Origin of the sequence: Paenibacillus sp. FSL P2-0136, assembly GCF_037975325.1 — a bacterium.
GTDB lineage: Bacteria > Bacillota > Bacilli > Paenibacillales > Paenibacillaceae > Paenibacillus_AQ > Paenibacillus_AQ silagei.
Map to the genome: position 1 here is coordinate 4,496,899 of NZ_CP150244.1, position 57,671 is coordinate 4,554,569.

Here is a 57,671-nt window from a genome sequence, read left to right on the forward strand (position 1 = left end):
CAGTGAGGATTTACCCACATTCGGACGTCCGATCAAGGCTACACGGATGACATCTTCATCATATTCCTCATCCACTTTATCCGGAAGACGTTCAACAACCGCGTCCAGCAGATCGCCGATTCCGGTTCCGTGACTTCCTGAAATGCCGATCGGATCACCGATTCCAAGGGTATAAAATTCATAAATATCTTCGGTGCGCTTCATGTTATCCACTTTGTTGATAGCCAGAACGATCGGCTTGCCGGAACGGAACAGAATCTGCGCCACTTCCTCATCCGAACTCGTGAGTCCGCTCTTCGCCTCGCACATGAAGACGATCACATCCGCTTCCTCAATCGCCAGCTCCGCCTGAACGCGGATGGATTTCAGAATCGCGTCTTCTCCGTCAATCTCAATCCCGCCAGTATCAATGACACTGAAGGATTTGCCGTTCCAGTCGGAGACTCCATATATCCGGTCACGTGTAATCCCCGGTTTATCTTCTACGATGGCCAGTCTATCGCCAATCAGCCGGTTAAAGATCGTCGACTTTCCGACGTTAGGCCTGCCGACAATGGCCACTACGGGTCTTGCCATATTCATTCCTCCTGTCTTCCTTACGTTACTCATCATAGCAAAAAACATTCCAATTGGCTAACCGTCTTACCCATGTATTGCCGCTATCCTGTATGCCCTGGAACAGACAATCGGCGAACCCTCTGATCGAGGGCTCGCCGATTACTTTACCCGTTATGATGAGATAACAAAGGGATTAGTTGTTACCCTTGAATTTGTCCAGCTTGTCGCCGAAACGTTCAGCCAGTGTGAAGCTGAGGCCTTCGTTGCTGAGCGATACGTTAGGATTGTTCAGCACTTCCTTAGGCGCTCTGTCTCTGCTGTTGCTGCGTTCTGGTCTGGCCGAAGGAGCCGGAGCTTCTTCAGTTTCCTTGATGCTCAGGCTGACGCGCTTCTCGGATGGGTTGAAGTCAAGCACTTTCACTTGTACTTCCTGTCCTTCCTTGAGCACTTCATGCGGAGTGCCAATGTGCTTGTGGGAGATCTGGGAGATATGCACAAGGCCTTCAACGCCTGGCAGCAGTTCAACGAATGCGCCGAAGTTCACAAGGCGCTTAACTTCGCCTGTAACTACATCGCCGATGTTGATCTTGCCTGCTGCGGAATCCCAAGGACCCGGAGCAGCTGCTTTGATGCTGAGGCTGATTTTGCCTTTTTCAGGATCAACCTTAAGTACTTTCACGCGAACCTTGTCGCCTTCGGATACAACATCGGATGGCTTCTCTACGTGGTTCCAAGCAATCTCAGATACGTGAACCAGTCCGTCTACGCCGCCAACATCAACGAATGCGCCGAATTGAGTCAGGCGTTGAACCGTACCTTCGATGATTTGGCCTTCAGACAGCTCAGCCATAATCTTCTGCTTGTTAGCTTCGAATTCTTCCTCCAGAACTTCTTTGGCGGAGAGAATTACCTTGCTGTTCTCACGGTCAAGCTCTTTCACTTTGACACGCAGTGTGCGGCCCTTGTAGTCGCTGAAATCTTCAACGAAGTGACGCTCAACCATGGAAGCCGGGATGAAGCCGCGTGCGCCAACGTCAGCCACAAGGCCGCCTTTGACAACATCAGCTACAGTAACTTCGAAGGATTCCTGGGAAGCGAAATACTTCTCCAGATCTTCCCATGATTTCTCGCTGTCGATGGCACGCTTGGAAAGCACCAGGCTCTCCTTGTTGTCGTTGATGCTGACAACCTTGCATTCCACTTCCTGGCCGACTTCTACCGCTGCTGCGGCATTGTCCAGCTGAACGGAAGACAATTCGCGAATAGGAATAACGCCGTCGTATTTATATCCAATGCTTACATAAGCTTGGTTATCTTCAATTTTGACGATTGTTCCTTTCACGGTATCGCCTTTTTTCAGAGAAATGATTTCCAGACCTTCCTGGCTTGTCACTTCTTCTTCATTGCTGGCAACAACTTCTGCAGATTCGGTAACAGCGGATTCTACAGTTTCTGCCTTATCTACGGTCTCGTTATTCTCAACGTTATCCGCAGCTTCTTGATTCTTGATTTCTTCAGACATGTGATTACCCTCCTCGATTCAAAACCCCATTTATTTAAACCCGCGTAGAGCAGAGTTCAAAACAATCATTGCTTCGTTAAACCATTTCATTTTGTTGATTAGTATGTTCCAAAAAATAGCGGTTATGCTGTAATTTATAAGCTATTCACAGAAACAGAAGATTGACTCCCGGACTTACCGCGAACTGGGCTTGCCGGTACTGATCATTTCATGGATGCGTCCCATAATAACATCGGTTACAGCGTCCAGAGAATCACTTCCCGCACCTTCAAATGCGCTGAGGTCTATGGGTGCCCCATATACAACAGTCATCCGGCGGAACGGCTTGTAGGACCCGATAATGGCTGCCGGCACAACGGCTGCGCCGCTGCGGAGCGCGAAGCTTGCCGCACCCTTCTTGGCTGAACCTGAATCGGAGTTCCGCGTTCCTTCCGGGAAGATGCCCATCACATGTCCGCTGCGAAGCGTATTGAGGGACGTCTTAATGGATTCTTTGCTTACGCCGCCACGCTTGACAGGAAATGCGCCCAATTGCTTAATGAGCCAGCCCAGCACCGGAACATTGAATAATTCCGCCTTGGCCATATATCTTACCTGTCGCTTCAGCTTAATGCCGATCGTCATGGGATCAAGCAGGCTGATGTGATTCGCGCAGAGCAGGACTCCACCCTCCTTCGGCACATTCTCTCTTCCCACAATCTTGAGCGGGAACAGTATGGCATAAATCATACGAAGCAAGGCCACGCAAAATGCATAAATCATAGATGATTTCTCTCCCCGTTAACATAGGTTCTGCAGTGGGAGACGATGGCTTCCACGGCCTGAAGGATATCCATATGCGTCGTATCCAGAAGAATAGCATCCTCGGCACGGCACAGCGGTGAAATCTCCCGGCCTTCATCAAGCCGGTCCCGCGCTGCAATATCATGTTCAAGCTGCTGGAGAGTCACTGTTTCCGTATCCTTCAGTTCCTTGTAACGACGGAGAGCACGCTCCTCCACACTTGCCGTCATGAAAATCTTCACTTCGGCATCCGGCAGTACGGTTGTACCGATATCCCGGCCATCCATCACGACTCCCTTGCGGAACGCCATCTGACGCTGCAAGTGACTCAGTCTGGATCTAACACCCTCAATCTTCGAATACTGCGACACCTGGCCACTGACCTGAAGACTGCGGATATGCGGGGTCATGTCTTCCCCATTAATCAGCACTTTCTGCACATCTTTCTCAGGCAGAAGCTCAATCGCCATATTCTGGACCTTCCGGTCCACCAGCTCATGATTCTCTGCAGCTATGCCTTCACGAAGCATATACCAGGTGATTGCCCGGTACATGGCACCCGTGTCTACATAAATGTAAGACAGCTCCCGTGCTACCAATCGGGCTACAGTGCTCTTGCCTGCCCCGGCAGGTCCGTCGATGGCGACGTTAATTCGGTCGTTAGTATGTGTATCCTGCCTGTCCAACGGGGCATTCCTCCTCAAACACTCTTCCGCAGAAATACGCATATCGACATATCTCTCTTGGAACTTGCTGATATTCTCAAGAAAAAAGCAGGCATTGCCTGCGACTTATAAAATTATACCACAGTTTGAACCCCAGTGCAAAATGACATTGAGGTTTTTTAGGGAGAAAAAAGCTGATTCAGGGCCCTCTTGAAGATTCCTGCGCAGGGAATCAGCGGTTGCGGAAATCGAATTGGCGTTCAAAGCAGTACCGGATAATTTTTTGCCGCTCCGAATCGGAAATGGCCGAGAATTTAACCATAACCAGATTCCGTCCGGTCTCCAGCGGTTTGATCCGTACAATCTCGCCTTCGAAATTAACATGCTCCGTGCTTCCGTTGCGGTAGGAGACGAGCAGCCAGCAGGCCAGCTTGTCGGCCACCTCTAATGTAATTTTGGCATCGCTTAAGAATGATGTCCCGCCGCCGCCGATATCCTCGGTGCGCACCAGAAACCGGCTGCCCAGGGCATCCTTCACGGCCAGCTCCAGCTCGGCATTGACGCGGAAGAAGCTGCGGCGCTGAATTTTGAAGATGGACTCCGCCGCAGGCTTGCGCAGCCGGACCATCCGGATGACATCTTCCTTGAAGCCGAGCACATGAGTATTGAAATAATTCTTAATGCCGCCCTCTGTGAGAAAATAGACCGACAGCTCGTCACCGATAAACAGCTTCTTAAGCCGGCCGTTACTCTCCTGCATGGGAATTTCTATCAGGATGCTCTCGTCCTCCATATCAGCAATCCTTGCCCGGTACTGGATCTCAGACTCAGCCGCATCGCTGGATGCGACCTGGAGGTATAGATATTCATTAATTTTGGGATACAAACCTGTCACCGCCGCTTGAGTTAGTAATAAATGCTAAACCGATTATAGCATGCCCTCTTGAGGCAGGTCAGAAATATTATTAGGCGTTGAACACCAACAGCCGCAACCGGCTTGCAGCCTATAGTTTCAGCACGAACAAAATGCCTACGGCATCCCCATTGTGATCGGTTTTTCGACCACATTCGGCCCACACGCCCCTGCCGCACCGAATGTAGTCGGTTTTTCGACCACATTCGGCCCACTCGCCTCTGCCGCACCGAATGTAGTCGGTTTTTCGACCATATCCGGCTCACACGCCTCTGCCGCACCAAATGTAGTCGGTTTTTCAACCATATCCAGCCCACACGCCTCTGCCGCACCGAATGTAGTCGGTTTTTCGACCATATCCGGCTGTTCGGTGAAATCAGCGAAGTCATTCCTATTACTGATCCAGAATATAGTCATCCTGCCGATGTTCCAAGACACTTACACCCAACTTTAATGCACAACTTATCCACATCGGACGTAAATCATAATTTCCTAATCACCAAAAAAAGACGCCCTCCGTTTCCGGAAATGCGTCTTCTTTATATAACCGGTTTTAGCTGTCCCCATGGAAAGTCCGGCTATTTATCCTGTGCTCCCGAGGAGGTGCGGATCTGCTCCACCGCTTCCTCATTACCGTCAGCAGCGTTCAGATAAATTCTGAACTGTGAGCCGTTGATTTTGCCCCCGAATTCATAGGTCAGCAGCTCCATCGCATCTTCATTCTCGATCCAGGCCAGCCGGTTATAGAGCTCCTTGAACTCCGGGTTAAGCATCGCTCTGGCTTCAGCCAGGGACAGCTTCGGCTTCGGCAGCACACGCTTCTCCTTATGCTCATTCACATAGTCGCTTGCCTGGAACCCTATGGCTTCCCCCGTATCCAGCCCGACACGAACCGTCATTTTCTCGGGATAGATGAGCACGCCGTCCTGGCTGCTGACAAAGGTCAGATTGCCCAGATTATCGTACCGGTCCGCACTGACTGCGGTCATGCCGGGATAGCCCTTCTTCTCCAGGAACTTACCCGCCTTCTCCACAGCCTGCTTCATGGATACTTTGGCAGGCCTTACCTCGCGGTTGTCGTTGTAAGAGATCAGCAGTCCGCCTTCCGCCGTGAAGTCCATCGAGACCGGCTCCTTATGGTCACTGGAAGTCACAGTGGCTGTATAAGAAGCCCACTCCGTTCCCTTCCCATTCTCCTGAATCTTCACCTGTGCCTTCCCGCCCAGCTCGGCGAACTTCATCGCCTTGCCCTTGATCTGGTCAGCGGTAACCGGCTTGCCGCCCAGCTTTTTCACCGACCGCTTATCATAGATACTTGCAACCGAAGGGCCGTAGTCCAGCTCCGGGTATGCCGCCACGCGTTTATCCACGGTTTTGAATCCGTCGATGATCGTGTTGTCTTCGGCCTTCTGCTCTGTAGCCAGTGCAGTCTCTACATCCATCCAGCGCAGCTTTTTGCCGATGACCTTGTCCTGAACCTTCTGCAGGTCCTTGGAGATTTCAGCCGAATTCTGGTAGAGCGTCTTCAGATTCGCCATCTCCCCCTCTGTCAGCGGCTTCTTCGTGAAGTCACGCACCGCAGCCTTGTAGGAGAAATTAGAGATCTTAGAGAGGAACTCCTCCGTCTCACTGAACGGCAGCAGCGTCAGCGGCAGCTGATTGATCTCGTTCTGCGCCTCGCTGGTAATCCGCCATACATTGACCAGTCCTTTGCGGTGCATTCCGTTAGAGGTAGTGTTCACCGCAAGCGTATTGCCAAGCTCACCGTGAAGCCGCTCCACATGGAAGGAGAGATCATGGAATGCGCGCTGATACTGATTCTCCGCTTTGATCAGAATCGAATTCTTCTCCTGATTCTCCTGATACCCCCAGACGAGCGCTCCAAGCAGCAAGAGTGCGGTAAGCGGGAACATTATGGCACTTAATCTTTTGTACATAGGTCCGCATAGCTCCTTTCAGTAGCTTATTGCCGTTAGTTTGACAATAACTGAGAAGACTTATGCACTTTTTCAAGAATCCGGTCTTCAGGCCCGTTCCTCAATCTCGAAGCCGCTTACACAGCTGCACAGACATTGCTTGAAGCCGGTCTGGACAACCCCCTGCTCCTTGTTCCCTCTTAATATGTAGGTTTCGCCGCACTGCTTGCAGACAATCCGAACTTTTACTCGCAAAAAAAGACACCTCTCTCTCCTTTCTGGAATTCCTTGCCTTAAGGAACTGCCCTGTAGGATTAAGTGTGTCCATCTCGATTATAGGTTAACCTCTTCCTCACGCTTCAAAAAGCGAAACGGGGAACGGCTGTTGGCCCGCGCTACCTTCCCCATGCCTCTATACCATAGGACCGCCATCAGGGGCACGATAAACCAGATCCAATAATTAGCCGTCGTCGCGAGCAGAAAATCATAGATTCCATGCCACAGCCAGGGCAGAAGCAATGAAATCAGCAGAATCTTACGGGTCTTGACCCCGCCGGAGAACTTGGCTCTACCCATATGGTAGCCCATAATTACCCCGAACATGGCATGTCCGGAGACTGGAAGCAGCGCCCTTAGAATCATGGTGCCGATTGAAGCATTGCTGTACCATGCATACATTACATTCTCTATTGTTGCGAAGCCGAGCGAAATCGCTACGGCATATAGTATTCCATCATAGGGCTCGTCAAATTCGGTATGATTGTAAATCATATGGTACAGCACAAACCACTTCAGGGCCTCTTCCACCCCGGCTGAGATCAGAAAGGAATCCACATAAGGACCGCCGTCCAGCCCCAGCACCAGTCCCCTCTGGATAATCATCACAGGCAGCACGATCATCAGGCCGAGCAGGAACACCTTAAGCACCATATGGAGCGGTTCCTGATCATACTTGTCTTTCAGATAGAAAAAAGTCAGCAGCGCAAGTCCCGGTGCAACTGCTGACGAAATGACCGATAACAAAAGCACCGAATAGCCTCCCTTGCGCTAATACCTAATCTCTGCTGAAGCCGTTATGGCCGGACTGGTACCTTCCCGCTATCTCTTATTCCTGGCGTTTGAAATGATTGCACAGCGTCTGAATCGCATTCTCCGCCATAACCGTCTTGCCGTATTCGGCCAGAACAGCCTGAGTTACCGGAGAGGAATCTCCGAATTCAGCGAGCACGCCTACCAGCCCTGACAGTGCAGCCTCTTCAAATTCCTTCGGATCGAAGTAGAGGTACCATTTATCATTATAAGAATACAGTTGTCCTTGAGAAGTAATATTGCCGATGAGCACATGAGCCGCTTCCACCAGAACCTCGAAATCGCGGAATGCATATACAATGGAGTCGCTTTGTTCAAGAGTAACTTCCATTTCGTAAATCTCTTCAGGCAATTCATCTTCCCCGGCCCCACCGTACTGATGGTGATCATATTTCCCCCGGGTCACAATAACGACCATGCCTTGCGCGGGCAATGCGAACACTTCCACGGCAAGCGGACCCGTAGCGTCAAAACCAAGCTCGCTGTACGCCTGATCCATCATTTCCGTAAAGAGGTCGTGCACCTTGGGAACCTCCTGCCACATGTCTTCCTTCTGGATGCCCCGCTCGCTCAGGTCGTCAAAAGTGAGGAAAATCCGTATCTTATCTTGACTTAATCGCTCTATTCTCATGACAGGATCCTCCTTTTGCAAGCTCATTTAATATTAATGTATGATGAGTCCCGAGTAATGAGCCAAAAATGGTTACTATGTATGTATGTTATCATTTTGAAGCTACAAATGCACGTAAATAAATATAGATTCAGCCCAATTTGCTGCCCATTATATGTAAAGCCGTATTAAAAAAGAATCACTTCAGCGATGCCTGCATCGCCAAAATGATTCTGCAGCGGTTAAATCCGGTTACAAACCCGGTATGGCGGTATGAGTATCTTTGAGAATCTGCTCGACTTCATGCTTCACATCAGGGTTGCTGCGGATGAAATCCTTCAGCATGTTCAGATTTGATTCTTTGGACTTTAACGGGGAATCCTCTTTATGATCGCCACCGCTATGATCGCCACCGCCGGATACATGAGAGCCTGAGTGTTCATGACTGCTGCCCGCTGCCGTGCTGCCGAAGCCAGTCATGGCCATCCCCATAATTTTGTCCTTGGCCTTGTCACCCGCATTATAGGAAGAACCGTTCGAGTGCAGTAAGGCAGACATCATGGCGCTGCGTTTTTTGGACATAATCATACTGGCGGCTGCACCAATCAGCACCCCGCACAGAAATGACGAAGTATTCATATCTCCAACCTCCTTGTATGGTAAAATCATGCTTAGTGTTCGCGGAAAGGTAGCCGCTCATACAGCCAAACAACAAGAAAGCGAGATGAAAAAAGTGGGTAAAGCAACAATAACGCTGCTTTTGGCGGCTTGTCTGCTGTCAGCTTGCAGCAACAGTGGAAATACAGGCAGCCAGGCGGCGGAGAAGACGCCACAGCCTGCGGCAGCAACAGAGGCGGCGGAGACAGCCGCATCTCCTGCACCTGAGGTAACAGCCTCAGCTGCACCTGAGGCAACTGCATCACCGGAGGCCACGCCTGCGGCAGCCAGCGATGCGCAGGTTCCGCTGCTGTATCATATGAACAAGAATTATGACATTGTCCCGAATGATCCGGCCACGAATAAGAAGGTAGTCCTGCTGACCTTCGACGACGGGCCGAAGGAAGCGGAATTAATCAATCCGCTGATGGATACACTGGACAAGCACAAGGCCAAAGCGATCTTCTTCGTCAACGGGTACCGGGTGAAGGAGCATCCCGAGCTGCTGGAGCTGATCCACAAGCGGGGCGGCGTACTCGGCAACCATAGCTGGGATCATATCGTGCTGAAAGATAAGCCGGAAGCCGAAGTGAAGAAGCAGATTGAGGATGTTCAAAGAATCGTCAAGGAAATCACCGGTGAGACCCCTCACTTCTTCCGTCCGCCGCACGGTGCCGGCGGTGATGTAGGCAAAAAAATCGCCGCTGCAAACGGCATGCTCTATATGACCTGGTCCAATGGCTCCCTTGACTGGGAGATGAAGGCCAAGGATGCAGGCAAAACGGAGAAGCTGATCAAGAATGTAACCGATCAGCTGCATTCCGGCAGCAATATCCTGATGCATGAGCTGCCTTGGACGGTAGAGGCACTTGACACTCTGCTGACTACGCTTGAGGGCAAGGGCTACAGCTTTGTAGATCCGCGCAGCATTGAGCTGAAGATGCGCTAAGATCTGAATGAACAAGCAAAACCGGCTGCCCCGTTAGGAGGGCAGCCGGTTTTTTGTCATGCTTATGGGTTCATCACATTGAATCTCTGCGATCCGGAATGCTGCTGTCCGCAGCGCAGGGTCAGCACATGCATCTCGGCCGGACTGCGCCAGCGCAGCGGCAGATGCGCCGTACCGAACCCCCGGCTGATCAGCATCTTCAGCGGCGGGAGACCCGCATTATAGCTCCGGGGGATCTCATACATCCCCGCATTATATTGGCGGTAGAACTCATCGGTATGCCGGTTCCCGATCAGGGGCAGTACAACCTGCCCTCCGTGGGTATGCCCGGCCAGAATCAGGTCAGCCGGAATCTCCTGCTGCCGGGACAGCCAGAGCGGATCATGCACGAGGATGATCCGGAAGGCTTCCGCATCCGCCACAGCTGGCAGAGGCCCGTAGGCCTTCTTGCCGCCTTGCCGCGGGAAATCCACCCCGGTCAGAATAAACTGCGCACCGTCCCGCTCAATGACGCAGTTCTCATCCACCAGCAGCCTGGCTCCGCTTCCCCGGATGATGTTATCCACCAGATTGATGTTCGCCCTGTAATCATGATTCCCATGTACGGCATATACAGGCGCAACCGAAGCGGCCAGAGTCATATTGTTCAACAGGCGTTCTATGGAAGCGCCCTTCTCCGTCATATCACCGCCCAGGAAGACAGCATCCACCTTCCCCCGCAGCGGGGTCAGCATCTCCTCCGGCAGACGGCGGCGGTGAATATCCGTAATGAGCAGTATCCGGTAGCCGTCGAACGCGGCAGGAAGCCGCTCCAGTACAATATCCAGATGATTCAACCGTTTTTTGAAGGCAGCAGCAACCATAAGGAGACCCATGCCCCCTGCTCCCCCAAGACTCACACCTAATAGAATCAGGAGCACCGCAGTCAACTCCATAGGCTGCCCAGATCCGGCGCCCCGTTAATTCCCCACCACAGGAGGAAGCCCAGCAGCATCAGAAATACAACAATCAGCGAATTGATGAACATTTTGCTGAACCGGATTCTCTCTGACGGATAGCTCTCCGCACGCGAAGGAGTCTGCTCCCCTTCCTGCTGTGCCGCCTCACGCTCCGGCCTCCCGGAGGCCCTGCGCCCGGATAAGCGCTCCTTTCTGGACAGGGTCCCTGCCACCGGTACCGGATTTCCCGCACGCTCTTCTGCTGCCCCGGAAGCCGGCTGACGCTTGCCCGCTCTGGCCGGAGGCTGTTGTTCTCTCTTCTGCTGTTTCTGGCGGGACCTTACCCGGCTTAATTGTTCTGTCATGATACCCTCCTGTAACGAATAACCATACCGGAGAACAAATCTATTAGGAAATGGCACAATATAGGTGCCCACAGACTGCCCGAATGGATGTAGATAAGTCCAAGACCATAGCTGCTGAGGAAGACCCAGCCCGTTGGAATCCAGTGCCGCAGATAACGGACATGAATAACAGCAAACAGTATACTCGTCCAGTACGGCCCGAGAGAATGCTGGATCGCTCCGCGGAAGAGCAGCTCCTCACACACCGCAACCACCGCCGAAATGACCACAATATGCCACAGCGGCCTTTTGCCGAACAGCAGTTCATTAATCCCCCCGTCATCCATGCTGTCTTCAGGAACAATATGGGTCAGCAGGAAGTCAACAGCAAGCATAATAACTGCAAGGCCAAGGCCCCAGTACACGAAATGTACACTATCCGGAAAATTTAATATGTGAATAGGATTTCTTTTCTGTAATAATATCCATATCAAACCGATAAATAAGGTAAGGCCCTGAGTAATGTACAGATTAATGAGTAACAGCTTGTCTGTTAACTGCTGTGGATCGGCCTTTTTAATTTTGATGTCACCCAATTTGAATTTTTTCATTATAACCTGCCTGTTCTATAAATGTTTTTACATAAGTTAATTTACCTATACGAAGGAGCACTTAATCATGAACAGCCGTACCTCCCGCACTCAAATGATGTACACACTAGGTTTTTTGTTTTTTCTAATATCCGCATTCGCTTCATTTTTCACGGGAGTCAAGGTTGGAGCTGACAAGACAGAGGCCAAGTATTCACAGCTGAAGGACCACCCGAGCGCCCAGGAATTCTCCGGCTCCTACCAGCAGCAGGATCTTGTCACCTTTTATCATAACGTATTTTTGCCTTACCGGGAATTCAAGCGCAATTGGAATGAACAGGTGGGCGTTCTTGCCCGCAGCACGGATGCACGCCAGAATGCGGCAACACTGAAGAATCTGAGTATTCTCGCGGACAAGCAGTATGATAAGGTAACCCAGGATTCGCTCTTCACCAATTCGCCGATGCTCTATGAATCTCAGCTCAATATTCTTAAGAGTCTCACACTCTTCTCCCAAGCCTCCAGTAAGGTGACTGCGGGAGCTTCCGGCGCCGAAGCCGCCAAAGTGCTGAGAAGCGACAACTTCACAACCAGTGCCGTGAGATTCGGGCTGCTCGCCCAGAAGAACTTCTATGATTCCATGCTGAAATGGGGGTCGAAGACCCACCCGTCCATTCCGCAGCAGTCCGGTGAGCTGAAGACACTCTCTTTCATTCAGTGGAAAAAAATGCCGCTCTTGCTCAAGAATGCTTCCATCGCCAATATCATGCTCAACCGCGGCATCTACGCCGGATATGATCCGCAGGATATCACTGCCAAGATTGATGACATGATCTATTCCGGGACCGCCAGCTCGCTGAAGCTGAATGATATCCAGTCCTCCGTCACCCTGCTCATCTCCACCGGTGCGGTGCAGGAGCAGGACTTCATCAAGTGGCGGGAACAATATTACGGCAAAGAGATCATGCCGCAGCTCCCTTTCTTCTACGAGTAGGACCAGTTATTGCATCATAACGAAATTTACGGTCCACTTCAAGGCGGACCCGCGCAGAAGAATCCTATTGACACACTTGGCATCACCATGTTACATTATGACAAATTAATCAAGCAAAACCGATGATGGAACAAAGATTACTTGCAGTCTTCAGAGAGCCGGTGGGTGGTGAGAACCGGTGGCGGACATTAATCTTTAGCGCTCCTGAGATATTGTATTGAACACAAGAGTAGATACAATCGGATCACTCCGTTACCAGTGTGGCCTTTGCAGGCCAATGAGGCTGCTTCTTAACCGTCGCAGTGAATTAGGGTGGTACCACGAGAACTCTCGTCCCTTACTACGGCAGTAGTATGGGGGTTGGGAGTTTTTTTATTGCCATCTCCCCGTGAATCCGGTACTTCTGCATGCTGTTTCTTTTGTGCGACAGCGCGTTACCCCGTTGTCAAGCTGCTTATTACGCTCTTGTAAGTTCTGGTACTGCGGATTGCCTTACCCGGTGATCCTTGGCATATACAATAGCTTTCCCATTTGAAGGAGGACAAGAGACCATGTTTAAAGTATTAGTATCGGATCCGATCAGCGATTTGGGCATTCAGCAATTGATGGACGCAAGCGATGTGACTGTAGACAAGAAAACAGGACTAAGTGAAGATGAGCTAGTTGCAATCATTGGCGAATATGACGGCTTACTCGTTCGCAGCCAGACTACCGTGACGGACAAAATTATCGCCGCCGGTACTAATCTCAAGGTTATCGGCCGGGCCGGAGTCGGCGTGGACAACATCAAGCTGGAGTCCGCCACGCAGCGCGGTGTAGTCGTTATCAATGCTCCGGACGGCAATACCATTACGACCTGTGAACATGCTTTTGCCATGATGATGGCCTTGGCCCGTCATATTCCTCAAGCCTACGCGAAGACGATTTCCGGCGTATGGGACAGAAAAACCTTCCTCGGCGTAGAGCTGCGCGGCAAGACACTGGGCGTACTCGGCATGGGCCGGATCGGCAGCGAGGTGGCCAAGCGCGCCAAAGCCTTCGGCATGAGCATCCTGGCCTATGACCCGTTCCTGACAGCTGACCGTGCAGAGAAAATGGAAGTGAAGCTGGCTTCGGTAGACGACATTGTGCGCGGTGCAGACTTCATCACCGTTCACACACCGCTCACCCCGGAGACCCGCCACATGATCTCCCGTCCGCAATTCGAAGTGATGAAAAAAGGCATGCGCATCATCAACTGTGCCCGCGGCGGTGTCATCGATGAAATGGCGCTGGTAGAAGCGATTGACAGCGGTATTGTAGCCGGTGCTGCGTTCGACGTCTTCGAGAAGGAGCCGCCTGAAGCAGACCACCCGTTCCTTACACATCCGAAGATTATCGTGACTCCACATCTGGGTGCTTCGACGATTGAAGCCCAGGAGAACGTGGCCATCGATGTATCCGAGCAGGTCCTTCATATCCTGCGCAACGAACCGTTCATCAACGCGGTGAACATTCCGCCGGTTGCACCTAGCGTGATGAACAAGCTGCAGCCGTACTTCACCCTCGGCGAGAAGCTGGGCAGCTTCGCTACGCAGATTACGGACGGAGCGATCCGCGAGATCCTTGTGGAATATGCCGGTGATCTCTCGGATGTGGATACCCAGCCGCTTACCCGCTATGTCGTCAAAGGTGTGCTCACCCGCCACTTTGCCGGAGATGTGAACATCGTCAACTCGATGCATCTGGCGAAGACCCGGGATGTGAATGTAGTGGTGACCAAGGCTTCCAAAACCAAAGGCTTCACCAACCTCATCACGGTAACACTCAAGGCTGAGCATGATGAAGAGCGTCTGGTCGCCGGTACCCTGCTGCAGGGCTATGGCGAACGGATTGTTAAGGTCAACAAGTTCCCGGTCGATATTGCTCCGGAAGGCCATCAGGTTGTGATCTCGCATAATGACAAACCGGGTATCATCGGACTCGTCGGCACCCTGCTTGGCGAGAACGGCGTCAATATCGCATCCATGCAGGTTGGCCGTACGATCATCGGCGGAGCTGCCATTATGCTCCTGACCGTTGATAAGGGTGTGCCGAAGGAGGTCTTGGTGAAGCTGGCCGGACTGCCGGAGATCAACACCGCTGAGGAGATCATTCTGCTCTAGAAAATTATTCCTGCCTATAACGGCATAGTAAGCAAAAACACTCTGAGGAGTAACGGCATCAGCCGCCCACTCTCCAGAGTGTTTTATATTTTTAGCCGGAAATCACGAATGGCGGCACCTGCCGGCCATCGGTGTCAGTAAAGCCATATTTCCGTGCCAGGTCCCCTACCTTCTGGGGAGTACCAGTCATGGATATCACTTCAGGATCAGCAGCAAGCGCTGCAACCGCGCGGCCGACATATGCTGTCGATTCGGTAGTCTGCAGCTCCGTCACCTCCTGCCAGTGCTCTTCGTCGGTATGGAAATCATCCAGAACCACTTCGGTCCGCATCCAGCCCGGAGAGAGTGGTATGACCGCGATGCCATCTACAGCCAGTTCAAGGGATAGCCCGTAGGCCATACGCACCAGCGCATTTTTGGACAGATCGTAATAGAAGTTACCGGTGTACTTATACTCGTCCCAGAAGGTCGTATGGACGATTAATTTCCCTTTCCCCGCACCTTCGCTGCGCATCAGCGGAATTGCATAATAATTGGTCATCAGCTGTGCCCTTAAACCTGAAGTGAACATATTGTCCCAATGCTCCGTAGGCAGCTCCCAAAAAGGATTATTCCAAATCGGCAAATTGTTGCCTCCCCAGACATTGTTAATAAGAATATCCAATCTGCCCTGCTCTGCGCTAATCTGCCGGATTACAGCCTCTGTCTCGCTGTCATTGGTATGATCACAGCGGATCACAGCTCCGTCCCCGCCTGAGCGGCGGATCTCAGCCAGCACCCCTTCAAGCGTTCTTGCCTGTCCCTCCTGCGGCATACCGGCATTCCTGCCCGTAATGTATACATAGGCACCAGCCTTCGCCAGCTCCAGTGCAATGCCTCTGCCCGCTCCCCTGCTCCCGCCTGTTACCAATGCCACTTTCCCTTGCAGATTTGTCATTTGATCCGCTCCCTTTCATCTATCATGCCCGGATTAGATGATCATTTGCGCTAATCCGTATTCTTGTCTAATATATACCTTATACATGACAACCATTGACATATATAAATAATACATTCAAGGGAGGTTGCAGAATGAGAGCGGATCGCCTGATCACTATCGTTCAACTCTTACAGAGCCGCGGGAAAATCAGCTCCAAAGAGCTGGCGCAAACGCTGGAGGTATCCGAACGTACAATCTTCCGGGATATGGAGGCACTAAGCTTCTCCGGCATCCCCGTGCTGGCGGAGCGCGGCCGGGAAGGCGGCTGGAAGCTGGCTGAAGGCTACCGGAATTCCCTGACCGGAATGAACACCAAGGAGATTGCCGCGCTGCTGGTGCCCGCTGATCCGGCGATTCTGCACGCTCTGGGCATTCAGGAGGAGTTCTCCTCGGCCGCCCGCAAGCTGCAGGCCGTCGCTAACCGGCAGCCAGTCACCCCCTTCAGCTTCCTCAGCCAGCGGATTCACATCGACGGAGCCGGGTGGCATCCCTCCGGGGAGACCTATCCCTGCCTATCCGCTTTGCAGGGAGCCTTATGGGAGAACCGCAAGGTGAGCATCACCTATCTGCGCGGCGAGGACGCCGCCGAGCGGCTGGTTGCACCGCTGGGGCTGGTAGTCAAGCGCGGCGTCTGGTACTTGGTCGCAGGGCATGACAGCGAGCTGCGGACCTACAGGGTCTCCAGAATTACTGAGGCCAAAGTCACAGATGAGTCTTTTGAGCAGCCGGAGGATTTCCACCTGTCTGAGTACTGGGAGACCTCCACCGCCGCATTCAAGTCTGCCTTGCCCAGGTACCCCTCCAGCCTTCTTGTAAGAGAGCAAACGATGAAGGAGCTGCAGAAGGAGCGATACGTCGCCCTGTTGCACCAGCAGCCTGCTGAGGCCCCGGGCTGGATCAGGGCCGAGGCCGAGTTCAACACGCCTGAGTCTGCGTGCCGGATCATCCTGTCCCTGGGTCAGGGTATCAAGGTGACGGCACCGCCTGAGCTTGCGGATACGGTTGCTGCGGCTCTGCGTGAAGCGGCAGCATTATACGATTTTTAATAATAGACCAAATGCACTAGTATCCCCTATAATATTACAATACACATTATTATTTATAGGGGGACTTTACATTATGGACTGGATGAACAAGCTGCCGTTGAAACAAAAAATCGTCACCGGATGTTACCTGGTTGCCGCTTTATTCGCTGTCCCTGTCTTAATCACGCTAATCCTCATGGACAGGCTGCTCATCGGTATTATTCTTGTCGCCGTCCTGGCAGCGCTGACTTACCCGCTTGCGCGCTTCATTGAGAGAACGCTTACATCTTCATTTGAGGATATCTCCAATGTGACGCACACGATTGCCAAAGGCGACTTCACCAGCCGTGCCGATGAGAATGGCTCCATGGGCGACATCAGCCGCTCCTTCAATACCATGATTGACAAGCTCAAAAAAATCCTCACCGATGCCTCACAGATTACCCGTCAGGTTATGGACGCCAGCCGCGGGATTGAAGACAAGAATCAGAACCTGAAGTTTGTCATGGCGCAGGTGGCTTCCTCCTCCAATGAACTGGCCCTCGGTGCTAACGAAATCTCGGTGGATATCGCTGATATGACCGAATCGATCAAGGATATCGAAATCAAAGTCTCCAATTATACGAATTCCACCAAGGAAATGAATAAAAGGTCTGTACATACGCTGGAATTGGTAGAACAGGGACGGCAATCGGTGGATACCCAAGCCGAAGGCATGCGCAAGAACATCCAGGCTACCCAGAAGGTGGCGGATACTATCGAAGCCCTATCGCATAACGCACGAGGCATTACGATGATTACCAAGACGATTACCGAAATTGCTGAACAGACCAACCTGCTGTCGCTCAATGCTTCTATTGAAGCTGCCCGTGCAGGCGAGCATGGCCGCGGGTTCGCCGTTGTTGCCCAGGAGGTGCGCAAGCTGGCTGAGGAATCCACCGCTTCAACCAAAGAGGTGTTCGGTCTGGTACGCAGCATCGAAGCGGATATCAAGCAGGCTATCGATAACATCGCCATCAATGAAGAGGTAGTCCAGGTGCAGAATGAGATGATTACGGAGACAGCCAACATTTTTGCTCAAATTGTGCATAGTGTCCAATACATAACCGAGCAGATTGCCTCCTTTTCCGCAGAGAGTGACCTTATGCTGGAGAGCGCGCTCAAGATCTCCGGGGCGATCGAGAATATCTCAGCCATCACCCAGGAGACCGCCGCAGGGACGGAAGAGGTATCCGCAGCGATGAACGAACAGATTCATGCTCTTCAATCCGTAGCTGAGGAGACAGAGAAGATGACCTCCGCGGTCTTCAACCTGCAAAAAACGATTCATATTTTCAAATTTTAACCTCAGCACAAAGAGACACGCCTGCGGAATTTTCTGCGGGAGGTGTCTCTTTTTTTGGGCAAAACAAAGATTGTTATGTAATATTCACAAATTGTTGAAATTGTGCATAAGGGTAAAAACCGTGCTTTGCACTTCTTTACTATAGTCGTTCTATTGTCATAGCTTGTCTATAAGCTAACATCTTACATCACTATTACTTAAGTCCTATCACCGAAATTTGTAATGCTGTATATCTAGTGAATTCTTAATGTTTTGCAGTAAATCAGGAATGTAATGAGGCTTTGTGCTCACTTCCCACATTAATCAACCTAAACGGCCATTTGCATTTTAAGACTTTAGTCTTCCAGGGACAACCATTTTCAAAAGTTTGAAAATCCAAATATTTAGCCATTTCCACTCCTGAATATTCGTCAAATTCCGAGTTTCTTCTCACAGGGGTTATTGACAAAAGCGGAGCAAGGAATATATTGTAAAGGAAAATTCTCCACAAATTCATTTATAACCGCATACCGGCAAAATTCACCGAAAGGGAATGACGCAAAGCCATGGATCTACAGTCTCATTTCTGAAGTGGGATCATGACAGCCAGGTTGCTGAAAAACTGTGAACGCCTTAGGTTTCGCGTTTGATTATGGTGATTCGTGCAACAGACCTGTGCTCCAATGGTGAGTACAGGTTTTCTATTGCTGACGTATACAAATAACAACTTGCGGGGTGGATGTTCTGAAGACAGTTGCAGATTATATGGCGGAAGCATTACACAATCTGGGAGTCACTCATTCTTTTGGAATCATAGGCAAGTCTATTTGCCCCATCGCTTTGAAAATGGTTGACTACGGTATAGAGTTCATCCCCGGCCGGCACGAATCCAGCTCCGGCTTCGCCGCCGGCGGTTATGCTCTGAAGACCGGCAGTCTCGGGGTAGCCTTCGGCACCTCCGGTCCTGGGGGAACGAATCTGCTCACCGCAGCAGCGCATGCCAAGGCCAATAATCTTCCCGTCCTCTTCATCACCGGACATCAGTCCATCAAGGAGCTGGGCATTCCCCAATGTCAGGATTCCACTTCCTACCTGGCTGATTTGGCGGATATGTTCCGGCCGGCCACCCTCTTCAGCAAGCTCGTTGAACGCGGCGATCACTTCAGCACGATTTTCAACCATGCCCTATCCATCGCCCTGGGTGACCAAAAAGGTCCGGTCCATCTCTGCATTCCGTTTGATGTGCAGACAGAGCGGCTCGCGGAATGCCGGATTGTTCTGCCGGAACGCGAGGGACTAGTCAGTTATCAGAACTATGACCGGGTCATCTCGGCGATTAATCAATCCGCTAGGCCCCTGATCATTGCCGGTAAAGGCGTCAACCGCTCAGGTGCCCATCAGGAACTGGTTCAGCTGGCCGAAACCTTCAACATTCCTGTAGTCACCTCTCCAGGCGGCAAAGGTGCAATAGCTTATGATCACCCGCTCTACCACGGTCCTGTCGGCGTTGGCGGCTCCTCGCACGGCGATGAATTGCTGAACAACAGCGACCTGTTCATTGTTCTGGGCTCCCGCCTGAGCGACATGACCATCTGCAACCTGAAGCCGGAGAATCATCCGCCGCAGCTGATCCAGTTCGATGTAGATCCAACCTTTGTCGGCAAAATACTGTCCTCATCCACCATCGCTGTCGGCGGGGACTTAAGGGACAACCTGGCACTGTATCTTCAGAAGCTGGACCCCTCTACGGTCACCAAGCATGAAATCACAATCTCCAATGCTTACAATGACGAGTTGCCCGTGCTGGCGGGGCTCTCTCTGGCTTCGGTAATGAGCACGATGAGCGACCTGATTCCTTACAACAGCAGCGTGTTTGTAGATGACGGCAGCCACGGGTTCAATGCTGTGAAATGGTTCAATGTCCGCAGGCCCGGCAGCTTCATATTCGATGCCTACTTTGCTTGCATGGGCAATTCAATTGGCATGGCGATCGGTGCCAAGACGGCTTCTCCCGGAGAGACTGTCTTCTGCATTACCGGTGACGGCTGTTTTATGATGCTCGGAACTGAAATAAACACAGCCGTTTGCAAGGACATTCCGGTGATTTTCATTGTGGTGAACAATAAGCAGCTGGATATGGCGCTTAAGGGTATGGAGAAAACGACCGGCCGGATTGACGGTACGATCTTCGAGGTTCCGATGGATGCCGTGAAATTCGCCGAATCGCTGGGTGCAGCCGGCTTCCGCTGTGAGACGCAGGAGGAGTTCGCTGCCGCAATCCGCGAAGCTGTGGCACTTAACAAGGCTGTTGTCATTGAGCTGCTGACTGACCGTGATGAAATGCCTCCTACGGCCCACCGCACTCTGGATCTTACGTAAGGAAGCCGTATCCGCACACCTTTTCTAACCTACTATCAGGAGGACATATCGTGAACAAGAACATGAACAGCGGACTCGATCATTTCACTGATCTCTCAGGAGATTATGGGGCCAAGGCCCTGGCTCCGATCAAAGAGCATTTTCCGGAATTAGCCGAATATATCATGGGCAATGCCTATGGCGATATTTTTCAGCGGACCACGATTGGCTCTGACTGGAAGGAGATCGCGGTGATCTCGTCGCTGATTACGATGGGACAATATGAACAGCTGGGGGTTCATTATGTAATGGCGCTCCGCGTTGGCATGACCGTCGAGCAGATCAAGGGCGTGCTGCTGCATCTGACCCCTTGCGTCGGTGCCCCCCGGGTGATTTCGGCCTTTAATGTGCTGCTGGATACCCTGGAGGAGATCAAAGAAAAATCTTCATAAATCTACAAATTTCGACTTTTGATTGCACGTTTCAGTATGATCTGGTTATAATGAAGGCAAAATATCCCAAATCGAATTGCGGTTTTGTCGAATAGAGTCGCAGGAATAACGTTTTGGAGGTATTGGAAATTACACTTAGGGAGAGATCAACATGGGACAATTTATTTTGAAGACAGATACTGCGAAGAAAGTAATCAATATTGAGCTGGAGGGAACCTTCTCTAACGAGGACGGGCTCAAATCTATACAGGCTTACCAGCAGACTATTAACCCGATCAGCCCTGCTGAATATGCACTAGAGATCGACTGCCGCAAGCTGAATGTAACCGCTCCTGATGTTGTACCGCTGCTTGAAGGCTGCTTCATCATGTTCAAGGCTGACGGCTTCCAGAAAGTGAGTCTTACCCTGGAAAATAACCCGATCCTCAAAATGCAGCTGGCACGCCTGGGCCGCAAAGCAGGACTTGAGAATCTGGAGATCACTTCAACCGTACAAGCTTAATAAATACAATTTAAACCTAAATCAGCCGCTTGAAACGCACATGTTCATTCATTAAACCGGCTGCTAATGCTGGAAGAGAGTTTTGTAAGAAGCAGATTTGTGAGAAGTATAGCTAACAAAACTTTAGGAGGTCTGTACTATGGCGGGGATTCGCATTAAGGACATTGATATCTACCATCCAGACAAAAGAATCGGCAATGACTTCTTCATTCAGCATTTTGATGACAAAGGTATTGATATCCGTGGACTGCTGGCTACTCTGGGCCGTGAAAACCGCTACAGCATCGACAGCCCGGATGAGAATTCCCTGACAATGGCTTTTGAAGCCGCAAGTAATGTTCTGGAGAAAACCGGTCTTACCGGCCCTGACATTGACCTGATCGCTTATGCAAGCCAGACCCCTGAATATATATTTCCTACGAACTCATTGATGATTCACCGACTGATTAACGGGGCTTCGCATACCATCTGTATTGACAGCAATGCCAACTGTGCCGGAATGACCGCCTCGGTTGAGCAGGTCAGCCGCCAGATGATGGCGAACCCGAGAATCCGCCGCGCCCTGGTCATCGGCTCCGATTACGTGGCACCTCATGCGGACAAAAATGATCCGGTATATTACGCGAACTTCGGTGATGCCGCTGCCGCTGTCATTCTGGAGCGCGATGAGCATTCGGTCGGTTTCATTGACTCTATCTATCAGACAGACACCTGTGTGTACGGCAACTCTCTGTTCCCGGCAGAAGGCCTGGCTAAGCTCGGACGCACCGGTGTTGCTGCAGGAGAGTTCAATGTGAAGTTCATTCCATTCGATGATTCCATCTGTGTGGATGCCGCTTCCGAATCAATCAACACTCTGCTGAGCAACAACGGGATTGCCCCTGAATCGGTCAAGGCTGCCTGCTTCTCACAGCTGTCTCTTCCGAACATCCAGGCCGTCTCCGGCAAAACCGGTATTAACCCTGAGGCCGCAGTCTACATAGGCGATGAGTTCGGCTATACCTCGACCAGCAGCCCGTTCATTGCCCTTCACAGAGCCGTCACTACCGGGCAGCTGGAACGCGGAGACAAAGTTCTGTTCTGGACCGTGGGCGCCGGATGGCAGAATGTCGCATTTGTAATGGAGTACTAATCTTACTGTTCATTCTGTTCCAGAGTAAAAAACGGCCCGCAGCAGAGTTTCTGCCTGCGGGCCGTTTCTGTTCTTAATGCCTCTACTCCGCTCTAAAGTCTGCCTTCGTGCTTGCCCTCATGCTTCTCCCAGCCCATCGTGCGCGATACAGCATCCTGCCAGGCACCGTATCTGCGTTCCCGCTCCTCCGGCTCCATCTGCGGCGAGAAAACCTTCTCGGCCGTATTGAAGCTCTCCAGCTGCTCACGGGTCCATACCCCGGAGGTTAGTCCGGCTAGCAGCGCAGCGCCAAGTGCTGTAGTCTCCGCGTAGGTTGTACGTGTCACTTCGCTGCCCAGAATATCGGCCTGGAACTGCATCAGCAGATTGTTGCGCACCGCACCGCCGTCTACCCTCAGGCCGGTGAGCGGCATGCCGGCATCCTTCTGCATCGCGTCGATGACATCGCGGGACTGGAAGGCCAGTGATTCCAGCGTCGCCCGTACCAGATGTGCGGAGGTGGTGCCACGCGTCAAGCCGAATATGGCGCCCCGCGCATACATATCCCAGTAAGGCGCACCCAGGCCGGTAAAGGCTGGCACTACCACAACCCCCTCACTCTCGTCCACCTCGCTGGCCTTCTCTTCCGAGTCGGCGGGCGCGACAATTAGCCCCAGCCCCTCCTGCAGCCACTGCACAGCCGCTCCAGCCACGAAGACACTGCCTTCCAGTGCATAATAGAGCTCATCGCCCATGCCCCAGGCTACCGTGGTCAATAGGCCATGACTGGATGCCACAGCTTCAGTGCCTGTATTCATAAGGATGAAGCAGCCTGTCCCATAGGTGTTCTTGGCACTGCCTGCCTCCAGACAGGTATGACCAAAGAGCGCTGCCTGCTGGTCCCCCAGCACCGACCGGATAGGAATCTCCAGACCGAACCACTGCTGATCACAGACACCGAAATCACCGCCCGACATCCTCACCTCCGGCAAAATCGACGACGGAATACGCAGCGTGTCCATCAGCTCTTCATCCCACTGGCGCTCATGCAGGTTATACATCATCGTTCTTGAAGCATTAGTAACGTCTGTAGCGTGTACCGCACCCCCGGTCAGCTTCCAGATCAGCCAGGTGTCTATCGTTCCCGCCAGGAGCTCTCCCTTGCCTGCACGCTCTCTTGCTCCCGGTACATGATCCAGAATCCATGCCAGCTTGGTCGCCGAGAAATACGCATCGATGACAAGCCCCGTCTTGTCCGCAATGACTCCGGCCATCCCGCGTGACTTCAGCTCCTCACATTGGTCTGCTGTCCGCCGGTCCTGCCAGACAATTGCCGGATAGATCGGTTCACCTGTAATTTTATCCCAGATAAGTGCAGTCTCCCGCTGGTTGGTAATGCCGATAGCCGTGATGTGATCAGCCGGTACAGAGCTTGCTGCAATGGCATCTCTGGCTGCGGCAAGCTGGCTCTCCCAGATCTGCTCCGGGTCATGCTCCACCCAGCCCGGGCGGGGAAAGGATTGCCGGATCTCATATTGCCCCTGCGAGATCACTTCCGCCTCTGTATCAAAGAGAATTGCCCGTGAGCTGGTAGTACCTTGGTCCAAGGATAAGATCATAATGCCCAGCCTCCTGCAAGCCTTAGCTTGAAATATATGTTTCACGATGAACAATATTAATGTGGTGATTTCAACAAAAAGCACCTCTGCTCTCAGAGGCGCTGTCATGCATGGTCTTGGTTTACTGTTTTTCGACAGGAAGCCGCAGGGTAAATGTGGTGCCTTCTCCCAGCTTGCTGGAGGCATAAATGCTGCCGTGATGCGATTCGACGATATTCTTCACAATAGCAAGACCAAGCCCGGTACCGCCCGTCTCCCCGCGCAGGCGGGCTTTATCCGCTTTGTAGAAGCGTTCGAAGATAAACGGCAGATCCTCGGGGTTAATGCCTGCCCCCTGGTCTCTGATCGCGATCTCCACCAGACTCCTGCCCTCCAGCACTACTGTGCCTGCCAGAATAGAGATTCTCCGGTCCGCCGGAGTGTGCCGGAAGGCATTATCCAGCAGATTGGTCAGCACCTGCTCCAGCTTGTCTTCATCGGCTGCCGCCAGCAGCAGTTCCTGTTCAGGCTTCTTAAGCTCCAGCATGATATCCCGCTCCTTGGCTCTGACGGAGAACTTGCGGTATACCCGCTCCAGCAATTCTCCTACATCCACCCTGGCCTTCAGCATATCCGTATGTCCTGCTTCCATGCGCGCCAGGTCCAGCAGATCCTTCACCAGACGGCCCATACGCAAGGATTCATCATGAATGACCTGAACCAGCTCACTGCTCTCCTCCGGAGAGGAAGCCATTCCGTCTAGTAGTGCTTCACTGTACCCCTGCATCATGGATAGCGGGGTGCGGATCTCATGGGATACATTGGCCACGAAATCACGCCGCATCTTCTCCAGACGTACCTCTTCGGTCACATCCCGCAGCACGGCAACAGCTCCGCGCAGATGATCTTCGGAATAGAGCGGTGCCATGTGCACCGACCATACCCCCTGCCGGACATGGACATTGGAGCGTTGATCGCCCCCGCCCTCAAGGGTGCTGAAGAACAGCGGACGCAGCGGCGGCGGCACCTCACTGGAAGCGGAGGCCTTCGGAAGTAAGCCGTTATCCTCTTCTTCCTCCCAGGCAAGATCACTCCAGGTTTCGAGGAGGGTCTGGCCATGCGGATTGGTGAGGATGATCCGGCCTTCGATATCGAAGGTGATTACCGCATCGCTCATGCTTCGCAGAACACTGGATAAATGCCCTTTTTCATTATTCAGACTGCGTATATTCTCTTCCAGCTCTTCCGCCATGTGGTTAAACGATGTGGCGAGCTGGCCGATCTCATCGCTTGTGACCAGGGTCAGTCTTGTTCCATACTCGCCGCGGCGGATGTCATTCGCTGCCTCAATAACCTGCTGCATCGGCTGGGTGATCTTCGTGAACAGGAACAGGGCAAAGAAGGTGGTCAAAGAGAACCCGATCATGCATGTATACATGAACAAGCGCTTGATTGCCCCGGAATTGGTGAAATTACTGTCGATGTAAGGCAGCAGGAACAGCCCGAGTGTAATGAGCACGACAGCAACCAGAAAGATGATCGTGATCCACAGCTTACCGACAAGGCTTCTCCAGAAGTTCACTTATTTAGGCACCTCTAGCTTATAGCCTACTCCCCATACCGTTGTAATCATCGCTGCCGATTCCGGGGATACCTTATTCAGTTTTTCACGCAGTCGCTTGACATGGGTATCCACGGTGCGCAGATCTCCGAAGAACTCATAATTCCATACATCCTTCAGCAGCTCCTCACGTGAGAACACCTTGTCCGGTGAGATGGCCAGATAATGCAGCAGCTCGTATTCCTTGGGCGTCAGACTTACCTCTTGGCCCCCTGCGCTTACGCGGTGTGCATCATGCTCAATAATCAGGAACGGGAACACGATATTGTTGCTTGAATTACTCTCTTTGGACAAAAATGCCGTTGCTGAAGAACGGCGCATGATCGCCTTGACCCGGTAGATCACCTCGCGCGGACTGAACGGCTTGACGACATAATCGTCTGCCCCCATCTCAAAGCCCTGCACCCGGTTAATCTCCTCACCCTTAGCGGTAAGCATCAGGACCGGTGTGGACTTCACCCCTCTTAGCCGGGTCAGCACTTCAATCCCGTCAATACCCGGCAGCATCACATCCAGCAGAATCAGACCGTAGTCATTGGCGGTTGCTTTGCGCAGGGCGATTTCCCCGTCCTCCGCCTCATCAATCTCGTAGCCTTCTTTTTCAAGATACATTTTGAGCAGGCGGCGGATACGTTCTTCGTCATCCACCACCAGAATTCTATTCAAGTGCTCAGCCATTTACACAACAACCCCTTCATCAATTACAGTAGAACGTCACCCTGGATCATACGCATGCCCGAAAGAAGCCTGAGCTTATCAGTCCGTTCCCGCATATGAATGAAGTCCGGCGATAACCAGGTTAACGCCGACCAGGGTAAACATTACGATTAGAAAGCCGAGTACAGCGAGCCAAGCGGATTTGCGTCCCTGCCAGCCGCGGGCCAGCCGCAAATGGAGATACGCACTGTAGAACAGCCAGGTGACGAGAGCCCAGACTTCCTTGGGGTCCCACCCCCAAAATCTGCCCCAAGCCACCTCGGCCCATATCATTGCAAAAATCAAAGCCCCCAGTGTGAAAATCGGAAACCCGATGGCGATTGCCCTGTAGGTAATCTCATCCAGGTCATTCTCGTCAATTCCATCAAGTACCGGATGAAGAGCCTTCCCTAGCGGCTTACGCACGGCCAGCCGAAGAAGCCCATACAGGAGCAGTCCGGACAGCAGTGACCAGATCACAGTGTTGAACTTGCGCCCTGCATTGACGCCATTCATCCAGGATGGTGCTTGAAACAAAGGCTTCTGAAGCCCAAGAAACGGCTGGAAGCTCTCAATTTCGCTATGGTACGGTGCCACAATCGGCGGCATTTTATAACTCACTTTCTCTATTGTACTATCTTCCTGCCCGGGGCTGTCAATCGTAACGTTCGAACGGACAAAAACAGATTCATAGCCCGCACCGCGGAAGGCAAATACAGATCCAAGAAACCCAATTATAACAATGATCGAGAACAGAGTAAATTCGACCAGCCGCTGCTGCTTGCGGTCACTGCGTTCCTTGCTGTCAAACTTCACTGTCCGCAGCAGATACATCAGCCCGGCGGCAAAGCCAACCGCGAAGAAGGATTCTCCGAGGGCAGCGAGCGTGACATGAATATTCAGATAGATCGATTTGAGCGAAGGAATGAGCGGCTGCACTTCCTGCGGAAATACCGCAGCATAGGCCATCACCACAATGGAGATTGGAACCGCGAATACCCCAAGAATCATCTTGCGGTAAATGGCGAAGATCACCGTAAAAGCCACCATCACCATCATGGATAGGAAAGTCATGAACTCATACATGTTACTTACCGGAATATGACCGGCCCCCATCCAGCGGGTAATGAAGTAAGCCAGATGGCAGAGCAGCCCGAGTGAGGAGGTGATAAAAGCGATCCGGCCCCACCGTGCCGTATGCTCCTCCGGCTTCCTGCCTGACCACTTGCGGCCCATAATGGCAATGGTGAACAACATGAAGGCACCGCTGTACAAGAAAAATGCGGCTATAAAGACGTCACTGCTGAAATCGAGCAAGCTCATGCCATGCCTCCTCCGTTGTCCAATGATTTGTCATCGACTGTCATGTCTACCTGCTCCAGAATAGAAACGAGCTCACGGCGGAAGCCGAACCAGTTCTTGTTCGTATGGCCTCCAAGCACCAGCTGTCCGCCCTCAACGATCAGCCAGATGCGTCTGTGCTGCCAATAGAAGCCGAGAATCAGCCCCAGCATGACAATAGCCGCCCCAATCCAGACGAACGGCATCGCCCGGTCCACACGTATATTGAGATAGGTGGTGGATTCCGAGAAATCCACATCCGTCATACTGCCGACCTCAAGCTCCAGAAACCGGGTGCCGCCTCCAAGCTTGTCGTTGATGGCCTCCTGTTGGAAGCGCTCCTTGTCCACCTGCTTCGGGAAATAGAAATATTGCTGCCCCTCTGCCGGCAGATCCGGACCACGGATCAGGAAGAGAAACGCCGGAGCGTTCGGATAAGGGGAGGTGGAGACCGGACGGCCTTCCTCATTCAATCCGAAATCCATATATTTCTCCTTCAGTTCAAGCGTGTACGGTCCCGCCTTGAAGCTGCGCTGCGGATTCTTCATATCCAGTCTGAACTTGCCGTAGCTCTCGCCGGTTGAAGCATTCACAAGATCAGGCTGCACGGAACGCAGCACAGGCGTAAGATCATAGTCAAACTGATACGCTTTCATTCCTTGGTAGCTTAGCGGAGAATTCACCTGAATGTCGTGCCTGGCCACTTCCGCAAGCTGAGGCTCCTTGGAGGGATCGCTGCAGTCTGCCGTACATTCATATAGAACCGCCTTCGTCTCATAGAGCTTAGGGAGAACCTTCTTGCCCCGGAATTCCTCGGGCATCTCTTCTTCACTATAGAATTCTACCGTGAATTTCTCGTTCTTCAGGTACATGCTGGTGTCCGGTATCTTTACGGTCTCTCCCTGCGGGAAGGCAAGATGCTGATCCATATTCAGACCCGGCAATCCCCTGGCAAGCACAGCAAGCAAAAATATAATCAGGCCGATATGTATTACATAAGGTCCCCAGCGGCTGAAACGGTGTTTCTCGGCCAGTAAAGCGCCGCCCTCCGTCCGCACGCGGTATCCTTTCTTCTTAAGCGGCTGAACGATCCGTGCCACCCATTCCTCCGGCTCCCCCTCCACCTCTGTATTCAGCGTAAGCTTTTGACGGGTAAGGAACTGGCGGTGCTTGCGGATCTTCTGCCGGGTTAGTGCCTTGTAGAGCGGAAGCACGCGGTCCAGGCTGCAGATGACCAGAGAAGCTCCGATCATAACCAGCAGTGTCACGAACCACCAGGATTCATAGGTATGCGAAAGGCCGAGTCTATAATATATATTCCCGGCTGTTCCATACGTTTGTTCATAATAGGTTGAAGCGTCAATATTCAGAAAGGTGCTTTCTTGCGGAAATATCGTACCGAGCATCGCACCCAGCAGCGTCAGCACAATCAGGTAGATAGCAATTTTGACGGAGGAAAAAAAGTTCCAGACCTTGTCGATCACTCCCGGGCTTACCCGCTGTGAACGGCGGGCCACCCCATCGTAACGCATCTCCAGATTCCCCGAAGCGTTCTCTTCCTTCTCATCCAGCGGCTTGCCGCAGGCTTCGCAGAGAACCGTTCCTACCGGATTCTGGTGACCGCATTCGCATTTGGTGTTGCTGATCAGCGGCTCATGCTTACTCATGGTCCCACCAGCTTCCCGATTTGCTCGTCAAGCGAGTTCAGATCCAACTGGCCGATATGAATGCTGTCCACCCTGCCCTTCGTATTAATGAAGAAGGTGGTGGGCAGCGGGGAGACCCCGTAGCTGCGGACCGCGTCGCGTCCCTTATCCATCACAACCGGAAAATCAATATCCACGAGCTTCACGAAATTGTCCACCGTCATCTGATCCTCGCCCACATTCACGCCCAACACCACGACACCCTGGTCCTTCCATTTCTCCCACTGTGCCTGGAGGGCAGGCATTTCCTTCACGCATGGTGCGCACCAGGAGCCCCAGAAGTTCAGTACAACCGACTTCCCTCTGAATTCCTCCAGCGTATGGGTCGCACCGTCCAGCCCAAGCAATTCAAAATTTGGCGCTTTCCCGCCTTCTTGAGGCTTGCCGTCTCCCCCGAACACAGAGGAGCTGATGGCATAACCCCCAAGCAGAACGATTAGAAATAGTATCACGATTTGGATTGGCTTCCTGGCTTTGCCCATACAGGGGTACCCCCTTCTGTGACGCAACTCATTACTTTAGTTGTAAGGTGTGAACATCCTATGAACATTATAACGAATATTGTCACAGTTTTAGGAGGGGAAATTGTGAACTTTATGTGTCTTTGCGTGTCTGATTATCCCGAAGCATTCCCGCTTTGGCAATTTGCTGCAGATGATTGATCTCATCCTTGGTCAAATGGCGGTAAGAGCCGCGCTTGAGATTCTGGAGCAGGATATCCCCGAAGGAAATCCGCTTCAGACGGATAACCGGATGCGACACCGCCTCGAACATCCGCCGGACCTGGCGGTTGCGGCCTTCATGGATCGTGATGCTGATTACCGCTTCCTTATTGGCTTCATCGATATCCTTATATTCGACTTCTGCCGGAGCGGTCATGCCGTCTTCCAGCTTAATGCCGGCCTTCAGCTTGTCCAGCGCTGTGCCGTGCGGCACACCCTTGACCGTGGCCAGATACGTCTTCGGCACATGATGCTTCGGATGCGTGAGCAGGTTGGCAAACTCACCGTCATTCGTCAGCAGCAGCAGCCCTTCCGTATCATAGTCCAAGCGGCCTACAGGGTATACGCGCTCTGTGATTCCTTTCAGGTAATCCGTTACTACCTTGCGGCCCTTGTCATCCGAGGCGCTTGTAATTACACCTTTGGGCTTGTTGAACATAATATAGATTTTATTCTCGCCCCGGATCAGTCTGCCCGAGACTTTAATAATATCGGTTGCGGGGTCCGCCTTCGTGCCAAGCGTAGTTACGAGTTCCCCGTTGACTTCCACTTTACCGGCCAAAATCATTTCTTCACATTTGCGTCTGGACGCAACACCTGCTTGCGCCAATATTTTCTGTAATCTTTCCATTTTCGACTACTCACCTCAGGTTAATGATAACCATCAGAGGCATAAATCACAAGATCATTCCACGGAAAAAATGCTCCGGGGCAAGTTTCACTATGCGGCTCCACCGTAAGCGGCGACATTTCATAGCGCCCGGACAGCTCCAGTATCAGCTTCCCCGCCGCAAACAGCTGCTGCTGACGCTCCGGAAGCTGGGGCAGCTGCTCCGCCTCCCCGTAGTTGCCTTCGAGGCAAATATGAATATGCTCCGGGTCTGTCAGCAGCGGCGCCGCATAGACCGAGCCGTTCAGCCCGACCCAGAAGTCGAAGCCTTTGCCGTTAATAGACGGACAGCGGGAATGATGCAGAATAAAGCCTTTGTAGTCCACCCTTTGTCGTCCTCCCTCCGTATTGCTGAAATAGCATATGAAGTGGGGGGGCGGGCGGTGAGGACTGTTTGTTAAAATGTTTGGGGAGCGGGGCCGAAGAGAATAAAAGCGTTGACTAATCGTAACTCCGGGGAATGTTTGGACTTCCGGCCGCTGTTAAAGTTGGATTTCCTTGATCTGACTGCCCTGCGGCAGTAGAAATCCAACTTTAAAGGCGGACGCTAGCGCTCCTACAGTTCCAAAATTCCTCTCCGTTACTCCATCAACGCAGGGGCAAACCTAATAACAAACAGTCCTCACCTCCCGCGAGGGGGTGAGGACTGTAGGGAAGCGGCAAGCGGCTGCGGGGCAGCGCTTGGGGACCACCACACCACCACCACCGGCTGCGGGGCAGCGCTTGGGATCTTCAACCTTCTAGGACCCGCCTTGGGTTCTGGGGGTCTGCCTGGAATAATCAGGTGCATTAATACCCTTCATTCGCTCATCTGGCCGACTTTTGTTGGAATCTCCTGAAGGCAAACAATTGGAAAAACGTATCGTAATTTATGAGTTTCGGGGAAATTGTCTGAAGCAAATGGAAAAAGGGCATTTAATTTGTTTAATTTCACTACTTTGGCGAGAATACGTTTAATTAAGCAGCATTTTTCCAACTGCTGTCTCCATGATGCTTATTCGCCTAGCAGCAAGTGGAGAAAATCCATCTATCTATCAATCTATCTCCTCCACTCGCGCCCCGCTACCCAAACACCAGCAGACAAACAGCAATCGCAGCAATGAAGCCGACGACGTCCGAGAACAGGCCCACCTTCAAGGCATAGCGGCCGTTGCGGATGCCTACAGCGCCGAAATAGACAGTCAGCACATACAGAGTGGTGTCTGTGCTGCCCTGTATAGTAGAAGCAATCATACCGATGAGAGAGTCCGGGCCGTGGACGCGGATCAGGTCTGTAGTATAGGCGAGTGATCCAGTGCCCGTCAGCGGGCGCAGGAGACCGAGTGGAAGCACCTCTGACGGAATACCCAGTCCCTCCATCAGAGGGCTTACAAAGCCCATCAGGAAGTCCAGCGCACCAGACGCGCGGAACACACTGATCGCCACCAGCATGCCGACCAGATGGGGGATAATGGCAATGGCGGTACCGAAGCCGTCCTTCGCCCCCTCCACGAAAGATTCATAGACCGCAACCTTGCGCGTGAAGGCATACAGCGGAATAAAGGTAACCATTACCGGAATCGCCCAGGCAGAGATCAGACTGATCAGTTGTAACACGGACGGTCACCCTTTCAACGAAGAATGTGGGAGCGGGCCGGTCCCGGCCTTCAGGACCGGCGGCGGGCCGGGCGGCCTGCGGAGCAGGGTCAGGCGGCGGAACAGCCTGTCCGCAGTAATCGCCGCCAGGGTAGCCACTGCCGTCGCCGCCAGGGTGGTCCCGACGATGGCCGCCGGGTCCGCCGATCCGTAATTCAGCCGGATCGCAATCAAAGTCGCCGGAATTAGAGTGATGCTGGCAGTGTTCAGCGCAAGCAAGGTACACATGGCCGGCGTTGCGGTCTCCTTATCCGGGTTCAGCGTCTGCAGCTCCTGCATCGCCTTAATGCCCATTGGAGTGGCAGCATTCCCCAGCCCCAGCAGGTTGGCGCTCATATTGGAGAGAATGTAGCCGATCGCGGGATGCCCTTTGGGCACATCCGGGAACAGAAAGGAGACTACGGGACCCAGCACTTTGGAGATTTTTTTCAGCAGGTCGGCATCCTCCGCAATCCGCATAATGCCCAGCCAGAACACCAGCACACTGATCAGTCCGAAGCTGACGGTCACCCCGCTCTTCGCGCCATCGAATACGGCGGCGGTGAACTCGTTCATCCGTCCGTTAACTGCCGCAAAGCCAAATCCGATCAGGATCATTCCGAGCCAGATTCCATTTAACATCGGTATCCCCTCCCCCGGTTCATTCTTTATACTCTGTCTTACAGAATGCTTTCGCTATTCCCCCGTGCGGAACAACGCCCGCAGTGCACTGCCGAAGGCCTGCAGCCAGTTGCCCGCCGGATAGGCGGAGGCGCTCGCAGCGTTATATATTTTCTCATACGGTGAGGTCTCCGGCGGGAGCTGGCCAGGCGTGTACACCGGTACCCGCCCGATCTCCTTATCTCCCAGCTGCAAAATAATCACACCCCTGAGACCGAAGTTAACATCGCCCTCACTCCCGTTGGCATTCGCGCTTGCCCTGCCCGCACCTGCACTTACACTGGAGCCTGCACCTGTACTCCCCGTACCCGCAGCATTGCCACCCGCAGATGCCTGGGGAGCTGCACTAAGCACCAGCTTGTTGACGAGCCTTGCTTCCTCCCCCTGACCAAGCGGATATGCGAAGGCCTTGCCGGTCACCAGACTGTAGCCTTTGACGGCCTCGCCCCGCTCGACCAGCGTCTTCAGCGGGTAGTGGTTGAAGCCGAAGTCCAGCAGCGAGGCATGGTCGTTCCAGTCATTGCCGTCGTTCAGCGTAACCGCCACGAGCTGCTGCCCGTCCCTTGTAGCGGAGCTGACCAGGCAGCGCAGCGCTTTTTTGGTATACCCCGTCTTCACCCCGTCCGCTCCTTCGTAGAGTCGCAGCATCTTATTTTTGTTGCTCCATTTATAGTCCCATTTCTCATAGGGATTGTCCGCCGTCTTCTCTTTGGTAGCTACGATCTCCTTGAATACCGGGTTATGCATCGCATATGCGGTCAATACGGCCAGATCATTCGCGCTGGAAAAGTGGCCTTCTGCATCTAATCCATGCGGATTAGCAAAATGCGTATTTTTCAAATTCAGCTCCTGCGCCTTGGCGTTCATCAGGTAGACGAACCCCTGCTCCGAACCGCCGACATGCTCGGCAATTGCAGTTGCCGCATCGTTGCCGGAGCGCAGCATCAGCCCGTACAGCATATCCTTCAGCGTCATTTCCTCGCCCAGCTTCAGGTACAGGGAGGAGCCCTCCTTGGCAAAAGCATTTTTGCCGACCTTGACCTTCGACGTTATGTCGCCGTTCTCTATCGCCACAAGGGCGGTCATAATTTTGGTCAGACTGGCAATCAGCATCGGCTCATCTCCGCGGCTGCTGTACAGAATTCTTCCGGATGTCACATCAATCAGCGCCGCCGCCCTCGCATGCGTGGATATCGAAAGGTTCTCCGCCCGGACAGCAGACACCGGCACCAGCGCAAGCAGCAGCACACACAACAGTAAGGACAGCGTAGATTTTCGGGTTAGTGTCTTCATGTTCATCCTCCGGCTTCTTATCCGTTCCTTACGCAACGGTTCATCAGTCTTGCCTGGTTGTACAAGTGTATGCGGGGCATGGGGCAGGTATGTCCTATCCTCCAGCATCCGGCAAAAAAGGGATACCACCCGCTAAGGTGATATCCCTGCTAATTTGTCATTTCCCTGTATCCTAATGTGTTGACGAATGGTCAGACGAGCCGGACCCGGTCTCTACAACGGTTTTGGTTACCTTGGAGCCGGGAATATCTGAGGCTTCGGGAACCATGCCGGGCTGGAACATATTCTGGATTTTGTCGAGCAGGTTAGGCGTGGCATCAATAATTTTCTCGAACAGATGGGTCTGATTATCCAGCGGCACAATATGTACCCCTTCCCTGCCAACGACCAGAAAAGCGATTGGACGAATAGACACGCCGCCCCCGCTGCCGCCCCCGAAGGGAAGCATTTTGACACCGGACCCGCTGCTGTTCACGCCCGGACCATCATCCTCCACCCTGAAGTCACTGCCGCCGGCTGCGAAGCCGAACGTCACCTTGCTAATTGGCAGAATGACGGTGCCATCGGGCGTTTCAACCGGATCTCCTACAATTGTATTTACATCAACCATGCCTTTAATATTTTCCATTGCGGTCTGCATGAGACCTTGAATCGGATGATCTGACATTGTTTGTCTCCTCCTCGTGTGTATATAAATGTACCTGCAGTATTTATCTTGCCCACTATAGATTGGAGTATGTAGATTATTTAGGATCGTTCACGGCTAAGCAATCTCTTCCACCGGCCCAGACCGCCTTCCACCTTCGACACACGCCGCAGCAGGAGAAGTCCCGCATAGAGCGCATATCCGGCGGACAGCTTGCCGCTGCAGACGGCTTCCGTTGCAAAAGACGGCTGATCCCGGAAGACAGGTGCCACGAATATTCCCGGCTTATGCACCAGTCTGACCATACGGGAGAGCACGCCGATCATCGTCCACTTCAGTCCCCATAAGGCCCCCACCGCCGTGGCGGTCGTCGCAGCCTCTCCCAGTGAGAAGTCCGTGGACCAGTCCAGCTTGGTGATCTGAATATGGGACAGGGTATCTTTAAGCCATTTTTTCAGACCGCGGGTGGCATGTAACGCAGTGCGTACATTCTTTAGCCATTGCGTCACAGATTCCTTATCGACCTGCCCTTCCTTCTCGCTATCCAGCTTCACCGGTGCGATTCCGCTTGTCTCCACCTTGAGCTTAATTCCCTGTTCAAGGCTCTGGAAGACCAGCGCAGGCACCTCATAATGAAATTTAACGAGGCCATATACAGCTTTGATGTCGAATTCGATGCGGTCATCCTTACCAAGTCTGCGGACACGCAAGTGAAAATGAATCGATGACGCCAGAACCAGCAGGAACAGCAGAACTACGAGCAGCAGCAGGATTAAGGGTATTGCCAGCCATAACGTCACACGGTTAACCTCCAAGCAGACTTTAGAATAATAAACATGGAGCCTCTGGATTAGTATGGCAATTACGGCTGGATAACATTCGGTAATTTCGCTAACTTCTCCATTTTTTATGAAAAAAAATGCCGCTGTCCCCGAAGGGACAACGGCATCTCTATCACAGCGGCAGTCCGCTGCAGTTATTCTACTTCATCGAAGGTCATCTGGCTGTCCAGCTTGCTGAACAGCAGCTGGGTCTCCTCTTCCAGGCCCTCGGAGGTATCGAAGCTCGACGGCTCCGGCAGCTCCTTCAGGCTGGCCAGCCCGAAGCTGTCCAGGAAGGACTTGGTCGTGCCATACAGAATCGGACGCCCGACAGCCTCCGCCCGGCCCACCTCGTGGATCAGATCCTTGTTGCCCAGCGTATGGATGGCCCGTTCGGATTTGACGCCCCGGATCTCCTCAATCTCCACTCTCGTGATCGGCTGGCGGTAAGCCACAATGGCAAGTGTCTCCAGCGCTGCCTGGGACAGGGACGACCTGGAGGGCGAATACGCCAGACGTTCGAAATACTGCGCATGCTCCGGGAGTGTCGCCAGCCGGTAATTACCGGCAATCTGGACCACCTGAAGGCCACGGCTCTGCGAGTGGTAATCCTCTCTTAAGTCATCCAGCGCTCTTGTAGCCAGATCGGGCCGCTGCTCGGTAATCTCGGCAATCTGCCGGACCGACAGACCTTCATCCCCTGAGAGAAACAGCAGGCCTTCAATAATCGATTTCAGCGTGTTGTAGTCCACTGACATCCTCTCCTCCTCTCCACTCCATCACAATATCCTCAAATAATTTCTCCTGGTAGCAGTAAATGGCCTTCATCTTCATCAGCTCCAGGATGGCCAGGAAGGTGGTCACAATCTCATGCCGGTCCATCTCCTCATGCAGCAGGGAAGAGAAGCGCATTCTGCCGCCGATCCCTTTGCGCTGAAGCGCTTCGGATACATCACGGATACGATCTTTTACCGAGATCTCATCCCGGGTAATCCGCTGGTACGAGGTGCGCCGGGCAGCCTTGCTTAGCGCCTTGCGGAACGCAGCGATCAGATCGGCGGTATGCAGACCCTTCAGTGTATTATCCGTCTGTGCAGGGACGAAGGGGCCCAGATCCTCAGGCTCCTTCGTAAAAATCAGGCTGCGCTCGCTCTCCATATCCAGCAGCTGCACCGCGATGCTCTTGAACTTACGGTATTCAATCAGGCGCTGCACCAGCTCCGCGCGCGGATCATAGCCGTCATCCTCATAATAATCGAAATCCTCGATTTCAATGACGGGCGGCTTCGGCAGCAGCATTTTGCTCTTAATCGACAGGAGAGTGGCAGCCATCACCAGAAATTCACTCGTGATATCCAGCTCCAGCTCCTTCATTCCCTGTAGGAATTCCATATACTGCTCGGTGATCTCGCTGACCGGAATGTCCTGGATGTCGATTTCCGCCTTGTCAATCAGATGCAAGAGCAGATCGAGCGGACCTTCGAACGTCTCCAGCTTGTACAATACAGTCACGCGGTTTCCTCCCGCCCAAAAAAAGTAAAGTGCAGCGCCGCAAGGACGCTACACAAGTAGAAAGATCTATATTCATGCTTTCTTCTCATACTTATAAATAAGCACGATTTACGCTATTTCGTCAAGAGGTGTATTATTTGAACAGCTTATTCAGGTTAGCCATTTCGATCGCGGCAGTCGCTGCATCCCAGCCTTTATTGCCGGCTTTGGTCCCCGAGCGCTCAATGGCCTGTTCAATATTCTCCGTCGTAACCACACCAAAAATAGTCGGAACACCCGTCTTAAGATTAATCGCCGCTACGCCCTTGGCCACCTCGTTGCACACATAATCATAGTGTGTTGTAGATCCGCGAATGACTGTACCCAGCGTGATAACGGCGTCATATTTGCCGCTTTCGGCCATTTTTTGGGCGATCAGCGGAATTTCGAATACGCCCGGTACCCAGGCCACATCCACTTCATCATCGGCGACTCCATGACGCTTGAAGGCATCGAGTGCCCCGGAGAGCAGCTTGCTGGTAATGAACTCATTGAAACGTCCTACGACAACCCCATATTTCAAGCCCTCAGATACTAAATGTCCCTCAAAATAATTCGGCATGCTACTCATCAACCCTTCGTGTATAGGATAGGTAATCTATGATTAAATTTTGGTATTCTCATTCTGTTCGATCTTGTCAAAATTCAGCAGATGCCCAAGCTTCGCCTGCTTCGTATGAAGATAATTGGTATTGTCCTTGTTCTCCGGCATCTGGATCGCTACGCGCTCCACCACCTCAAGGCCATAGCCTTCCAGCCCCTTGATCTTGCGCGGGTTGTTGGTCAGCAGCCGGATCTGGCGGATGCCAAGATCCTTAAGAATCTGTGCTCCGATGCCATAATCCCGCAGATCCGCCGCGAAGCCCAGCTTCAGGTTGGCATCCACGGTATCCAGCCCTTCTTCCTGCAGCTTGTAGGCGCGCAGCTTGTTGATCAGGCCAATGCCCCGGCCCTCCTGGCGCATATAGAGGAGTACACCTCTGCCGGCTTCTTCAATCTGGCGCAGCGCCGCTTCGAACTGCGGACCGCAGTCGCAGCGGTGCGAATGGAACACATCGCCGGTCAGGCACTCGGAATGCACACGTACGAGTACCGGCTCATCCCCGGAGATATCGCCTTTAACCAGGGCAACATGCTCCTTGTCGTCCACCTCATTCGTATAGGCAATGGTCTGGAAATCACCGAAATCCGTCGGCAGATTCACTGCTACCTCACGGGTAACCAGATGCTCCTTCTCGTTACGGTAGTGAATGAGGTCCTTGATGCTGATCAGCTTAAGGTCATGCTTCTTAGCGATCTCAATCAGGTCAGGCAGGCGGGCCATCGTACCGTCCACCTTCACCACTTCACAGATGACACCTGCCGGATAAGCCCCGCACATGCGGGCCAGATCAACAGCAGCCTCCGTGTGCCCGGAACGCCGCAGGACACCGCCTTTTTTGGCGATCAGCGGGAACATATGCCCCGGTCTGCGGAAGTCGGCCGGCTTCGCCTTCGGGTCCAGCATGGCCTTAATCGTCTGGGAGCGTTCACCGGCCGAGATGCCGGTCGTCGTATCCGCGTAGTCAATAGATACCGTGAACGCCGTACCATGATTATCGGTATTCTGGGACACCATCGGATGCAGGTCCAGCTCCTCTGCACGCTCTGCCGTAATCGGTACGCAAACCAGGCCGCGTCCTTCAGTAATCATGAAGTTAATCACTTCCGGGGTAGCCCGTTCCGCCAGAGCGACGAAGTCTCCTTCATTCTCACGGTCTTCATCATCTACAACGATAACGACCTTACCGCGCATTAAGTCGTAGATCGCATCTTCAATCGGGTCTAGAACACTGTCCTTATCAGCTTGCTGGCTCATATTACCGTCCTCCTAATGGCTATACGCTTGCCTGACGGCTTGCCGTATGCCTGATCTATAGATTATACGAACCCGTTGGCCGCCAAAAAATCATGGCTGATCTTCGAGCTTCCCCCATCATCTTCATTGCCCGCACGCGAACCGTAATGGAGCAGATGGTCCACGTATTTACCGAGCACATCACATTCGATATTCACCCGGTCTCCCGCCCGCTTGTGGGCCAGCACCGTCTCTCCCAGCGTGTGCGGGATGATCGACACGGTGAAGGTTGCGGCTTCCGTCCGCACAACCGTAAGGCTGATGCCGTCTATCGTAATGGAGCCTTTGGGAATGATGAATTTGAACAGGGATTTGCGGTCCGGGACAATCTCGAACACCACTGCATTCTGATCGCGCCTGACGCTGCGGATCTCAGCGGTTCCATCCACATGCCCCTGGACAATATGCCCTCCGAAGCGTCCGCCTGCAGCCATGGCACGTTCCAGATTCATTTTGGACCCGGTGCGCAGCTCCTTGAGTGTACTGTTGCGGTACGTCTCGGGCATGACGTCAACGGTGAAATGATGGTCGCCGAGTGAGGTTGCCGTGAGACAGACTCCATTGACCGCCACACTGTCGCCGATCTTGAGATCTCCCATGATAAGCGAGGCGCCGATATTCAGCACCATCATCTCCCCGCCGCTGGTGACGCTGCGCAGAACTCCCACCTCTTCAATTAAGCCGGTAAACATACCATCCCTCCTTCCTGAATATTCGGTTACTGCTGAGGAACCGGGGTGCCGCTGATACACACATTATCCCCGAGCACTTCCACTTCCAATCCTTCAAGCTGGATGGCATCACGCATCAGCTCCACACCCCCGAAGTCGAAGGTACCCGCTGCTTGCGCGCCGCCGCCGACAATCTTCGGAGCGAAGAAGAGGACCACCCGGTCAACCAGTCCCTCTGCAAGCATCGCCCCATTCAGCGTTCCGCCGCCTTCCAGCAGAATGGACCCAATCTCCATTGCACCGAGCGCAGCCATAGCCGCCTGCAGATCCACACGCGGACCGCTGCCCGCAGCAATCACCTCTAACCCTGCAGCCAGCAGCGCTGCTCTGCGGTCAGGATCGGCTGCCTCTGTCGTCACAACCACCGTAGGCGCGAGTCCGTCCTTGACCACAGCGCTGTCCAGCGGAAGGCGCAGCGAGGAGTCAATGATAATCCGCACCGGATTCCGTCCGGGTACATTCAGTCTTGTCGTCAGCGAAGGGTTATCGGCAATAACCGTATTCACCCCGACCATAATCCCCTGATGGCGATGACGCAGGGTATGTACGATCTCCCGTGCCTCTGCATTCGAGATCCACTTGCTGTCTCCGGTCCGTGTGGCGATTTTGCCGTCCAGTGTGCTGGCGCTCTTCAAGGTTACGAACGGCTGCTTCGTCAAAATATACTTGATGAACTTCTCGTTCAGCCGCAGCGCCCGGCCCCGCAGCAGACCTACTTCAACATCAATCCCTTGCTCGCGCAGCATCGCAATTCCCCGGCCTGCCACCTGAGGGTTGGGATCCTCACAGGCGACAACCACCCTGGCCACGCCTTCATCGATCAGACGCTGGCTGCAAGGAGGCGTAATGCCGTAATGACTGCAAGGCTCCAACGTAACATAGGCTGTACTCCCTTGCGCTTTACCGGCTGCCATATTGAGCGCATGCACCTCGGCGTGTCCGGTTCCGCGCTGCAGATGGGTTCCAATCCCGATCATGGCGCCGTCCTTCACAACTACGCAGCCGACCACAGGATTAATTCCCGTCTGGCCCTGTGCCCGCTCCGCCATATCCAGCGCAAGGGACATGTAAAACTCATCGTTCATCTTATCCATGTCTTGCCTCCTATCCCAAGGCTGTAGTCTTTATGTGTACCAAACTATAAACAGAAAAACCCGTCTCAATCTCCAGGAGGAGTTCAAGACGGGATATACGAGAGGTGATCGCAGCAAAGAAAATATGCGTAAATAAACGCCGGACCTCCGGCATTGTGAAAGTTCGCACATAAGTTCCGAAAACACTGCTGCTCGGCCGCCTGTTGCAAGCGCGGCGCGTGAATCTCTCCTTCTTCCATCCAGACTATACTGTCGGTCCCGGAATTACACCGGGTCCACCGTCCGTATCTATATCATACGAAGCGGGTAGCGGACTAAGCACCGGAACCAGCTATATTCAGCCAGATCCGTCAACATCACCGCCGGTAGGGAATCACACCCTGCCCTGAAGGATTGATCTATTCAGTTCAATACCAAGTTACGCCTACAACAAAATTATCACTTCACTGCGGGAAATGCAAGTGTGCTTCGGAAATTTACTATATTTATGTAACTTAATTCCCTTATACACCCGTCTCACGCTGCTTGTCCGCTCTCAGCAGATCGCGGATTTCCGTCAGCAGGACCACATCCGGTGTCGGGGCAGGTGTCTCCACAACCTCAACCTTGACGGTCTCCTTACGTCTGAACCGGCTGCTCAGCTTCACCACCATGAAGATGGAGAAGGAAATAATGAAGAAATCGACTACGGTCTGGAGGAACAGGCCGTACTTCACTTCCGCTTCACCAATGCCAAAGCTAAGTTCCTTCAGATCAATCCCTCCGCTGATCAGACCGATAAGCGGCATAATGATGTCTCCCACCAGCGAGGTAACAATTTTGCCGAATGCCGCTCCAATGATTACGGCCACCGCCAGATCAAGTACATTCCCTTTCATGGCGAAGCTTTTGAATTCCTTCCACATGACGAACCATCCCTCCGAAACTTTGAATTTGAAATTATTATAGCATTTATAGCAACCTGCAAGTTGAAAAATGTATAAGTGGAGTAGGATTAACGTGTGCACTTGGATGGACGCTCCGCAAACGGACCGTTGTTCCAATCGCTGTGGTCTCCAGATTTTTTTTATTCCCCTGAGCGGTGAAAATCCGGAGACCAAGGCGACCGCTATCGCTTTTACACAATCGGTCCGTCCGCTCCACTGTTTAAGCGGGATGCGAAGTACCTAATTTTCTAAAAAACGCAAAGGAGCGAGTCTCCAATAACGGAGAATCGCTCCTTTTTTACATGTTAAGCTTTAGGAACCCTATCCTGCTGCTCTAATTCTGCCTAGTCCTGCTTGCGTGTTCTGCGGAATACCCGGCTGAGGATGAAGCCGCCCAGAATCAGGCCTGCACCCGTCAGGTAGATCGGCAGCGGGCTGCTCTCGCCGGTCTGCGGCAGTCTGCCGCTGCCGTCGTTTGTACCCGAGACCGTCCCTTGCGGAACCGGATCGTCTTCAACATCTACTTCCGGATTGCCCAGCGGGATATTATCGTCGATTGGCGTCACCACTTCAGGTGCTACCGGTCCCGGAGTCACAGTTGCTGCCGGAGCCGAGGGCTGCGGAGTTCCCGGCAAGCCTGGTCCTGCAGGAATCTGCGGATCATCGATAATGACTCCCGGTTCGAATGTACCGGCAGGTGTGGGAACCGGAGTAAATACCGGACCTCCAGTAGGTGATGTCGGAACAGGTGTAGCCTCTGGCCCCGTAGAATCTGTAGGCACCGGCGATGGAACTGTAGTCGGAACTGTAGTCTCTACAGGTGTCTCAGTCGGCACAGGAGTCACAGTCGGCGTGGGTGTCACCGTCGGCGTGGGTGTCACCGTCGGCGTTGGCTGCTCCGCCAGCTTATTATACAAGGTAAGATTCAGCACGGCCGATGAGCCGATTGTCACCGGATGCTCGGTGGAATCAAGCACATAGCCCTGCGGTGCTATTGTTTCAATCAGGACATAACTGCCCAGCCACAGATTGTTGAACGCCGCGATGCCTGCTGCATCAGTGGTGCGGGTATTCACCAGCACCCGGTCACTTCCGTTCAGACGGTATAGCTCATAGGTAGCTCCGGCCAGCGGTTTTGCAACATTGCCTGCTTCCAGCTTGAAGACATTAAGCGTCCCTCTGACGCCGCTGCCTGTTCCTGAACCGCTGGACACTCCTACGATAATCTCCTTGGTCGTCTCCTTGGTGATAAGCTTGACGTTATTGCCGCTGAAGCTCACAGAGTTAACCAGCTTATCGCCAGTGTTCGCAACGATCAGCGACTGATATTCCAGCACATAAGCGGAATGGATGTCACCAGGGAAGCTTAAGACGAAGGATTGTCTGCCCTGTGCATCTGCGCTGATCGTCAAGCTGTAATCGGTATCCTTCACCAGCGGAGGGCCGCTCTTCGTGACCTCTCCGTTCACGGCCGTAACCGTACGGTAGAGCTGGAAGCTGTCCGGCAGCAGGATCTGATTCGTGCTTGGCACATCGGTAATCACGGCATCTTTTACATGGGACTGGGTGCGGTTGATCGCAATGGTCCAGTTCAGCTTATCTCCGTTCTGCGCGCCGTCCTTGAACACATATTCATCCCCGTGCGGGATATCTACCGTAGCCTTCAGATCCTTCGATACCTTCTTCGTGCCATCCAGCAGGTTCGCTGTATTGGCTACCTTGGTTCCAATTAGCTGTCCGGCCAGACTGGTCTTGAACACGATATAATAAGGCGAATTAATGGCTTTGTCAAAATCAATTCTCAGCTCATTGAGGCTTCCCACGCTATAGCTGAACTCAGTACCGTCCACCTCAGCGCCAGGACTATGCGTTCCATCCTTGGCAATATTCATCTTGTATACCTTAAGTGAGCCAGGTACAAGGGACTGACCATCACCCAGTATATCCGTTACTACAGGATCGGCAATGGATTTGCTGTTGTAATTAACGCCTACGGTCCAGGTCAGCTCTTTGGCAGAAGCGTCATACGTTCCTGACTTGAACCCGTTGTTCTTCACCTCGGAATTAGGAATGAACTTCCCGCTGGCTTCAGTCCACTGTGGCTTGTTCTGGCTGTCCTTCCAGTCAATCCGGGCCACGTTGATGAAATCATTCGTATTGCCGGTAAGCCAGTCATTGCTGAATTCCGTCTGATAACTAATAGTATAAGTACCTGTAACCGGTGCGTTGAACTTCACCTGGAAGCCTTTATTAGGCTGTGCCGGTGAATTCACAATCAGGGTATAAGCCGATGGAGGGATCACTGTGCCGGAAAGAGTACGGACCACCAGTGAACCTGAGATGTACTTCTGTCCTCCCTGCGGGAAGCTGTCGGTAACCACTACTTCGTTCATTGGATAATTGTCACCGTTGAACGTGATTTTCCAGTCTGTCGTGTGTTTGTGGTAATCCACCCCGGACAGATTCTTATAGATAATAATAGGCCGGATCAGTTGAGTAGCGTTGCTGCTATAGGTACTGTCAGAGACAGTGTTGGTAATCTTCGTATCGCCAAACACACGGTCTGCGGCTTTGGTCGTATATTCGATCAGGTAAGCCGATTTCACCGTATTCTTGAACTCCAGTCTGAATCCGTTGCCGGATTCGCCGCTAACTGGTGTTACTGTGTAATCACTGCCTGCATTCAGAGCCGTGCCCTTAGCAGCTTCTCCGGCTGCATTCAGCGTAACCGGATAGATCCGCACCGAGTTCTCCAGGAGCACCTGGGAGCTGTTGAACACATCCGTCAACACCGCGTTCTCCGGGGAGATCGTCCGGTTATTGTAGTTGTATTCGATAGCCCAGTTAATGGTCTGAGTGCCCCAGTCATAACGGACGACTTTTTTGTTAAGGCTGCCGCCCCGTTCAATGACTACTGTATCCGATGCGCTTACCGGATCACGGCCGTCCCCTGTGAAGGTTGCCTGGTTGGTGAAGCTGGACAAGTTATCACTCACTACCTGCGTGGTATAAGCGATACGGTATGCCCCTGTAATCACAGGGTCCGTGAACTGAAGCTTCAGCGTCCCGCCGGAGACACCGGCAGTATATTTGCTGCTGTCTACCAGCTGGCCTTGCGTAACTGTGCCGTCAAGCTGAACATTCAGCTGGTAGACGGCAAGTGTAACCGTGCTGTCCAGTGCCAGCCCGGCAGGAATCGGGTCGGTCACAGCAGCGCCGCTTACCGGCTCCAGTCTTTTGTTCACATCGACGGTCCAGTCAATATGATCCGCGTTGAAGCCGCTGGAGATTCCCTTCTTGGTAATCGTCGAGCCTACAGTGGGCTTGAACGATACCGTAACCGTTTGGACTCCGCCGTTCACCGGGAACAGAATCTGCTGGACGGTGCTGCCGCTGATCACTTTTTTATCAAATTGGGTATTAATACGTAAGGTCCCCTGCACATTGGCATGACTCTCGATGTAATCATTGAACGTCATCACTACCTGATGGGTAGCCTGGCTGACTGTGAATGTGCCTACCGTCCCATCGTCCGATTCCAGTCCGCCCTGAATGTCATTGAAGAGCTGGAACTGCTCGGGAAGCTGGAAAGCAAAAGTGTCTCCCTGGCTATAGCCGTGACCGTTAGGAAGCGACCAGGTATAGTCCAGCCTCACGGTGGAATCCACATCATACACACTGCCTGTCACCGTCTGTCCATCCGGACCATATACCGCCATGGATACGCTCGTAATAATGTCCCGGTCCTGTTCAATGGCCGCCGCTGTCGCCTGCCGGGTGAAGCCCAGCCCTGAGACCAATTGCACAAATAACATGACCAGGACTACTGCCAGGCTTGTTCTTTTTTTCACCATTTCCCATAAGCCCCCGTTCTTTCGATTGAATGATTTGAAGCATACCTGCTAAAAAGATGGCTGCTGAACGCACCGGTAAGGACACACTCCACCTGAAGCTTCGTTATGTATACGGGCTAAGAGTCCATCTTATGTAAATAAACTAGTAAACCTGACTTTTCTGCCCACAACAGACGATATATACTTATATCACCTAAGAGTAGAACTTTAGAATCAGAAATGGTTAAAATTAAAGAAATTATTATGCAACTCTTACTTCAGGACTCAAGGAGAGATTTCAAGTGAACCGTACTTTATTCTGGGACCGTGCCCGTGACAGTGATTTCGTCATGCTCTCCGTCTCCCATCTCGTTGCCCTGGCTATTATTGCTCTATGCTGCCTGGCGCTCTTTGGGGCCCGCTTCGCCCTCCGCAGCCGGTCCGGCCTGCGATTAGGCGTACGCCTGCTGCTGATCCTGCTGCTGGCTGCTTCTGAGGGAGGCCTGCATGTCTGGTATCTGTCCCATGACAGCTGGAGCCGAAGCTCCTCCCTGCCGCTGGAACTATGCGGAATTACCCTGCTCCTGTCGGTCGTGTTGCTGCTCACGCGCAGCAGACTGCTGTTCAGCTTTCTATATTTTGCCGGAATCGGCGGTGCATTCATTGCCCTGCTTACCCCTAATCTGGTCTATCCGTTTCCGCATTTCCGCTTCCTGCTGTTCTTCATCGCCCACGGGTCGATCATACTTGCATCTCTGTACATGACCTGGGTCGAAGGATATAAGCCCACCTGGCGCTCGCTGTTCTTCACCATGCTCTGCCTGAATCTTGTCGCAGCATGCGTGTACGCCGCCAATGTGCTGCTGGACTCCAACTATATGTTCCTGATGCACAAGCCCAGCACGTTCTCGGTACTGGACTATTTCGGCCCTTATCCTTACTATCTGCTGGTTGAAGAAGCCTTCGCCTTCGTCATCTTCCTCCTGATGTTCCTGATTTTCTTCAAGCTGCCGGAGCTGTACACCGCCCGCCGTGCCGCAGCCAGCCGGAAACTTGGCCGGTAAACGGAGGGGATGAATTCAGGGGCACTTGTGCTCCTCATTCCCGCCTCGCGCCGACTTTCGGCGGATTCAGGGGCACTTGTGCTCCTCATTCCTGCCTCGTGCCGACTTTCGGCGGATTCAGGGGCACTTGTGCTCCTCATTCCTGCCTCGTGCCGACTTTCGGCGGATTCAGGGGCACTTGTGCTCCTCATTCCTGCCTCGCGCCCACTTTCTGCGAATTCAGGGGCACTTGTGCTCCTCATTCCTGCCTCGCGCCCACTTTCTGCGGATTCAGGGGCACTTGTGCTCCTCATTCCTGCCTCGCGCCCACTTTCTGCGGATTCAGGGGCATATTAGTTGGAATAACGTATCTTGTTTCGGATGATTTGGAGCTTTCGAGGAAATTAATTGGATAAACGTCATTTAATTTTGTGTATTCACTCCACTCTGTTCGATTTGCAGCATTTTAAGTGCTTTTTTTCCAACTGTTTCCTGACAAGCCTTCCTCAGCTCCTGAGCAAGTGGAAGAAATCCAACTAATATTCATACAATTCTCCGTACGGCAAAAAGCACCCGGCTGGATTACCCAGCCGGGTGCTTCGGCGATGCCTGTGGAAGAGAAGAACCTCCCCCTATAGCGTCTACAGAATGCTAGTATTAAGCTTCTACAATTTCAACGGTCGTCATCTTGTCGCGGCCTTTGAAAGCGTCAACCAGATCCATGCCTTCAACCACTTTACCGAATACTGTGTGTACTCCGTCAAGGTGCGGCTGTGGAGCGTAAGCGATATAGAACTGGCTTCCGCCTGTGTTCTTGCCGGCATGGGCCATAGCCAGGGAGCCGCGCTCGTGCTTGTTCGGGTTGATCTCGCAGTTGATGGTGTAGCCAGGACCGCCGGTGCCTGTTCCGTTCGGGCAGCCGCCTTGTGCTACGAAGCCTGGAATCACGCGGTGGAACAACAATCCGTTGTAGAAGCCGTCTTTTGCCAGCTTCTCAAAGTTTGCTACTGTATTAGGCGCATCCTGATCGAACAAGTCGATCAGCACAACGCCGCCGTTTTCGAGTGTAATTTTCGCTTGCTTAGCCATATGTAAATGACCCCTTTCGAAATGACAAATGTAGAACACGTTTATTAGTTTACTATGAAACGGAGCACAAAGCAAAGCAAGCGGGATGTCTTCCCGCCTGCCGCTATAGCACAACCCTATAGTCTTCTTATTTCGTAACGGCTTGTTTGGCAATCCGTGCAGGCACAATATCATTGGCAACAATGTCCTGATGGGATTCGCGGCGTACAACCAGATCGCTCTGCCCGTTCTGCACGAACACCACCGCCGGACGGCGGATACGGTTGTAGTTGCTGGCCATGGAGTAATTGTAGGCACCTGTGCAGGCCACAGCCAGCAAATCACCGCTCTCCACCTTAGGCAGCTCAACGTCCCAGATCAGCATATCGCCGCTCTCGCAGCATTTGCCGGCGATGGATACCTTCTCCACGTTAGGCTCAGTCGCACGGCTTGCCAGCAGCGCTTCGTACTTGGATTCATACAGAGCCGGACGCGGATTATCGGTCATGCCGCCGTCAACAGCTACATATTTGCGCACTCCCGGAATTTCCTTGCTGGTTCCAACCGTGTACAGAGTCGTTCCGGCATCCCCTACGATACTGCGGCCCGGCTCTACCCAGATCTGCGGCAGCGAATCGTTAATGCCGGCGAAGTGGGTCTTCACTGCATCTGTGATGGCAGCGACATATTCGGACACCTGCAGCGGCGTGTCGCCGTCCACATAACGGATTCCAAAGCCTCCACCCAGGTTGACTACAGGGAAGGAGATTCCCAGCTCTTCCTTGACGGTACGGGTGAACTCGGCAATACGTTCAACGGCAAGCTGGAAGCCCTCGGTCTCAAAAATCTGCGACCCGATATGCGAATGCACGCCGAGCAGGTTCAGATTAGCCAGGCTGTCAGCCAGGCTGACCGCTTCACGGGCCGAGCCGTTGCCGATATCGAAGCCGAATTTGGAGTCGGTCTGTCCTGTCGATGCGTAGGCATGATGGGCATGGGCCTCCACTCCAGGCGTAACGCGCAGCAGAATATTAACAGTCACTTCTCTGCGGGCGGCAATGGACTGAAGCAGACGGAGCTCCACCAGATTATCGGCGACAAAGCAGCCAATCCCTGCATCGATCGCCATCTCAATCTCATCCGGTGTCTTATTATTGCCGTGGAAATGAATGCGTTCCGCCGGGAAACCGGCTTGCAGCGCAGTATACAGCTCTCCATCGGAGACCACATCCAGCGACAGACCTTCCTCATCCGCAAGCCGGCACATCGCCATTGTCGAGAACGCCTTGCTGGCATAAGCCACCTGGAACCCGAGGCCGGAAGCTGTGAACGCCTCCATATACTCGCGGCAGCGGCGGCGGACCAATTGCTCGTCCACTATATATAGCGGTGTCCCATACTCCGCCTTCAATTCAGTTACATCACATCCGCCGATCTCCAAATGCCCTGCATCATTGATTCGGCTCGTCCCGTGTAAAAACATTGCGCAGTCCTCCAATTTCTGTGGAATCATCCGTTCCACCCTGTCTAGTATATGATTTGGGGCCCCGATGCGTTCCTGAAACAGATGCTCAGAATACAGATCCGGCTTATTGCGGGGCTGTTCAGTATATTCAGTATAACAGACAGAGGGAACACCATTGAATGGACTTTTTTGCAGTTGATTTGTATTTTCCTACGACTTGCGCGGGGCATCCTTATGCTCAGGCATCCGGGTGCTATCTCTTGTTTTGTTGAAGGATGGCCTTGTTTTGGAGCTGAGCACCGGCTGACGCAGGAGGATCTCCGCCATGGCTTTTGCATTAAATGGTATAAACGGCCACATGTAAGGAGAGTTATACGAACGGTGCGTGGTCAGCAGCACCACCAGCAGCGTCGTCCCGATCATGAAGCCGGGGATGCCGTAAGCAGCCACCGCCAGCAGCAGCGCAAGCCGGACAATCCGGTTGGCCAGCCCCAGCTCGTAGCTCGGCGTTGCAAACATCCCGATAGAGGCCACCGCCATATAGAGCACCACTTCATTGACAAACAGCCCGGTCTGTACGGCGATATCACCCACCAGAATGGCAGCGATCAGCCCCATCGCGGAGCCGAGCGGCGTCGGTGTATGCACTGCAGCCATCCGCAGCAGGTCTACCCCCAGCTCAACGATCAGGAACTGGGCAATGAGCGGGAGATTGGCTGATTTTTGCGGACCGATGAAATCAAGCATGCCGGGCTTCAGCTCCGGATGGAGAACCATCAGCATCCACAGCGGAAGCAGGAACATCGATGCAAAGATCCCGATGAAGCGGACCCAGCGGAGATAGGTTCCCATAAAAGGCGTCTGGCGGTTCTCTTCCGCATGCTGGCAAAGATCAAAAAACGTCGTCGGCAGCACCATGACACTCGGAGAAGTATCGACAAACACAACCACCCGGCCCTCCAGCAGATGGGAAGCGACAATATCCGGCCGTTCCGAATAACGGACCAGCGGATAGGGGTTCCAGCCGCCGCCGACAATCGCTTCCTCCAGCTGCTTGTCTGCCAGGGGAATGCCGTCGAGATTGACGCTTTTCAGCTTGTCCGTAACGGCCTGCACCTGGGTCTTATCCACGATATCATCGATGTAAGCTAAGCAGACATCTGTCCGGGTCCGCCGTCCAATCTGATGCATCTCCAGCTTCAGCCCAGGGTCGCGGATACGTCTTCTAACCAGAGCCACATTGCTTAGCAGCGTCTCTGTGAAGCCGTCCCGCGATCCGCGGACCACCCGCTCAATCGACGGCTCATCCGGGCTGCGGGAAGGATACGAACGGGTATCCATGATGATAACCTGCGATTCCCCTTCAATGAAGAACGCGCTCATGCCGGCTAACACTTTGTTGATGCTCTCGCTGAACAGCTCGCCTTTCTCCACCTGGACATGGGGAATATATTCACTCATGAAGCTGGCGAGTACATCTGTCGATACATTTTCGGGGGTCAGATACGTCAGGCGCTTCAGAATTTCATCGATAATCGTATCCTTGGCGAAGCCGCTGATGCAGAGCAGCGCCGCCCTTTTCCCGCCGAAGGACATTTCCCTGAACACAATATCGAAGGAGGAGCCCAACCCAAGTACCTCGGTCAGTGTATTCTTCGCATCCGCCAGGGATTGCGGGATCTTGTCGTTGCCTTGCCAATACGTAATCGACTGCTCCAGGGAGTCAGAGCGTTCATTGTCCCTTTTTTGCTGCATAGGGTCCTCAGGCTTGCTTGCAGAATCCGCTCCCTGACCGGCTTTGGCCTTCTTAGGGGCAGACTGCTTCGGCTGCTGGGACTGACCAGCTTCCTGACCGTCCTCCTGATCCTCAGGCTCTTCATCATCTCCAAATAATCTGGCAAAAAAGCCTTTATGGCTCTTATCCTGCGTCTGAGCCCCCAACTCGTCCGAGGTTTCCATATCCTGTGACTGGCCTCTGCCGTCTTCATGGGCTCCCTGTCCCGCGCCGGAATCCGCAGCTGAATGATCCGTTCCTGAATGATCTGTCCCTGCCTGTGCAGCTCCGGTCTGCTCGGGTGCACCCGCACCTTCGGAATCTGCTGATTCCGGGCCTGCAAAACCGGCGGTGGCAGAGTCTTCTGCACCTTGTATTCCCTGCTGCGAATCGTCTGCTGCCTGGTCTCCCGTACCGGATTCCGCAGATGCTTCCTCCGGCCCGGCATCGTCGCCGAACAGACTGCTGAAGAACCCTTTGATTCCTCCGCCGGACGATTCCTGACTGTCTCCGTTCTCGGATGCGGGATCATCCCCGGGACTGTCCTCATCATCTGTAGCCGCAGCATCTTTCCCACCGACAGCCCCGCCATCTCCAGATGCAGCGTTCTTACCGCTGCTATCCTCACCTTCTCCAGTTGCTGCGTTCTTACCGCCGCTATCCTCACCTTCTCCAGTTACTGCGTTCTTGCCGCCACCAGTATCCCCGCCACTATCTGACGGAGCAGCATCCAGGCCCGACGGGCTCTCCTGCCCGCCTTCAATCGGGCGCGTCACCGCGCCCAGCTCCGCTGACGCCTCCAGCTCCTGTCCTATGTCGCTCTGGGATGCAGCCGGTTGATCTTCCTGCTCCGGCGGCTTCTGCCCCGTCACCGCGCCCAGCTCCGCAGACGCCTCCAGCTCCTGACCCTTGCCGCTCTGGGACGCAGCCGGTTGCTCTGCTTGCTCCGGCGCCTTTTTCTCCGGCGATTTCTGCTGCGCAGAACGGTCCTTCTTTTGATCCGTCTCTATCTGATCACCGCTGTGAATATACCTCACTCCCTAGCCCCCTTTACTGTTGATAGACAAACCAGTCGAACAACGAGCCTGCCACCTTGCCGCATACCATCGCCATTAAGAGACCAAGCAGCAGATGGGTCATATGCAGACGTTTGGCCAGGATCGGCAGGACATTCAGCACCTCGGTCAGAGCCGCCGCCAGCATGCCGATGAATATGCCATTGAACAGGCCGACCCCCAGCTCGATCAGCGGGCCGGCCGCCATTTTCCAGTTCCAGAAGTCGCTTACCGTTCCCAATAGGGAACCGCCGACCATCGCTCCCTCATACCAGTGAACCTTGTCATAGGAGGAGGTGAGCTGCGCCAGCCGGGGGATGATATCCAGCACTACGAATAGCGCAATCACCCCGCCGCCCACTGCGATTCCCCCGGCAATCCCGAGCAGCAGATGAAGTCCGAGCGACAGCGGTGCGGTCATACGCCCCCCTCCCGCCTGCCGGGTGCTTCGTCCCTGCGGCGTTTCATTTTGCGGTATTCCTCGTTAATTACATATTGATCGATATTCTTCTGATACAGGAACATTTCCACCTCAAGGGGAGTCGGCTCCTCATTCCATTTCTTTTTGAACAAATGATTGAAAAAAATCACCATCCCAAGCCCGATGCCCAGCGAATAGGCAATCTGAAACAGATAAGGATGCTCGTCCCTGCGGCCGGTCAGCATCTCCACAATCCGGATCTGTACCTCCAGCATGCTGACATCGGCATGGAAATTCATAATCGTCAGCGCCGAGCCGAAGAACAGCAGCAGCCAGACCAGCACGAACAGGGCTATAGAAGGTTTAGCAGCCGTAGACGGACCTTCAATCTGGACAATGGTGCGCCCTTCGCCAATCGGCTGAATCTCCGCATCGGGGTACACTTCCTGAATCCGGGGAATGACGGTCAGCAGATCAACCAGGATCAGATTGCCGTCACTCTCCTGCGGCTGAAGCACAAGCAGTGTATAGAGCGGCTCCCGCCACTGCGGATCAGTGATCAGATAAGCGACATCGCGCAGCAGCACCCCCTTGCCCTTGGGCACCGTCACCCGGTTCTTAAGCTGGATATATATGCATGTAGCCGGGGAATCAGTGTTCATCTGCGGGCCTCCTTAAGCTCAGGTGTGATGCGGTCCTACGGTAAGAATAAGGGTAGTATGGGAAAAAAGGCTTATTTTTACTCTTCTCCTCCGCAATTCATCGTGACTTACGCAGGACCACCGAAACTTTTCCTGCCTCAGGGCCGTCTATAGTTACAGTTATTTACACAGAAGGGATGGAAGTTCATATGAGACAAGCATTGCACCACTCCTTACGGATGGTTCTCTCTGCATCGATGCTTCTGGCATTCGCTGCACCGCTCACAGCACATGCAGCCGAGAAGATCGAGGTATACGATTCCTATACCAGCAAGAGCAGCAACGTCCAGCTGTATTCGGTGAGTCAATTGGACGGGAACCGGTTCATCAATGCTGTCATTGCCCGGCAGCCGGATGGGACATATATTAAATGGCCGGAGGCTTTTCCACATTTCCGGAAGAGTGACAGCGGGAACTTGCAATTGACGGGGATGGATGATCCGGAGCAAGCCTATGTCTACGATACGCAGAGCCAGTCCATTATGCGCAAAAGCGAATACGCCCTCTCTCCTGATGGCCGCTGGGGTGTTCTGGAGCGTTCCCGTTATGAACGGCAGCCGGACGGCTATATCGCGAAATTCGGTGATCAGTATTTGAAAAATACGGCGACAGGCAAGGTCTCTGTCTATTATGCTACTCAGCGGTACTACAATGCCCGGTGGATCAACCAGCATACGCTGCTCGAAAGTGGATATAATGAGGCTGCCAGGCAGAATGTGATCAGTACGTACGATCCGTCCACCGGGAAGCGGCAGGAGCTGCTGAGGGGGACCTTGAACAACTGGAACTTATCGAAGGGACTGCTGCAATATGTCAAAAACGAGCCCAAACGCCTCCCATGGATCTATAATCTGAAGGACGGATCGTCACGGCTGGTCAAGGATGCCCGCGAGCTTGAAGCCTTGTTCCCTGCTGCTCCATCTTCAAGACCGGAAGTCACATTCCCTAAGGAGATGCTGCTGAAAGAGCTGCCTGTCACGGAGATGCCGATCACCTTAGCCTATGAACACAACCTGAATCTGGACGGAAAAAGTGTGGATGTATCCACCATATTCACTAAGGGCGGACAAGAGTGGATACCGGTGAAGCCGCTTGCAGCGGCCCTCGGCTGGAAGATCGAAGTCATGAACATTAGCGCAACCGGCGACCCTTCCGCTGCTTATATCTATAAAATCACTAACGGAGGCAATCACACGGTTCTTACGCCTGTGAACAGCTTCAATTCAGCAAGCAGGCTGTATATCGCACCAGCGCAGATCAAGGAGCTTGGATACAAAAGCATCCAGGTCACTCCTTACCTGAAATAAAATCGTTCCAGCGGCGGCACCCTGCCCCGAGTCTGCCTATACAACAAAGAGGATGTTCCCGGACGGCGCGGCCGTGTAGGAACATCCTCTTTTTATGTTACGCCAGCTCCTGGGGTATGTCCCCTCAGACTGTAGCGCTATGAAGTTAATTCTGTTTGGCCGGCTGCAGCTGATCCCTCTGCTGACTGGAGATGAAGAACAGCGCCGTCCAGATCAGCGCGAAGCCGACAATCTGCGGCAGGGTTACAAGCTGCTGATAGACCACCCAGTTAATCAGAATACCGGTCATCGGGAAGCTGAGTTCGGCCAGGGTTGCTACCGAAGCCTTGGTCGTATTCAGTCCCTTGTAGTAGAGCAGCATGCTGAGCAGTCCGGGCAGCAGCGCCTGCAGCAGCAGGTTAATGGCAACTGCCGCCGAGCCGCTGACTCCGCCGCTCATCTGCCACGGGGCGCCTTCCATACTTGTAATTACGAACAGCAACGGGAGCGCCAGAATGAAGCGCAGTGAGGTTACTGTCTCATATTTCATTGAGCCCAGCAGATAACGGCCCATGACTGTAGAGCCGCCCCACAAAGCAGCAGCGCCCAGCGCCATCAGGCTTCCTACGCCCATGAAGCTGTTCACATGGCCGAAGGGAATCGTCCAGCCGAAGGTCAGCAGGTACGTCCCGGCCAGCGCAACAATAAGCAGCGGTGCGAAATTGCGCGGCAGGCGTTCTTTTAGAATAACAGCGGCAAGACCAATGGCGAACAAGGGCTGAAGCTTCTGGAGCAGCAGCACGGCATTGAAGTCTCCGCTGGATAAGGCCTTGGTGAACAGAATGGTCGCTACGGCTGAGCCGCCCCACGATACCACGAGCAGCGCTGCGGCCTGGCGCAGACGTACACCCTTCAGCTCAGCGCGATTGCGCCACATTACCGGAGCGGCAACCAGGAAGAGTACAACATGCTCAAGCAGTACAATCTGGGACGAAGTCAGGGATTTCAGCAGAATAATGCGGAACAGCGGGTCAACTCCCCATAAGGCCGCCCCCAGAACCACCAGCCAGAATCCGCTGCGCACCGGTGCGGTACGCACGCCTTGGGATGAAGCAGATACATTACTCATCTTTCATTCTCCTTGTCGATACAAACCCTCGATAGAGACCAAAAACCCCCGTGAGTCCTGAGAACAGGACAAACATCGGGGGCGTTATCAATAAAGACATACGGAATAGACCCGCCTGCCTTTATCTTATGATCCTCTCCCATCCGGACTTTACCGTCGGCTCTGGATTGTCACCAGATCAGTCGCTTCCTCTTGTGATAGAGTAACGAGTCGCGGGCTTAGTTCTCACGAACATCACCGCCGGTCAGGAATTTCACCTTACCCCGAGAATCTTGTATTCTGTTATTATTTTCACAATCCCAGAATACCTCTGATTCTTCATTTCGTCCAGCTTTTTATGAAAATAATCATTATATTTCATTCAATAATCATCAAAACAATCATTCTGCCAACCAAATCTGCGTGCCGCATCCAGGTTCTGGTTCGTTTGGCAGAAACGGCGGCTTGCGATACACTATAGTATGAGCATTAATCATACCCATTATAGAGATTTTTTTGGAGGTCATCATGAAAAGAAGCTTTCCGACCAATCTGCTGTATTCCATCTTTGCTCTGGCCGGCATTGCCATTAGCGGCTTTATTACTTACTTTATTGTCTCTTTTACCGGAGGGATGCTGTTCTATGGCCCACTTGTCCTGGTCGTTGCATCAGGGCTGGCTGTATTCTCCATACTCAGCATCTTCGGCTTGTTCAGCAGGAAGCTACGCCGGATGCTCCTGGCTGCTTTTGCCGGAATCTGTGTGCTGGCAGCCGCAGGCCATGAGATCAGACAAGCGTATGTGAACAGCCTTGCGGAAGTGAGGGAGCCGGAGGTCGACCTGTTTGAGTATGCCCCCTTTGAGGCGAATAGCAAAGCTGCTTCTCTGGATCACAAGGCATCCTATCAGCTTACAGAGCAATTGCCCCGTCTGGATGGCGCAACTGCGCTGTATCCGCTGTATTCCGCTTTTGCCCAGGCCGTGTATCCGCAGGATACCTACAATTCCAGCATTGAGCTGACCGGAAATGATCTCGTCCTGTGCACCAGCACCTCCGAGGCTTACAAGCGTCTGATCGCCGGGAATGCTGATATTATCTTTGCCGCCGCCCCTTCGCTGGCCCAGACGAAGGAGGCGAAGCTGGCAGGTCGTGAACTGAAGCTCACCCCGATCGGGCGCGAAGCGTTCGTCTTCTTCGTCAACAAGCGCAATCCGGTGGACAGCTTAACGGTAGAGCAGATTAAGGATATCTATTCCGGCACCGTCACGAACTGGAAGGAGGTTGGCGGCAAGAAGGCGTCTATCCGTGCTTTTCAGCGTGCAGAGAACAGCGGCAGCCAGACCAAGCTGCAAAAAATCATGGAGGACCGCCAGCTGATGGCTCCCCCGAAGGAGAATGTCGCGGATGTGATGAGCGGGATTATCAGCCTCACCGCCAGCTACCGCAACTTCAATAACGCGCTCGGCTTCAGCTTTCTGTTCTACGCCTCACAGATGAATGCCAGCGATGAGATCAAGCTGCTGGCTATCGATCAGGTGCCGCCCTCCAAGGAGACCATCCGCAGCGGCGAATACCCGCTCGCCGTGGAATTCTATGCTGTAACGGCCGGCAGCACCAACCCGAACATTGAACCGTTCCTGGACTGGATTCTGTCTGCCGAGGGCCAGGAGCTGGTTGAGAAGACCGGATATACTCCGGTAAAATAAGCAGAACACCAGCATCCTAATGGGGTAAGAGGATGCTGGTGCCTGCGCTTGCCCATTGTATTCGGTTTTCCGCATACATCCGGCCGCACGCCGCTGCGCTCACCCATTGTAATCGGTTTTTCGATTACATTTGGTCCACACGCCTCGCGCCTGCCCATTGTAATCGGTTTTTCGATTAC

54 protein-coding genes, 1 pseudogene, 3 riboswitches and 1 other annotated feature (2 of these 59 only partly in view) are annotated in these 57,671 nt (G+C 53.1%); of the genes and pseudogenes, 12 read left to right on the top strand and 43 right to left on the bottom strand.

The genetic code is table 11. The features are described from left to right. From der to NYE26_RS19215, 11 genes are all read right to left on the bottom strand, one after another. Nucleotides 1-576: the 5' end (the start) of a ribosome biogenesis GTPase Der gene (gene der, locus NYE26_RS19165; protein WP_036698150.1), read on the bottom strand. It extends 750 nt beyond the left edge of the window; 576 of the gene's 1,326 nt are visible here — the first part of the coding sequence; its start codon is at nt 574-576; the stop codon falls past the left edge of the window. A 175-nt stretch (nt 577-751) separates the two neighbouring features. Next, a complete protein-coding gene (gene rpsA, locus NYE26_RS19170; RefSeq protein ID WP_076079166.1) occupies nt 752-2,080 on the bottom strand; it encodes a 30S ribosomal protein S1 in 1,329 nt (442 codons plus the stop codon). A 174-nt stretch (nt 2,081-2,254) separates the two neighbouring features. Next, the gene (locus NYE26_RS19175) at nt 2,255-2,842 is read right to left on the bottom strand and encodes a lysophospholipid acyltransferase family protein (RefSeq protein ID WP_036727329.1); all 588 of its coding nucleotides are present in this window, start codon (nt 2,840-2,842) and stop codon (nt 2,255-2,257) included. Further along, entirely contained in the window at nt 2,839-3,549 is a 711-nt protein-coding gene (gene cmk / locus NYE26_RS19180) for a (d)CMP kinase (RefSeq protein ID WP_339249350.1), read from the bottom strand. The genes NYE26_RS19175 and cmk overlap by 4 nt, the downstream gene beginning before the upstream one ends. Nucleotides 3,550-3,760: 211 nt before the next feature. Further along, nucleotides 3,761-4,414 (bottom strand): flagellar brake domain-containing protein, encoded by a 654-nt coding sequence (locus NYE26_RS19185; RefSeq protein ID WP_209870023.1) that lies wholly within the window; start codon nt 4,412-4,414, stop codon nt 3,761-3,763. A 144-nt stretch (nt 4,415-4,558) separates the two neighbouring features. Further along, on the bottom strand, nt 4,559-4,858 hold the full coding sequence (locus NYE26_RS19190; RefSeq protein WP_339249353.1) for a hypothetical protein: 300 nt from the start codon (nt 4,856-4,858) through the stop codon (nt 4,559-4,561). 161 nt (nt 4,859-5,019) lie between these two features. Continuing rightward, entirely contained in the window at nt 5,020-6,378 is a 1,359-nt protein-coding gene (gene ypeB / locus NYE26_RS19195; protein ID WP_339249355.1) for a germination protein YpeB, read from the bottom strand. An 87-nt stretch (nt 6,379-6,465) separates the two neighbouring features. After that, a complete protein-coding gene (locus tag NYE26_RS19200; protein ID WP_179090427.1) occupies nt 6,466-6,612 on the bottom strand; it encodes a hypothetical protein in 147 nt (48 codons plus the stop codon). A gap of 78 nt (nt 6,613-6,690) precedes the next feature. Then, on the bottom strand, nt 6,691-7,386 hold the full coding sequence (gene prsW, locus NYE26_RS19205; protein ID WP_036727336.1) for a glutamic-type intramembrane protease PrsW: 696 nt from the start codon (nt 7,384-7,386) through the stop codon (nt 6,691-6,693). 76 nt (nt 7,387-7,462) lie between these two features. Then, entirely contained in the window at nt 7,463-8,077 is a 615-nt protein-coding gene (locus tag NYE26_RS19210; protein WP_036698160.1) for a genetic competence negative regulator, read from the bottom strand. Nucleotides 8,078-8,308: 231 nt separating this feature from the next. Then, nucleotides 8,309-8,695 (bottom strand): hypothetical protein, encoded by a 387-nt coding sequence (locus tag NYE26_RS19215; RefSeq protein ID WP_339249358.1) that lies wholly within the window; start codon nt 8,693-8,695, stop codon nt 8,309-8,311. Nucleotides 8,696-8,780: 85 nt separating this feature from the next. Between NYE26_RS19215 and NYE26_RS19220 the strand changes: the two genes are divergently transcribed. Beyond that, nucleotides 8,781-9,662, top strand: coding sequence for a polysaccharide deacetylase family protein (locus NYE26_RS19220; RefSeq protein ID WP_235191947.1), 882 nt, complete (start codon nt 8,781-8,783; stop codon nt 9,660-9,662). Nucleotides 9,663-9,724: 62 nt separating this feature from the next. Here NYE26_RS19220 and NYE26_RS19225 read toward each other — a convergent pair whose 3' ends face one another. The 3 genes from NYE26_RS19225 to NYE26_RS19235 are packed head-to-tail and all read right to left on the bottom strand — an operon-like array spanning nt 9,725 to nt 11,555. After that, entirely contained in the window at nt 9,725-10,597 is an 873-nt protein-coding gene (locus tag NYE26_RS19225) for a metallophosphoesterase (protein WP_339249362.1), read from the bottom strand. Further along, on the bottom strand, nt 10,588-10,965 hold the full coding sequence (locus tag NYE26_RS19230) for a hypothetical protein (RefSeq protein WP_339249364.1): 378 nt from the start codon (nt 10,963-10,965) through the stop codon (nt 10,588-10,590). Before NYE26_RS19230 ends, NYE26_RS19225 begins: the two co-directional genes overlap by 10 nt. Continuing rightward, entirely contained in the window at nt 10,962-11,555 is a 594-nt protein-coding gene (locus tag NYE26_RS19235) for a type II CAAX endopeptidase family protein (RefSeq protein ID WP_036698166.1), read from the bottom strand. The genes NYE26_RS19230 and NYE26_RS19235 overlap by 4 nt, the downstream gene beginning before the upstream one ends. 67 nt (nt 11,556-11,622) lie before the next feature. Between NYE26_RS19235 and NYE26_RS19240 the strand changes: the two genes are divergently transcribed. Beyond that, complete coding sequence (locus tag NYE26_RS19240; protein ID WP_036727342.1) at nt 11,623-12,528, top strand: hypothetical protein; 906 nt, start codon at nt 11,623-11,625, stop codon at nt 12,526-12,528. A 113-nt stretch (nt 12,529-12,641) separates the two neighbouring features. Next, nucleotides 12,642-12,869: a binding site (T-box leader), on the top strand. A gap of 210 nt (nt 12,870-13,079) precedes the next feature. Continuing rightward, complete coding sequence (serA, locus tag NYE26_RS19245; RefSeq protein WP_339249367.1) at nt 13,080-14,672, top strand: phosphoglycerate dehydrogenase; 1,593 nt, start codon at nt 13,080-13,082, stop codon at nt 14,670-14,672. A gap of 91 nt (nt 14,673-14,763) precedes the next feature. On the opposite strand, the gene NYE26_RS19250 is transcribed toward serA, so the two are convergent. Beyond that, nucleotides 14,764-15,609, bottom strand: a complete 846-nt coding sequence (locus NYE26_RS19250; RefSeq protein WP_339249369.1) for an SDR family NAD(P)-dependent oxidoreductase — start codon at nt 15,607-15,609, stop codon at nt 14,764-14,766. A 134-nt stretch (nt 15,610-15,743) separates the two neighbouring features. Here NYE26_RS19250 and NYE26_RS19255 point away from each other — a divergent pair, with 134 nt between their 5' ends. The 6 genes from NYE26_RS19255 to NYE26_RS19280 all read left to right on the top strand — a co-directional run bounded on the left by NYE26_RS19255 (nt 15,744) and on the right by NYE26_RS19280 (nt 22,444). Continuing rightward, nucleotides 15,744-16,697, top strand: coding sequence for a YafY family protein (locus NYE26_RS19255; protein ID WP_339249371.1), 954 nt, complete (start codon nt 15,744-15,746; stop codon nt 16,695-16,697). Nucleotides 16,698-16,770: 73 nt separating this feature from the next. Then, entirely contained in the window at nt 16,771-18,021 is a 1,251-nt protein-coding gene (locus tag NYE26_RS19260; protein ID WP_036727350.1) for a methyl-accepting chemotaxis protein, read from the top strand. 501 nt (nt 18,022-18,522) lie between these two features. Continuing rightward, a riboswitch (cyclic di-GMP riboswitch) is annotated at nt 18,523-18,619 on the top strand. A 116-nt stretch (nt 18,620-18,735) separates the two neighbouring features. Further along, entirely contained in the window at nt 18,736-20,379 is a 1,644-nt protein-coding gene (locus tag NYE26_RS19265) for a thiamine pyrophosphate-binding protein (protein WP_339249374.1), read from the top strand. A gap of 50 nt (nt 20,380-20,429) precedes the next feature. After that, nucleotides 20,430-20,810 carry a carboxymuconolactone decarboxylase family protein gene (locus tag NYE26_RS19270; protein ID WP_051478169.1) on the top strand — a complete coding sequence of 127 codons (381 nt, stop codon included), beginning with the start codon at nt 20,430-20,432 and terminating at the stop codon, nt 20,808-20,810. A 151-nt stretch (nt 20,811-20,961) separates the two neighbouring features. Further along, a complete protein-coding gene (locus NYE26_RS19275; protein ID WP_036727352.1) occupies nt 20,962-21,312 on the top strand; it encodes a hypothetical protein in 351 nt (116 codons plus the stop codon). Nucleotides 21,313-21,451: 139 nt separating this feature from the next. Then, nucleotides 21,452-22,444, top strand: a complete 993-nt coding sequence (locus tag NYE26_RS19280; protein WP_036727354.1) for a 3-oxoacyl-[acyl-carrier-protein] synthase III C-terminal domain-containing protein — start codon at nt 21,452-21,454, stop codon at nt 22,442-22,444. 92 nt (nt 22,445-22,536) lie between these two features. On the opposite strand, the gene glpK is transcribed toward NYE26_RS19280, so the two are convergent. The 21 genes from glpK to NYE26_RS19385 all read right to left on the bottom strand — a co-directional run bounded on the left by glpK (nt 22,537) and on the right by NYE26_RS19385 (nt 45,885). Beyond that, entirely contained in the window at nt 22,537-24,042 is a 1,506-nt protein-coding gene (glpK, locus tag NYE26_RS19285; RefSeq protein WP_339249379.1) for a glycerol kinase GlpK, read from the bottom strand. 121 nt (nt 24,043-24,163) lie between these two features. Then, complete coding sequence (locus tag NYE26_RS19290; RefSeq protein WP_036727358.1) at nt 24,164-25,603, bottom strand: ATP-binding protein; 1,440 nt, start codon at nt 25,601-25,603, stop codon at nt 24,164-24,166. Further along, the gene (locus NYE26_RS19295; RefSeq protein WP_036727360.1) at nt 25,604-26,320 is read right to left on the bottom strand and encodes a response regulator transcription factor; all 717 of its coding nucleotides are present in this window, start codon (nt 26,318-26,320) and stop codon (nt 25,604-25,606) included. It lies immediately after the preceding gene. A gap of 78 nt (nt 26,321-26,398) precedes the next feature. Next, nucleotides 26,399-27,661, bottom strand: coding sequence for a cytochrome c biogenesis protein CcsA (gene ccsA / locus NYE26_RS19300; RefSeq protein WP_209870053.1), 1,263 nt, complete (start codon nt 27,659-27,661; stop codon nt 26,399-26,401). Then, the gene (locus NYE26_RS19305) at nt 27,658-29,346 is read right to left on the bottom strand and encodes a cytochrome c biogenesis protein ResB (RefSeq protein ID WP_245367981.1); all 1,689 of its coding nucleotides are present in this window, start codon (nt 29,344-29,346) and stop codon (nt 27,658-27,660) included. Before NYE26_RS19305 ends, ccsA begins: the two co-directional genes overlap by 4 nt. Further along, a complete protein-coding gene (resA, locus tag NYE26_RS19310; protein WP_076079154.1) occupies nt 29,343-29,867 on the bottom strand; it encodes a thiol-disulfide oxidoreductase ResA in 525 nt (174 codons plus the stop codon). Before resA ends, NYE26_RS19305 begins: the two co-directional genes overlap by 4 nt. A gap of 112 nt (nt 29,868-29,979) precedes the next feature. Continuing rightward, entirely contained in the window at nt 29,980-30,738 is a 759-nt protein-coding gene (locus tag NYE26_RS19315) for a pseudouridine synthase (protein ID WP_036727368.1), read from the bottom strand. A gap of 20 nt (nt 30,739-30,758) precedes the next feature. Next, a complete protein-coding gene (locus NYE26_RS19320; RefSeq protein ID WP_036727370.1) occupies nt 30,759-31,103 on the bottom strand; it encodes a hypothetical protein in 345 nt (114 codons plus the stop codon). 736 nt (nt 31,104-31,839) lie between these two features. Then, entirely contained in the window at nt 31,840-32,373 is a 534-nt protein-coding gene (locus NYE26_RS19325) for a spore maturation protein (protein WP_339249389.1), read from the bottom strand. 6 nt (nt 32,374-32,379) lie between these two features. Continuing rightward, entirely contained in the window at nt 32,380-33,033 is a 654-nt protein-coding gene (locus tag NYE26_RS19330) for a nucleoside recognition domain-containing protein (RefSeq protein ID WP_339249392.1), read from the bottom strand. 54 nt (nt 33,034-33,087) lie between these two features. Continuing rightward, the gene (locus NYE26_RS19335) at nt 33,088-34,371 is read right to left on the bottom strand and encodes a D-alanyl-D-alanine carboxypeptidase family protein (protein WP_339249395.1); all 1,284 of its coding nucleotides are present in this window, start codon (nt 34,369-34,371) and stop codon (nt 33,088-33,090) included. Nucleotides 34,372-34,537: 166 nt separating this feature from the next. Further along, nucleotides 34,538-35,032: a GerW family sporulation protein gene (ytfJ, locus tag NYE26_RS19340; protein ID WP_076079149.1), complete on the bottom strand. Its 495-nt coding sequence runs from the start codon at nt 35,030-35,032 to the stop codon at nt 34,538-34,540. Nucleotides 35,033-35,112: 80 nt separating this feature from the next. Next, nucleotides 35,113-35,811: a DUF2953 domain-containing protein gene (locus NYE26_RS19345; RefSeq protein ID WP_339249397.1), complete on the bottom strand. Its 699-nt coding sequence runs from the start codon at nt 35,809-35,811 to the stop codon at nt 35,113-35,115. Between the two features lie 176 nt (nt 35,812-35,987). Continuing rightward, nucleotides 35,988-36,584: an SMC-Scp complex subunit ScpB gene (gene scpB / locus NYE26_RS19350; protein WP_036727407.1), complete on the bottom strand. Its 597-nt coding sequence runs from the start codon at nt 36,582-36,584 to the stop codon at nt 35,988-35,990. Beyond that, nucleotides 36,553-37,344 carry a segregation/condensation protein A gene (locus tag NYE26_RS19355; RefSeq protein WP_036727376.1) on the bottom strand — a complete coding sequence of 264 codons (792 nt, stop codon included), beginning with the start codon at nt 37,342-37,344 and terminating at the stop codon, nt 36,553-36,555. The genes scpB and NYE26_RS19355 overlap by 32 nt, the downstream gene beginning before the upstream one ends. Before the next feature lie 133 nt (nt 37,345-37,477). Next, a complete protein-coding gene (gene ribE / locus NYE26_RS19360) occupies nt 37,478-37,945 on the bottom strand; it encodes a 6,7-dimethyl-8-ribityllumazine synthase (RefSeq protein WP_036727378.1) in 468 nt (155 codons plus the stop codon). Between the two features lie 42 nt (nt 37,946-37,987). Beyond that, complete coding sequence (locus NYE26_RS19365; protein ID WP_209870071.1) at nt 37,988-39,241, bottom strand: bifunctional 3,4-dihydroxy-2-butanone-4-phosphate synthase/GTP cyclohydrolase II; 1,254 nt, start codon at nt 39,239-39,241, stop codon at nt 37,988-37,990. A gap of 62 nt (nt 39,242-39,303) precedes the next feature. Then, entirely contained in the window at nt 39,304-39,972 is a 669-nt protein-coding gene (gene ribE / locus NYE26_RS19370; RefSeq protein ID WP_339249399.1) for a riboflavin synthase, read from the bottom strand. A gap of 26 nt (nt 39,973-39,998) precedes the next feature. Then, complete coding sequence (ribD, locus tag NYE26_RS19375) at nt 39,999-41,105, bottom strand: bifunctional diaminohydroxyphosphoribosylaminopyrimidine deaminase/5-amino-6-(5-phosphoribosylamino)uracil reductase RibD (RefSeq protein WP_209870076.1); 1,107 nt, start codon at nt 41,103-41,105, stop codon at nt 39,999-40,001. A gap of 223 nt (nt 41,106-41,328) precedes the next feature. Next, a riboswitch (FMN riboswitch) is annotated at nt 41,329-41,502 on the bottom strand. A 106-nt stretch (nt 41,503-41,608) separates the two neighbouring features. Further along, nucleotides 41,609-42,010, bottom strand: coding sequence for a large conductance mechanosensitive channel protein MscL (gene mscL / locus NYE26_RS19380; RefSeq protein ID WP_209870079.1), 402 nt, complete (start codon nt 42,008-42,010; stop codon nt 41,609-41,611). 365 nt (nt 42,011-42,375) lie between these two features. Beyond that, complete coding sequence (locus tag NYE26_RS19385) at nt 42,376-45,885, bottom strand: collagen binding domain-containing protein (protein WP_339249402.1); 3,510 nt, start codon at nt 45,883-45,885, stop codon at nt 42,376-42,378. 281 nt (nt 45,886-46,166) lie between these two features. Here NYE26_RS19385 and NYE26_RS19390 point away from each other — a divergent pair, with 281 nt between their 5' ends. After that, nucleotides 46,167-46,928 (top strand): TIGR02206 family membrane protein, encoded by a 762-nt coding sequence (locus tag NYE26_RS19390; protein ID WP_339249404.1) that lies wholly within the window; start codon nt 46,167-46,169, stop codon nt 46,926-46,928. 636 nt (nt 46,929-47,564) lie between these two features. On the opposite strand, the gene NYE26_RS19395 is transcribed toward NYE26_RS19390, so the two are convergent. From NYE26_RS19395 to NYE26_RS19415, 5 genes and pseudogenes are all read right to left on the bottom strand, one after another. After that, nucleotides 47,565-47,996 (bottom strand): peptidylprolyl isomerase, encoded by a 432-nt coding sequence (locus NYE26_RS19395; protein ID WP_036727386.1) that lies wholly within the window; start codon nt 47,994-47,996, stop codon nt 47,565-47,567. A 127-nt stretch (nt 47,997-48,123) separates the two neighbouring features. After that, on the bottom strand, nt 48,124-49,458 hold the full coding sequence (gene lysA, locus NYE26_RS19400; protein ID WP_209870088.1) for a diaminopimelate decarboxylase: 1,335 nt from the start codon (nt 49,456-49,458) through the stop codon (nt 48,124-48,126). Between the two features lie 192 nt (nt 49,459-49,650). Further along, nucleotides 49,651-51,195, bottom strand: a pseudogene (locus NYE26_RS19405) (spore germination protein); the annotation flags it as partial. Between the two features lie 1,069 nt (nt 51,196-52,264). After that, the gene (locus tag NYE26_RS19410) at nt 52,265-52,690 is read right to left on the bottom strand and encodes a stage V sporulation protein AB (protein ID WP_339249408.1); all 426 of its coding nucleotides are present in this window, start codon (nt 52,688-52,690) and stop codon (nt 52,265-52,267) included. After that, the gene (locus NYE26_RS19415) at nt 52,687-53,352 is read right to left on the bottom strand and encodes a stage V sporulation protein AA (RefSeq protein ID WP_339249410.1); all 666 of its coding nucleotides are present in this window, start codon (nt 53,350-53,352) and stop codon (nt 52,687-52,689) included. The genes NYE26_RS19410 and NYE26_RS19415 overlap by 4 nt, the downstream gene beginning before the upstream one ends. A gap of 188 nt (nt 53,353-53,540) precedes the next feature. Between NYE26_RS19415 and NYE26_RS19420 the strand changes: the two genes are divergently transcribed. After that, nucleotides 53,541-54,698, top strand: a complete 1,158-nt coding sequence (locus NYE26_RS19420) for a hypothetical protein (protein WP_339249412.1) — start codon at nt 53,541-53,543, stop codon at nt 54,696-54,698. Between the two features lie 145 nt (nt 54,699-54,843). On the opposite strand, the gene NYE26_RS19425 is transcribed toward NYE26_RS19420, so the two are convergent. After that, complete coding sequence (locus tag NYE26_RS19425; protein WP_036727422.1) at nt 54,844-55,806, bottom strand: DMT family transporter; 963 nt, start codon at nt 55,804-55,806, stop codon at nt 54,844-54,846. A 127-nt stretch (nt 55,807-55,933) separates the two neighbouring features. After that, nucleotides 55,934-56,081: riboswitch (FMN riboswitch) on the bottom strand. Between the two features lie 232 nt (nt 56,082-56,313). Between NYE26_RS19425 and NYE26_RS19430 the strand changes: the two genes are divergently transcribed. After that, nucleotides 56,314-57,492 (top strand): substrate-binding domain-containing protein, encoded by a 1,179-nt coding sequence (locus NYE26_RS19430; protein ID WP_339249414.1) that lies wholly within the window; start codon nt 56,314-56,316, stop codon nt 57,490-57,492. Here the strand turns inward: NYE26_RS19430 and NYE26_RS19435 are convergent. Next, nucleotides 57,378-57,671: the 3' portion of a hypothetical protein gene (locus tag NYE26_RS19435; RefSeq protein ID WP_339249416.1), read on the bottom strand. The gene runs 519 nt beyond the window's last position; the window shows 294 of its 813 coding nt (coding positions 520-813); its start codon lies off the right edge, out of view; the stop codon is at nt 57,378-57,380. The genes NYE26_RS19430 and NYE26_RS19435 overlap by 115 nt on opposite strands.

Coding starts and splice junctions, on each gene's coding strand:
- rpsA (WP_076079166.1), bottom strand. CDS start 2,080: ATGTCTGAAGAAATCAAGAATCAAGAAGCTGCGGATAACGTTGAGAAT.
- NYE26_RS19175 (WP_036727329.1), bottom strand. CDS start 2,842: ATGATTTATGCATTTTGCGTGGCCTTGCTTCGTATGATTTATGCCATA.
- NYE26_RS19190 (WP_339249353.1), bottom strand. CDS start 4,858: ATGACTATATTCTGGATCAGTAATAGGAATGACTTCGCTGATTTCACC.
- ypeB (WP_339249355.1), bottom strand. CDS start 6,378: ATGTACAAAAGATTAAGTGCCATAATGTTCCCGCTTACCGCACTCTTG.
- NYE26_RS19210 (WP_036698160.1), bottom strand. CDS start 8,077: ATGAGAATAGAGCGATTAAGTCAAGATAAGATACGGATTTTCCTCACT.
- NYE26_RS19215 (WP_339249358.1), bottom strand. CDS start 8,695: ATGAATACTTCGTCATTTCTGTGCGGGGTGCTGATTGGTGCAGCCGCC.
- NYE26_RS19220 (WP_235191947.1), top strand. CDS start 8,781: ATGAAAAAAGTGGGTAAAGCAACAATAACGCTGCTTTTGGCGGCTTGT.
- NYE26_RS19225 (WP_339249362.1), bottom strand. CDS start 10,597: ATGGAGTTGACTGCGGTGCTCCTGATTCTATTAGGTGTGAGTCTTGGG.
- NYE26_RS19230 (WP_339249364.1), bottom strand. CDS start 10,965: ATGACAGAACAATTAAGCCGGGTAAGGTCCCGCCAGAAACAGCAGAAG.
- NYE26_RS19235 (WP_036698166.1), bottom strand. CDS start 11,555: ATGAAAAAATTCAAATTGGGTGACATCAAAATTAAAAAGGCCGATCCA.
- NYE26_RS19240 (WP_036727342.1), top strand. CDS start 11,623: ATGAACAGCCGTACCTCCCGCACTCAAATGATGTACACACTAGGTTTT.
- serA (WP_339249367.1), top strand. CDS start 13,080: ATGTTTAAAGTATTAGTATCGGATCCGATCAGCGATTTGGGCATTCAG.
- NYE26_RS19250 (WP_339249369.1), bottom strand. CDS start 15,609: ATGACAAATCTGCAAGGGAAAGTGGCATTGGTAACAGGCGGGAGCAGG.
- NYE26_RS19255 (WP_339249371.1), top strand. CDS start 15,744: ATGAGAGCGGATCGCCTGATCACTATCGTTCAACTCTTACAGAGCCGC.
- NYE26_RS19260 (WP_036727350.1), top strand. CDS start 16,771: ATGGACTGGATGAACAAGCTGCCGTTGAAACAAAAAATCGTCACCGGA.
- NYE26_RS19275 (WP_036727352.1), top strand. CDS start 20,962: ATGGGACAATTTATTTTGAAGACAGATACTGCGAAGAAAGTAATCAAT.
- NYE26_RS19280 (WP_036727354.1), top strand. CDS start 21,452: ATGGCGGGGATTCGCATTAAGGACATTGATATCTACCATCCAGACAAA.
- glpK (WP_339249379.1), bottom strand. CDS start 24,042: ATGATCTTATCCTTGGACCAAGGTACTACCAGCTCACGGGCAATTCTC.
- NYE26_RS19295 (WP_036727360.1), bottom strand. CDS start 26,320: ATGGCTGAGCACTTGAATAGAATTCTGGTGGTGGATGACGAAGAACGT.
- ccsA (WP_209870053.1), bottom strand. CDS start 27,661: ATGAGCTTGCTCGATTTCAGCAGTGACGTCTTTATAGCCGCATTTTTC.
- NYE26_RS19305 (WP_245367981.1), bottom strand. CDS start 29,346: ATGAGTAAGCATGAGCCGCTGATCAGCAACACCAAATGCGAATGCGGT.
- resA (WP_076079154.1), bottom strand. CDS start 29,867: ATGGGCAAAGCCAGGAAGCCAATCCAAATCGTGATACTATTTCTAATC.
- NYE26_RS19315 (WP_036727368.1), bottom strand. CDS start 30,738: ATGGAAAGATTACAGAAAATATTGGCGCAAGCAGGTGTTGCGTCCAGA.
- NYE26_RS19330 (WP_339249392.1), bottom strand. CDS start 33,033: ATGTTAAATGGAATCTGGCTCGGAATGATCCTGATCGGATTTGGCTTT.
- NYE26_RS19335 (WP_339249395.1), bottom strand. CDS start 34,371: ATGAACATGAAGACACTAACCCGAAAATCTACGCTGTCCTTACTGTTG.
- ytfJ (WP_076079149.1), bottom strand. CDS start 35,032: ATGTCAGATCATCCGATTCAAGGTCTCATGCAGACCGCAATGGAAAAT.
- ribE (WP_036727378.1), bottom strand. CDS start 37,945: ATGCCGAATTATTTTGAGGGACATTTAGTATCTGAGGGCTTGAAATAT.
- NYE26_RS19365 (WP_209870071.1), bottom strand. CDS start 39,241: ATGAGCCAGCAAGCTGATAAGGACAGTGTTCTAGACCCGATTGAAGAT.
- ribE (WP_339249399.1), bottom strand. CDS start 39,972: ATGTTTACCGGCTTAATTGAAGAGGTGGGAGTTCTGCGCAGCGTCACC.
- ribD (WP_209870076.1), bottom strand. CDS start 41,105: ATGGATAAGATGAACGATGAGTTTTACATGTCCCTTGCGCTGGATATG.
- mscL (WP_209870079.1), bottom strand. CDS start 42,010: ATGTGGAAGGAATTCAAAAGCTTCGCCATGAAAGGGAATGTACTTGAT.
- NYE26_RS19385 (WP_339249402.1), bottom strand. CDS start 45,885: ATGGTGAAAAAAAGAACAAGCCTGGCAGTAGTCCTGGTCATGTTATTT.
- NYE26_RS19395 (WP_036727386.1), bottom strand. CDS start 47,996: ATGGCTAAGCAAGCGAAAATTACACTCGAAAACGGCGGCGTTGTGCTG.
- lysA (WP_209870088.1), bottom strand. CDS start 49,458: ATGTTTTTACACGGGACGAGCCGAATCAATGATGCAGGGCATTTGGAG.
- NYE26_RS19410 (WP_339249408.1), bottom strand. CDS start 52,690: ATGACCGCACCGCTGTCGCTCGGACTTCATCTGCTGCTCGGGATTGCC.
- NYE26_RS19415 (WP_339249410.1), bottom strand. CDS start 53,352: ATGAACACTGATTCCCCGGCTACATGCATATATATCCAGCTTAAGAAC.
- NYE26_RS19420 (WP_339249412.1), top strand. CDS start 53,541: ATGAGACAAGCATTGCACCACTCCTTACGGATGGTTCTCTCTGCATCG.
- NYE26_RS19425 (WP_036727422.1), bottom strand. CDS start 55,806: ATGAGTAATGTATCTGCTTCATCCCAAGGCGTGCGTACCGCACCGGTG.
- NYE26_RS19430 (WP_339249414.1), top strand. CDS start 56,314: ATGAAAAGAAGCTTTCCGACCAATCTGCTGTATTCCATCTTTGCTCTG.